This is a genomic window from Cellulomonas sp. P4_H12 (genome assembly GCF_056400905.1).
This window is the reverse complement of record NZ_JBFUKJ010000022.1, coordinates 1-57,671: the sequence shown is the minus strand read 5'-3', so window position 1 is coordinate 57,671 and position 57,671 is coordinate 1. Positions and strand designations below refer to the sequence as shown.

The following is a 57,671-nucleotide window of genomic DNA, read 5'->3' as shown; positions in this document are numbered from 1 at the left end:
GCCCGCAGGCTGCTCGACGTTGACGGTGCCGGCGTCCTGCCCGGGCCGGACGGTGACCGTCCCGTCCGTCGGAGGCGCGAAGATCGGGCCCGCGGACGGGTTGCCGCCGACCTGGCGGCCCGGGAAGTCCGCGGCACGCCGGTTGGCGGCGGCCAGCTTCTCGTCCAGCTGGGTGATCAGCGAGCTGTGCAGCGCGAGCGTCGAGATGGTTCCCATGGCGGCCGCGACGACGGCGACGAGCGCGACGACGACCACGACCAGTCGTCGGCGCAGCGTCCACCGCGGCCGGGTGCCCATGCCGACGGCCACTCTCAGGTGGAGGGCTTCAGCACGTAGCCGACCCCGCGCAGGGTGTGCAGCATCGGCGTGCGCCCCTTGTCGATCTTGCGGCGCAGGTAGGACACGTAGAGCTCGACGATGTTGGCCTGGCCGCCGAAGTCGTACTGCCAGACACGGTCGAGGATCTGGGCCTTCGACAGCACGCGCTTGGGGTTGCGCATGAAGTAGCGGAGCAGCTCGAACTCGGTCGCGGTGAGGCGGATGTCCTCGCCGCCGCGGGTCACCTCGTGGCTGTCCTCGTCCATGGTCAGGTCGCCGACGACGAGCACGGCCTCCTCGCGGGACGACACGGCACCCGTGCGGCGCAGGAGGGCGCGCAGCCGCGCGACGACCTCCTCGAGGCTGAACGGCTTGGTGACGTAGTCGTCGCCACCGGCGGTGAGGCCGGCGATCCGGTCCTCGACGGCGTCCTTGGCGGTGAGGAACAGGACGGGGACGTTGGGGTGCGTGGCGCGCACGCGGCGCAGCACGTCGATGCCCGACAGGTCCGGCAGCATGACGTCCAGCACGATGACGTCGGGGTCGAGGGCCTTGGMGGCGCGGACGGCGGCGTGGCCGCTCAGCGCGTGGTCCACCTGCCAGCCCTCGTAGCGCAGGGCGGTGGAGAGCAGCTCGGCCAGGGTGGGCTCGTCGTCGACCACGAGCGCACGGACGGGGGAGCCGTCGGCACGGGTCAGGGCGTCCGGTCGGCGGAGGGTGGTCGTCGTCATGACCACAGACTCGAACTGCTTCCTGGCGGCAGCCTGGAGCGAACCTGTGAAATGTCTGAGGGTCAGTCCAGCGGGTGCGGGCGATCCGAACCGAGCAGAGCGGCGGCGAGGATCGCCTCGATGGCGAACTGCGTGGCGGCCGGCAGGTCGACGCCGTCGTCGAGGAGCCACTGCACCTGCAGCCCGTCCATGACGCCGATGATCGAGCTGGCCGCGCACGCCGCGACGTCGTCGGGCACGGTGCCGCCGCCGACCTCCATGATCGCCGCCTGGATCTCCCCGCGCAGGATGGTGAACCGGTCGGTCACCCACGCGCGGGCGGGGTGGTTCTCGGTGACGGACTCGCCGGTGAGCACCGAGTAGCCCTGCACGATGCCCGGGCGATCGACGTTCATCCGCGCGGTGCGCATGAGGTGCCGGAACAGCTCCATGCCGTTCGGGATGTGCTGGCCCTCGAGGTCGCGGACGTCCTCCTTGTCGCGGAACTCGAGCACCTCGACGAGGAGCTGCTCCTTCGAGCCGAAGTGGTGCAGCACGCCGGCGTGGGTGATGCCGACCTGCTCGGCGACCTCCGTGAGCGACCCGTTCTTGTACCCCTTGGACCCGAAGGTGTTGGCGGCGGCCCGCAGGATCTCCGCCCGGCGCTCGGCGGTGGCCTGGCGGGGCTGCCGCGCGCGGCGCTTCGGCGCTGCGGCGGGGGGAACGTCGTCGTCCATGACTGAAACCATACTGTGATCATCGCACTTACTGACAGGTCAGTAAGTTGTGCTTTCATTCTCGGCAGAAGACAACGACGTCCGATCGGAGCACGCGCTGTGTCACTCGACACGGCCACCCAGCCGCCCACGGCTGAACGGCCTCTCTCGCCCCTCGACGGGCTGCTGGCTGCCCTCTCCCTGGAGGAGAAGGTCCGCCTCGTCGTCGGCGCCGGGCTCTGGTCCACCACCGCGATCCCGCACATCGGCCTGCGGGCCATGCACGTCTCCGACGGCCCCGCCGGCGTGCGCGGCGTGTCCGAGTCCGCCGACGAGACGTCGGCGTCCTTCCCCGCGCCCAGCGCGCTGGCCGCGACCTGGGACGTCGACCTCGCCGACGAGCTCGGGCACGTGTTCGCCGCCGAGGCGCGCCGCCACGGCGTCGACGTCGTGCTCGCCCCGCAGGTGAACCTGCAGCGCACGCCCGTCGGCGGGCGGCACTTCGAGTGCTACTCCGAGGACCCGCTGCTGACCGGCGCGATCGCCGTGCACGTCGTCCGCTCGGCGCAGGACCGCGGCGTCGGCATGTGCGTCAAGCACTTCGTCGCCAACGACTCCGAGACGCAGCGCACCACGTACCTGTCGCGCGTCGACGAGAAGACGCTGCGCGAGGTCTACCTCGCGCCGTTCGAGCAGCTCGTGCACGAGGCGCAGGCGTGGTCGGTCATGAGCGCGTACTCGGGCGTCGACGACGGGACGACGGCCGCGACGGTCGCCGAGCACCGCCCGCTGCTCACCGGGGTGCTCAAGGACGAGTGGGGCTTCGACGGCGTCGTCCTGAGCGACTGGGTGGCCACGAAGTCGGTGGCCGGCGCCGCCGAGGGCGGGCTCGACCTGCAGATGCCCGGGCCCGACGGACCGTGGGGCGACGGCCTGCTCGACGCCGTGCGCGCCGGCGAGGTCAGCGAGGCGCTTCTCGACGAGAAGGTCGTGCGCCTGCTGCGCCTGGCCCAGCGCGTGGGCGCCCTCGAGGGCGTCGAGCCGTCCGGGGCCGACCGCGACCGCGTGGCCGACGTCGACGTGCGTGGCGTGCTGCGCGAGCTGGGGTCGCGGTCGATGGTGGTGCTCCGCGACGACGAGCACGCGCTGCCCGTCTCACCCGACGACGTCACCCGGATCGCCCTGCTCGGGCCCAACGCCGTTCACCCGTTCGTGCAGGGCGGCGGCTCGGCGTTCGTCCGTCCGGACCACCTGTCGACGCCCGAGGCCGCGCTGCGCGAGGCGTTCGGCGAGGTCGAGATCGCGACGCACCCCGGCGCGGTGTCCCGGCTGCTGCCCCCGTCGCTCGACCTCGCGGGCCGGTGCACCACGCCCGAGGGGCACGTCGGCGCGCTCGGCGAGCTGCTCGACGCCGACGGCACCGTGCTCACCGCCGCCGACGTGACCGAGTGGAACGGCTGGCTGCGCGAGGTCCCCGGCCCCGCCGCCGCGCTGCGCATCCGCACCACGGTCCGCCTGGACGAGCCGGGACGGCACGAGGTGGGCGTCGGCACGGTCGGCAAGCACTCGATCACCGTCGGCGGGCAGGTGCTCTCGACCGGCGACCGCGTCGTCGGGGCCGAGGTCATCCTGGACTCCAGCGTGAACCAGCCGCCGCCGGCCACCCTGGTCATCGACGTGACCGAGCCGACGACGGTTGAGATCGACGCCGTCGTGCAGGCGGTCCACCCGGTCGGGTACGCGAGCTTCGCCCGCGCCGAGCTGGTGCACCGGGTGCCCGGCACGTCGCCCGACGAGCTGCTCGCGGTCGCCGTCGACGCCGCCGCCGCGGCCGACCTCGCTGTCGTCGTCGTCGGGACGAACGAGGAGATCKAGTCCGAGGGCTACGACCGCACGAGCCTCGCGCTGCCCGGCACGCAGGACCAGCTGGTCAAGGCCGCGCTCGCCGCGAACCCCCGCACGATCGTCGTCGTCAACGCCGGCGCCCCGGTGCTGCTGCCCTGGCTGGACGAGGTGCCGTGCGTGGTGTGGGCGTGGCTCGGCGGCCAGGAGTGGCCCGAGGCGCTCGCGGACGTGCTCACCGGCGTCACCGAGCCGACCGGTCGGCTGCCCTGGACGCTCCCGGCGCACGAGTCGGACGTGCCGGTGCCCGACGCGGTCCCGGTCGACGGTGTCGTCGAGTACCACGAGGGCATCCACGTCGGGTACCGCTCGTGGCTCCGGCTGGACCGCACCCCCGCGGCGCCCTTCGGTCACGGCCTCGGCTGGACCACGTGGGAGTACGACGCCGTGACGACGGAGCTCGAGCCCGACGGGTCCGTCGTCCTGGACGTCACCGTCCGCAACACCGGCGCCCGTGACGGGCGCGAGGTGGTCCAGGTGTACGTCGAGCCGCCAGGTGAAGGCACAGCAGGGGGCGTCGCTGATCGTCCTTCCCGCTGGCTCGGCGGCTTCGCTGTCGTGCACGCCGCCGCTGGCGCGCACGCACACGTCCAGGTGCGGGTCGACGCGCGAGCGTTCCGCACCTGGGACTCGGCACAGCCCGGCTGGGTGACCCCGGCCGGTACCTACCCGATCCGCGTAGGCCGGTCCTCGACCGACCTGCGCCTCACGGTCGACGTGGCCCTCCCCAGGACCGCGCCGGCGTAGTCGCACAGACCTGCAGCCCGACCAGGCACAGCAGCTCCGGTCCGACGAGATCCGCAGTCCCGTCGGGCCGGTACCAGAAGTGAACGACCCGCAGTTCCGACATCAGTGCAAGGAGGCACTCGTGAGAATCCGCAAGCTCTCGACGGTGGTCGCTACGGCAGCCACCCTCGCGTTGCTCGCCACCGCCTGCTCCGGCGGCGGGGGCAGCAGCGACGACTCGTCCGGCGGTACCGGTGGCGCCTCGGACAAGATCCTGACGATCGGCATGCCGAACGGCCCGCAGCAGCCCAACCAGAACCCGCTCGCGACCGGCTCCGCGTCGCTCTCGCTCGGGTACGCGTTCGCTGTCTACGAGTCGCTCATGCAGGTCAACGAGCTCAAGCCGACGGACCCCCCGACGCCCTGGCTCGCCGAGTCCGTCGAGTGGAACCCCGACTCGACGCAGGCCGTGATCACCGCTCGCGACGGCGTCAAGTGGTCGGACGGCACGGACTTCACCGCCGACGACATCGCGTTCTCGATCCAGCTCCGCAAGGACAACAAGGAGCTGAACACCGACTTCCCCGACCAGTACGGCGACATCACGGTCGACGGCAACAAGGTCACGGTGAACTTCCTGTCGGGCCAGTACGTCAACCGCGACAAGCTGCTCAAGCTCCTCATCGTCCCGAAGCACCTCTGGGACGGTCAGGACCCCGTCAAGTGGACCGACGACGAGATGGTGGGCACCGGCCCGTTCAAGCTCAAGTCGTTCACGCCGCAGTCGGTGACGCTCGAGCCGAACACGGACTACTGGGGCACCAAGCCGCTCGTCGGCACGCTCCGGTACGACACGTTCAACGACAACGCGGGTCTGACCACGGCCCTCACCACGGGTGAGGCGCAGTGGGGCTGGACGTTCATCCCGGACTTCGAGAACACGTTCATCGCCAAGGACCCCGACCACTTCCACCAGGTGGCGGGCGGCGGCTTCGGCGTCGACGTGCTCTACCTGAACAACGAGACGAAGCCGTTCAACGACGTGGCGTTCCGCAAGGCGCTGAACATGGTCGTGGACCGCGCGGACATCTCGGCGACCGCCGGCTACGGCGTGTGGCCGCAGATCAAGAGCGTGACCGGCCTGCCGCAGCCCTCGGGCGACGCGTTCATCTCGGACGCGTACGCGAACGACGAGCTGTCGGTCGACGTCGCGGGCGCCAAGCAGGTGCTCACCGACGCCGGCTACACGTGGGACGGCGACGCGCTGGTCGACCCCGACGGCGAGAAGGTCTCCTTCAAGCTGCAGAACCCGACCGGCTGGACCGACTACCTGGACGCGCTCGGCATCATAGGCGAGGGTGCCAAGGCGCTCGGCGCCGAGGCCACGGTCGAGGGCGTCGTGCAGGACACGTGGTTCAACGACATCATCCCCTTCGGCAACTTCCAGGCATCGCTGCACTGGACCGACGGTGGCTCGACGCCGTGGAACATGTACTCCAACATCATGGACGGCGCGTCCTACGTGCCGCTCGGTCAGTCGGCGACCTGGAACTTCGGTCGCTACCAGAACGACGAGGTCACCGCGGCGCTGGCCGACTTCAAGGCCGGCACCTCGGACGAGGACCGCGCCGCAGCCCTGGACGTCGTCCAGAAGCACTTCGTCGAGGACGTCCCGGGCCTGGTCATCTGGTCCCGCCCGGCCGTCGCGCAGTACTCGACGGTCAACTACACGGGCTTCCCGACCGATGAGGACCCGTACGCGAACCCGCAGCCGACGGGTCCGCAGAGTACCCACTCGCCCGCCGCACCCCGTGGCCGGCCCGCACACTGACACGCAAGGTGACCCGATGAGCTCCCCGCACGAAGATGCCCCAGTCCTGCAGGCGGTCGACCTGCGCAAGCACTTCCCCGTCCGCGGCTTCCGCTCGCACAAGGTCGTGCACGCCGTGGACGACGTGAACCTGTCCTTGTACCGCGGCAAGGTGGTCGCGCTGGTGGGGGAGTCGGGCTCCGGCAAGTCCACGATCGCCCGGCTGCTCGCGCAGCTGATGCCCGTCACGGGCGGGCAGCTCCTGCTGCACGGGCAGGACGCGACGGCGAAGAACCGTCGCGCGTTCGGCGCCTACGTGCGCCGGGTCCAGATGATCTTCCAGGACCCCTTCGGGTCGCTGAACCCCGTGCACACCGTCCGGTACACGCTCACCCGCAGCCTGAAGATCCACCGCGGCCGGCTGCGCGGCGTCGAGCTCGAGGCGGCGCTCGAGGAGCTGCTGGACCGCGTCCAGCTGCGCCCGGCCGCCCGGTACATCGACAAGTTCCCGCACGAGCTCTCCGGCGGGCAGCGCCAGCGCGTCGCCATCGCCCGCGCGCTCGCCGCGGACCCCGAGGTGCTGCTGGCCGACGAGCCGATCTCGATGCTCGACGTGTCGATCCGGCTCGGCATCCTCAACCTGCTGCGCGACCTGCGCGACCGCCTGCAGCTCGCGATCCTCTACATCACGCACGACATCGCATCGGCCCGGTACTTCGCGGACACGACGATGGTCATGTACGCGGGCCGGATCGTCGAGACCGGGGACTCCGAGTCGGTCACGCAGGACCCGAAGCACCCGTACACGCAGCTGCTGGTGCGTTCCGCGCCGGACCCGGACGACCTCGAGTCCCGCGCCCGCGGCGCCCGCGGCGAGGCGCCCAGCCTCGTCGCGCCGCCCAGCGGGTGCCGGTTCAACCCGCGCTGCCCGTTCGCCAACGACGTGTGCCGCACCGAGGTGCCGCCGCTCCTCTCGGTCGGCGAGGGACGGGAGGCCGCCTGCTGGGGCTACGCGGACCGCCCGGACCGCCCGTCGCTCGGCTCGGTGCTCGACGCGTACGGCGAGCGACCCGCGGTCGACGCGGCGCTCATCGCCGTGGTCGAGGCAGTGAAGGAGGGCGACCGATGAGGTTCGTCACGCGACGCATCGTGTTCTACCTGATCACCGCCTGGGCGGCGATCACCATCAACTTCTTCATCCCGCGGATCATGCCGGGCGATCCCGTGAGCGCCCTGATCGCGAAGAACCAGGGGCGCATCAGCCCCGACGCGGCCGAGGCCCTGCGCACGTTGTTCGGGCTGGACAAGAACATGTCGCTCTGGGACCAGTACGTCGAGTACTGGCGGCTGCTCCTGCACGGCAACCTCGGCATCTCGTTCACCTACATGACGCCCGTCATCGACGTGATCAAGCAGGCGCTGCCGTGGACCATCGGGCTCGTCGGCATCGCGACGCTCATCAGCTTCACCATCGGCACCCTGGTGGGCATGGGGATCGGCTGGCGCCGCGGCACCTGGGCCGACGGCCTGCTGCCGCTGTCGACGTTCTTCTCGTCGGTGCCGTACTTCTGGCTCGCGCTGATCGCCATCTCGCTGTTCTCGGTGACGCTCGGCTGGTTCCCGGCGAGCGGCAGCTACGACCGCAGCATGGTGCCCAACCTGTCGTGGGAGTTCGTGGGGTCCGTCATCTACTACGGGTTCCTGCCGGCGATGACGATCGTGGTGTCGTCGATCGCGGGCTGGATGCTCGGCATGCGCAACATGATGGTGACCGTGTCCTCCGAGGACTATGTGACCGTCGCGCAGGCCAAGGGCCTCAAGGAGCGGTCCGTCCAGATGGGCTACGCCGCGCGGAACGCGATCCTGCCGCAGGTGTCCAGCTTCGCCCTGTCGCTCGGCTTCATCGTCGGCGGCACCCTGGTCATGGAGATCGTCTTCTCGTACCAGGGCATCGGCTACTACCTGTTCAGCGCGGTCAACGCGAAGGACTACCCCCTCATGCAGGGCTGCTTCCTGGTGATCACCTTCGCGGTGCTGCTCGCCAACATCCTGGCCGACTTCGCCTACGGCGTGCTCGACCCCCGCACGCGACAGGAGGGCTGACACATGACTGTCGAAACCTCGATCTACGAGGACCTCGAGATCGCGCCGGACGCCACGCCCCCGCGCGCCGGCAAGCGCCGGTTCCTGTTCATGCGGAACACCAAGGCGCTCACCGGTCTGGTGATCCTCGGGTTCTTCTTCCTCATCGCCCTCATCGGGCCGTGGATCGCGCCGTACGACCCGAACAAGCGCAGCAAGGCGATCCTGCAGCCCCCCTCGTGGGAGCACCTCATGGGCACGACGCACCAGGGGCAGGACATCATGAGCCAGCTGATCCTCGGCACGCGCAGCGTGCTGGTGGTCGGGTTCGTGGCCGGCACCGTGGCGACAGTGATCGGCGTGATCGTCGGCGTGACCGCGGGCTACATCGGCGGGTTCGGCGACGAGGGCCTGTCCGCGCTGTCCAACGTGTTCCTGGTGATCCCGCAGCTCCCGCTCATCATCATCATCGCGGGGCAGCTGCCCTCGGCCGGCGGCCTGACCGTCGCGCTCGTCATCGCCGCGACCGGCTGGGCGTGGGGCGCGCGTGTGCTGCGGGCCCAGACGCTGTCGCTGCGGAAACGGGACTTCGTCGAGGCCGCGCGGGCCAACGGCGAGAGCACCTGGCGGATCATCACCGCGGAGATCCTGCCCAACCTCACGGCCATCATCGCGGCGGGCTTCGTCGGCACGGTCGGGTTCGCGGTCCTCTCGCAGATCACGCTGTCGTTCGTCGGCATCACGCCCACCAACGAGTGGAACTGGGGCACGGTCCTCTACTGGGCGCAGGCCCAGCTGGCCCTGCAGCGCGGCGCCTGGTGGTGGTTCGTCCCGGCCGGCCTGCTCATCGCGCTGCTCGGCACCGCGCTCGCGCTGGTGAACTTCGGCATCGACGAGTTCGTCAACCCGCGCCTGCGGTCGGTGGGCCTCAACGCCCGCACCATGCGCCAGCGCAAGATCCGTCCCCGCATCGGCTTCACGCCGGTCGTCGACGAGGCCAAGGAGGACCGGGCATGAGCGCCGTCGCAGCCCAGCGGGCGTTCCGGGCGAACGCCGCCGCCACCGATCCCGTGCTCGAGATCAAGAACCTCTCGGTCGACTACGGGTACGACGACGACCCGACGCACGTGCTGCGCCAGGTGTCGCTGACGCTGAACCGCGGCGAGGTGCTCGGCCTGGCCGGCGAGTCGGGATGCGGCAAGTCGACGCTCGCCTACGCGGCGACGCGCCTGCTCCCGCCGCCGGGGCTCATCACGGGCGGCGAGGTCATCTTCACCGACCGCTCCGGGCAGCAGACCGACATCCTCACGCTCAACGACAACGAGCTGCGTGCCACCCGCTGGCAGGACCTCGCGATCGTGTTCCAGGGGGCGATGAACTCGCTCAACCCGGTGTTCCGGATCGGCCGGCAGATCGCCGACGCCATCACCGCGCACCTGCCGGGCGTCAGCAAGAAGGAGGCGCTCGAGCGGGCCGGCGGGATGCTCGAGCTGGTCGGCATCTCCGCGGACCGCCTGCGGGACTACCCGCACCAGCTGTCCGGCGGCATGCGGCAGCGCGTGATGATCGCGATGGCGCTGGCCCTCGACCCGCAGGTGCTGATCATGGACGAGCCGACCACGGCGCTCGACGTGGTCATGCAGCGCCAGATCGTGGAGCAGATCGCGGAGCTGCGGGACCGGCTCGGGTTCTCGGTCATCTTCATCACCCACGACGTCTCGCTGCTCATCGAGATCGCCGACCGCATCGCGATCATGTACGCCGGCGAGATCGTCGAGGACGCCTCGGCGCAGGACATGTACCGACGCCCGCGGCACCCGTACTCCGACGCGCTCCTGCACTCGTTCCCGCCCCTGCGCGGGCCGCGGCGCGAGCTCACCGGCATCCCCGGCTCGCCCCCGGACATGTCGAACCTGCCCTCGGGCTGCCCGTACCGGGACCGCTGCGCGCACGCGTTCGACGCCTGCGCCGTGGTGACCCCGGAGCTCGTCGCGCCCCTGGTCGAGGGCGACGACCCCCGCCGGTCGGTCGCGTGCCTGCTGCACGACCCGCAGGCCGTCGAGGCGGCCGGCTTCGAGCCGAAGCCCGTGCCCGTGGAGCTCTCGCTCCGCTGACCCCGATCCCCGCCCCGTCCCGGGACCTCCGTCGCGGCCACCCTCTCCACGGGGTGGCGCGCCACCCGGGGCGGGGCGGCTCGGCGCTGGCCCGCCGCCGGGCGCGAGTCAGCAGCGTCGCCGCCGATGCTGACCCCCGGGCTCACTCGTTCGGCCGTGCCGCGCCGTAGCGCTCGTCCGAGCCGTAGAACACGTGCTGCGCGAAGCACGCGTAGCTCGACGGGTTGTGAACCGCCTGGTCGATCGTCATGGTCCTGTAGCCGGGCCGGTGCTCGTAGATGTCGTTGCCCCCGTCAGCCTTCTGGTCCACGTAGTGCACCGGCTCGTGGAGCACCATCGCGGCACGGCACAGCGGGCCGCAGGTGGTGAAGACGCGCGTCACGTTGATGTGCTGGCCGAAGGCCGTGTACATCGGGTAAGGCATCCCGTCGGGAGCCGTACCGCCCTTGTCCTGTCGCGCCTCGCCGTCGGTGCGTGCCCGGAACGGGGACGGCGTCGCGGTCAGGGCCCGGGCGACGCGGTCGTAGACGTCCAGCACGGTGCGGGCGTAGAACACGCGCGACTCCGGCACCCTGTCCGCCGTCAGCCGGAAGTGGGTGGCGAGCGCCGCCGCCGTGACCCCGGGTGCGCTGCCGCCTCCCGAGACGTACGCGCCGAGGGCCGCCCGCGCTGCCGCCACCCAGCGCAGGGCATGGGCCCGCGCGTCTCCGACCATGAGCAGCTCCGGCACCCCCCACCACGTGCCCACGATGTCGCGGGGCGGATCCGTCGCGTCGGTGTCCCACGCGTATCGGACGTAGCGGGATCCCTTGAAGAAGTAGGACGAGGTGTCGTAGGGCCCCAGACCGCTGACCGCGGCGTCGACGCCACCGACGAAGTCACCGGGAAGCTTCCAGGCCGCCAGCGGTCGCAGCGTCGGGTCGAGGCGGTCGGTCGCCCAGTCGAAGGCGACGTAGCTGGATCCCCGGAAGAAGTAGGCGTACCGGGCGTACAGCCCCCTCCCGTTCAGCACGGTGTCGAACCTCTGCAGGTCGCCCGTCAGTCCCCAGCTCGCCACCGAGGTCGGTCCACGGTCCACGGCGTCGCGCGCCCAGCTGTAACGGACGTACGAGCCGTCCTTGAAGAAGTAGGTGTTGCCGACGAACGCCTCCTGCCCGTCGATCGCGGCATCGACCCCCGAGCGGAACGGCTCGGGGAGCCGCCACAGTGCGAGGTTCGCCGGATAGCCGTCGGAGGCGTGGTCCTTCTTCCAGTCGTAGCGCACGTAGTGCTCGCCCTGGAAGAAGTACGCGCTGCCGGCATGGTCGCCGAACCCGTTGCACGCGGCCTGGATCACGCCCTTGGCCACGGCTCTCCCGCTACTTCCAACCGCTGCGCTCGAGCAGACGCATGACGGAGTGCACGACCTTGGTGTAGCTGGGATCCGTCGCGTACCCCGCCTTCGCGACCTCGGCGGCGAAACGGTAGGGGTCGGTGGTGAAGCCGAAGGCCGGCGCGTACCGCTTGTTCCGGCGGAGGAACTCCCCGTGACCGACGAACGCCAGCTCGGGCGACGGGAACACCCGGAACCAGTCGCGGACGACGTAGTCGTACCTGCCGTCTGCTCTCGGCGTGACCGAGACGACCTCGGGGAAGCTCCGCACGTCCGGCCGGCTGAGCACCTCGCGGGTGCGCCACAGCTGGCGCGTACCCGGGGCGTCGCTCGCCCGGGCCTTGATGCCGAAGAAGTTGTTGCCGGCCGCGCGTGCCCCCCATCCCGACTCGACCGCGGCCTGCGCGAGCGTCACCAGGCCCGGCACGCCGGTCCTGGCCTGGCTCGCTCTCGCGTAGGGACCGAACATCCTGACGAACTCCGCGGGCGACCGCTTCTTCCCCGACTGTGGCGGTGGTCCTTGTGCTGGTCCGGACGATGGTGCCGGCCCGCGAGGCGCGGGTCGGGGCCGCCGGGGTCGGTGCAGCAGCACCGCCGAGACCCGGGACGGCCCCGGCGAACAGCGGGCTCGGGTGCAGGGCGCCTTCCCAGCTGAGATCGACGTGGAAGTGGTCGGTGTGCGGGTTGTGGTTCGGCTTGGTCATGTAGCTCCGCCAGCCCTGCGCTCGTCGCGTCCACGACCAGATCTGCCTGTTCCAGATGATGGTCGCCACCTGGAGCTCGACAGCATTGGCCATGAGCCACCGGATGTAGGCCTCCGCCTGCGCTGCCTCCGCCGGCTTGGACACGAACCCGTGGCAGTCGATCGCTCGACCCTCGCTGTGGATCGACCGTGCCCCGAATGAGGTGTTCCGTGGGACGAAGGTGCCCGCTCTGCGACCGGTGAGGCGGCGCCACTGGCCCGCGAGCGCAACGGCACCGGGCAGCGCGTGCGTGCCGTCCTTCGCATACGGGGTCACCTTGACGATGCCGGCGACGCGGTCCGGCGTGCGGGTCGTCGGCGGGCTCGTCCCAGGCCCAGACGGTGTGGTCGGTGCACTCGAAGGGGCGCCCCCGCCGTGGACGCAGCCCCGGCGCACCGCGCCCGGGACGTCAGCACCCGGGTCGGCGAGCAGCAGCGGGCCGAAGGTGCTGGGGATCAGGTTGTGCTCGACCGAGGTCGACTCCACGCGGAACCGCCGGTGCACGGCGGCGGCGTCGGGCGACGCACTGATCGTCGGGCAGATGCCGGCCGCGATGGCCAGGGCGTGCTTGGCCGTCCCCGTCCCTGGACGGAACAGCACGCGCAGAGCCGAGCCTGACGCGCCACGAGCGATGCGCCGCTTGGCCCAGCTGACCACGTTCGCCATGTCGCCGTAGCTGCCGTCGAAGAGGTGTACCTCGTCGGCGTCGGTGTGCCGGAGGATGGCGTTGAGGGGCGCGCCACCGCCGGAGTGTGCAGTCAGGATGAGGCGGCCCAGCTGTGCCTGCACGCCGGTCTGGGCCCGCAGCAGGTCGAGACCGCTGGCCACGAGGCGGCTGATCGCCCCCGGTGTCACCAGCTCCGGGAAGTTGTAGCCGGCACCGCTCTGGCCGCCGAAGAAGTTCCCGCGGGGGACGAGCCCCAGCGTCGGGCGTGTGCGCCGATCTCCGGACGGGGACCCGAGGACGAGACCGCTCGCCGCGGCCTTGTCCTGAATCTTCATCCGTGCTCCGGAGCCGCTGTAGCCGTGCAGGTGCACGACGACGTCAACGGCCGTGGTGGACCGCGGCATCGTGTTCCACCGGACCACCAGGTCGGGCTGGGTGCCGCGGTGCGCCCGCAGGAGCGGGTGGTTGGACACGGTCCGTTCGCCGGCCGAAACCTGTGCGCCGGGGCCGTCCTCGTGCAGCTGTTCCGCCATCCCGAACCGCTGCTCGACCGAGGCCGACGCCTCGCCGCTCGCGGCCCAGTCCTCTGCGTAGACCTCGCCTGGCCACTCGAGCAGCTCCGGGTTGAGGGCGCCCGCTGACTCCGTGGCCTGCCCGACCGTGGACTCGTACGTCTCGGTGACGCCGTTCTCCAGCGCCAGGCTCTCGTAGCCGACGTCTTCGTAGCCGGTCTGCTCGTAGCCCGTCTGCTCGTAGCCGACGTCCTCCGCGGCCCACTCCGCGGTGATGGCGCTCTCGTCGGCCTCCTCCTGCGACGTGTCCTCGTAGGCGGACTCGTTCGCGGCGTGGATCGACTGGGAGGCTGTGTCCTCGAACGATGTGTCTTCGAACGTCGTGTCTTCGAACGTCGGGTTCTCGAACGTCGGGTTCTCGAACGCGGTGTCCTCGAACGACGTGTCCTCCGAATACGGCGTCTCGAAGGCCGACTCCTCGTGCGCGCCCTGGTCGTACGGCCGCTCGCCGAACGGGGATGCCTCGGGCTGCGCGTACTCGTTCGGGAGCGCCGTCGCGGTGTTCTCGAATCCGGCCAGCTCCTGGCCGGGGTTCTCGGTCAGCATGTCCTCGAACACCTCCGCCTCGGCCGGGTGGGCCCAGATCTCCTCATGGACTCCCCAGAGCGCCGACTCCTCCGCGCTCTCGGTCGGCGCGAACACGGGTGACTCGGCGTGCCCGTTCAGGGTCGCCACCTCTTCCTCGTACATCCCGCACCCCCACTAGCCGCGCGTGAGCGTCGTCGGTCGGTGCCCGTTGCTCGACCCAGCCACCGGCGCGACCGGCCGGCCCGCCGGAGCGACGACCGAGCCACCCATGAGCCGGGTCGGCTGCGCGGAGCGCGGTTCCGCACCGGCTCTGCGCGTCGTAACCGCGAGGTCCTTGACGCGCTCGCCGGTCGCGGACTGCCAGAGGTCGACGATGCGGTTCAGCGCGGTCGCGACGACGTTGGGTGAACCGTGCTTGTACAACGTCTCGGCCCCGGGGGACGTGTTGAACAGGCCCAGCTCGATGGCCCACAAGACCGGCGACAGGAGATCGGCGAGCTCGAACAGCTCTCGCGACTGGCGCGACGGGGCGATGCCGACGCGCGCTCCGATCGCGGCGAGCCGATCCGCGGCGTTGCCGCGACCACCCGCTGTCGCCTTGAGGTCGACGACGATCGAGGTGTCGTGCTCGACCGTCAGGTGGAACCAGCTCATCATCGAGACGAACGCGAACTCCTCGCGAGCCAGCATGCCGTTCTGACGGCGCAGCTTGAGCAGCTCGCTGAGGGTCTGGCAGAGGTACGCCACGTAGGACGGGTCCGTCGCCTTGGCACCCGAGCTGTTCGTGTCGTTCTCGTACCCCAGCCACACCTGCCGGAGCAGCTCGTTCCACAGCTCGAGGAAYCGGCTGTTGATCGTCGGACCGACGTCACGCTTCCACGGCTGGCCGCTCACGCCGCGCCCCACCGGGTGGGGCAGGTCGAGTCCGAACATGCGCCAGTACAGGTTGCGTCGGTTGACGGCGGCGTCGGGTCTCAGCTGGCTGCTGAGGGCGCCGCTGGTGCTGAACAGCGGTGGGTCGCGGAAGAAGAGCTCCTCGGTCGATCGGACCCATGCCACCGAGTCCACGGACGGGGTGGGCAACGTCTCACCGACGGTGTAGCGCCGGACGACGTCCGCGAAGATCTCGAAGATTCCGGTGGCCTCGATGAGGTAGGCGTAGATGGCGTGGTCCCACAGCGGAGCGGCGCCCAGGATCGCCTCGGCTGCCGTTTTCCCCGACGGCGGCGGGGTGAACGGCTGCGTGGTCGCCCCGGCTGTCGGCTGCACTCCCGACGCCAGGGTGGTCAGCAGGTCTCTGGGCACCTGGCTCTTGGCCAGGCTGCCGACCGGTGCCGGCAACCAGGCCGTGGGCACATTCAGCAGGGTGGACCATGTCGTGCCCGCGAACCCTCCGACCGCCCACGCCTCCTCGAGGAAGCGGCTCAGCTGCAGCGGATAGACCGACAGGACCGCGTTGGCCTCGGCCTCGGTGACGGCAGACGGATTCACGCGTGCCGCAAGCGCTCGGAACATCAGCTCAGCTCCTTCGTGTGTTTCTCGGGGTCGGGCCCTGGACCTGAAGCGGGACGCCGGCGGCGATCGGCACGTCGAACTGGTCGAGGAACTCGACGAGCTCCACGACCCTCGTCACTTGGTCGCTGTCGACCTGGTGCCAGCAGATCCCGTCCTCCCGGGTCTCCGGCAGGCCTCGGGGCGCGCGGCTCGAGTCGACGGTGAGAACCATCGAACGCGCGCCGTCCGGTAGGGGGTCATGGAGCACGAGCTCGCTCCCCCCGCGGTATTGGATCTGGTCCATCCGGATCAGGACGCGGTCCGGGCCCTCCGAGGCGCTCGCGAATCGGCCCAGGCCGTTGCGCAAGAGCCTGAACTGCAGCTCGACCGTCTGCTGCTCCCTGGATAGCGGCGTCGTCGTCTGCCGCATCGCCGCGGCCACGGACGTCATCAGCTGCGTGAACTGCTGCTGGTCCATCCTCAGCGGCGACGACACCGCGCCGCTCGCTGTCTGTTCGGTCACGTGAGCCACGTCCTTCCCCTGGTCATCAGGCGGCGACCGCGCGGTCGCCACCCAGTCGTCGCAGCCAGTCGCGCATGGCCGTCGGCGGTTCGGTCGAGTCGAGCCCACGCAGGACGGTGAGCGAGAGGATGCGCATCGACTCGGTGCGCTGCAGGTAGGTCGAGGTGTAGAGGGAGTCCCCGGCCCGGTCGGCGAGGCGCTTGAGCTCCGCCGGTGACACCCGTTCGGGGTTGGCCAGCTTCGCGAGGTACGTGCCGTGGAACGCCTGCATGCGGGTCCTGGTGCACACGTCGACGATCGTGCCGAGCAGCGGCATGCTCACCGCGCAGATCTCTGCGACCTCGCGCGGAGCCGCGCTCAGCGGGAACCGGTCGAGCCAGCGGGCGCCGAGGTCGTCCCACGGCCCGGCCCCGAACCACGAGCGGCACAGCGCGACGTTCAGCTGCACCCGCAGCGCCGAGACCGGGTGCGGGTCGCCGAACGGCATCCGGAACACCGCCATCGACGGCCCGTCGACCACCGTCGCCAGAGCGGGGACCGGCGCGTACCCGAGCAGCGAGAACGCGTAGACGTCGGCCGCGACCTCGCTCGCCCATCCGCTCCAGGCCTCCGCAGCGAGGGGGCTGTGCGGCGCCAGCGCCTTGCTCAGGGCGGCGGACAGCTCGGGCACCCAGCCGGCCAGGTGCGCGACCTGGTGCCCCGTCTCGTGCACGAGCGACGTCGGTTGCCACAGGTTGTGCCGCGTGACCTTGATGGCTGCCGCCGGCGAGAGCGACGCGTCCCACAGGCGCGCGCCGGCGCGCAGGATCGAGGCCCCGAGCCCTTTGTCGAGGTAGGTCAGCACCGGTGGCGTCTCGATCCCGAGCGGCCGCAGCACCTGCTCCATGCTGTAGACGGCGAGCTCGTCAAGCCCGCGCAGGATCGCCGCCACCGTGGGGTTCGCCCGGGTGGTCACCGCGTGGCCGTAGAAGTCGACGATCGCCTCGGCCTTCGCGTACTGGCGCCGTAGGGTCAGCAACTCGGACCGGACCTGCTTGAGGTCCGCGTCCGACCGTGCCGCCCGCAGCGAGAACAGCACGCGATCTGCCCGCGCAGTCAGCCGTCTCGCCTGGGCGCTCAGGCTGGCCCGGACGCTCTTGCCTAGATAGGACTCGAGCTCGCCCCACGTCGCCGACGACGCCGCGACCTCGAGCTCGCCGAGCCCCAGGCAGGCGCGGCGCCAGTGCCGGGCGTCGGACTCGAGCGCGGCAACCTCGATGGCGAAACGGTCACGCATGGATCCAGCCCGGGTGAGCGACGACCTCGGGCACGGGAACCTGCCCGGGCCTGGTGCCGATGCCGTTGTACGTGAGGACGAGGGTCACGCCCTCGGCCGGGTCTGCCACGGCGGCAGACAGCTGCGCACCGCGCTGAGTCAGATAGCTCGAGAGCCCCCGGCCCGCGGCACCCGCCACGTGCCCGGCTAGCGCCGCGGCCGCGGCCGGGTCGGTGACGGAGCCCGAGCGCAGCAGGCTCCGGGCGACCCGGGTGCGGAGCCGAGGAAGCAGGACCTCGCGCAACGACGTGAGGACGGCAGGCAGGTCGCGCTGCCCGGCGGGGGCGGACCGTTGCAGGGCCGCCTGGAGGGTTCGGGCCCGGCGCTCCGACAGTCGCACGGCGATGCGCATCCGCCGCCGGCCCGGTTCCCAGCGCACGCTGACCTGCCGTCGCGGCCGCCGCGCCTGGCCGGCGGGCAGCGGTGCGACGCGGATGCGGAAGTATCGCTGGCCCGGGCGCGTGTGCGTGACCATCCTGGTCGGCATACCGCGGGGCGCGCGGCGTCCCAGGCCCGGCTCGCCGAGCAGGACGCCCGCCGCCTCGGGTGTCAGCTCCTGGTACTCGCTCGAGGACGGCGTCTCACCGGCAGGAAGCGTCTCGTCACGCGTGAAGTGCCCGAGCGAGGTCCCCGGCACCGTCTCGTACAGGTCGAGCTCCGCCCGCACCGGCCACCGGTTGACGCCGAGGTCGCGCAGGTACTGCTCGAGCGTCCCCCCGTCCGACCACGGCACCTGTCGAGCGGCCCGCCGGGTGATCGGGACGGCGAAGACACGCGAGTACTTGCGGAACCGGTACCGAGGTGCCGCGGAGCGCGGCATCAGGACCCACATCCCGCCCTCCTCCGAGGTCTCTCGCTCGGGCAGGTCGCTGCGCAGCACCCGGTCGGGCAGGTAGGCGGCGGCCGCCTCCGCGAAGGCGCGCTGCACGGCGGCACCGACCTGCAGCGGGTCCACGAGCTCCTCGGACGACAGCTCGTCCAGCACGCGGTTGACGGTGGCCTCGACCGCCGAGGCCAGCGCCTCGCCCGGGATGGCCGACTGCTCGGTCTGCGATGCCGTCTCCAGGCCGGCGACCGAGAAGGCGAGGCCCACGGCGGCACGCGCCATCACCCGGTCCGGCTGCTTCACGACCGCCGAGATGCGGGTGATGTTGGCGGGGCCGACGGCCTTGCGGATCAGCGCCGCCAGCGGTTGTGCCAGCAGGTCGATGAGCTTGTCGCGCGCTCCGGTGAGCTTCAGGCCGAGCTTGATCAGGGGTCGGACCGCCAGCACCGCCGGCAGGAACTCTTGGATCGGGCCCACTGGGTTCTCCCCGGTGAACTCCGTGAGCTCCGCGGCCAGCCGGGCCCGGGCATCGTCGAGCTGGGCCAGTGCATCTTCACCGGTCCCGTACTCACCGGCACCGAAGGATTCCCACGCCTCGAAGGTCTCGAAGGACTCAGGCTGCCCCGACGACTCGAACGTGCCGAACGTCTCGAAGCTCTCGAGACCTTCGTATGTCTCCCACGTCTCGGATCCGACCGGGCTCTCGAGATAGCTGCCCTCGAGCGCCGAGTCCTCACCCGTCGGTGCGAAGAGCATGGCCGCGGCCTCCTCGTCGAAGGCCCGCGCCAGCTCGGAGGCGAAGCCGGTCTCGTATGCGCTCTCCAGCGACGTGTCCTCGCCGGTGAGCTCGCCGATGCCGAGCGCCCGCGTGATGATCGGGACGAAGGGCCGCACCGGCGCCGGCAGCAGCTTGGTCAAAGGTCGCACCAGCTTCTTCAGGACGGCCTTCAGCATGCCGAGCCCGGCCCTCTTCAGCTTGGCGAGCAGCGGCCCGATGAGGTGCTTGCCCAGGCCCTTGACCCCCTCGACGACGCTGCCCAGGCCCTTGCGGGCGAGGTCGACGACGCCCCGGAGGGGGTTCTTGGCGATGGCTACGGCCTGCTTGACCAGGCTCTTGGCCTTGTTCGCGAGCCCTCGGACGATCTTGCCGAAGAGCTCCGACTCCAGGGCGGGGTGCGTCTCGAGCGTCTCGAGCAGCTCCGTCAGCTCGTCCTCGGAGATGCTCTCCAGGTTGGCGTTCTCCAGCCCGGACGCGAACCCGTCGATCGTCCGCTCCCACTCGCTGAGCAGTGGCGCCATCCACTGGGTGAGCGCCTCGCTCGCCTCGGCCTCCGACGGGGCGACGGACCACTGCTGCGCGTCGGCCAGCACCCGCGCGGCGCCCTCGTTCATCAGCTCGTCGAGCGCGTCCTCGAAGTCCTCGTCGTGCAGCTGCTCGAGGAGCTCGCGAGCCTCGGACTCCAGCTGCTCGGCCTCCGTGACCGACTCCTGGCTGAAGGGCGACTCGGCGACGAAGTAGCTCTCGAACGGCGCGGCCGACTCCTCCTCGGAGGCGTCCGCGCGCTCGGGCGCCGTCGCCGTCTCGGTCATCGTCGCGGCTCCGGACGTGAAGCCGGCGAAGGGTGAGAAGTACTGGGTGTCCTCGCCCTGGGCGGCGTCCTCGTCGACTCGCATGGCCACACCTCCGCGTTGAGCTCCGTTACGTGCATGGTGTGCGAGCGGGTGCTGCGCAGGCGTCAACGCTCTGTCTCCGCCCGAACGGGCTGCTGGTCAGGTTCGGCGGACCCGATGGTCACGCAGCTCGCTGAGCACCTCCGCCAAGCGCTCGGCCGCAGGCTCGACGTCGCTGAACACCGACTCGACCGTCGGCGCTCCGGGCCTGGCGCTGACGATGAGGCGGATGACGAGCCGATCCGGATCGCGCCAGGCCCGGACCACGATCAGCCGGTTGTCGGAGGTCGTCACGCGTCCGACGGTGGCGGGGCCACGTCCACGCGTCCGTCAACGTTCCGTCGAGGCCGCTGCCCGGGGCTGCTGCTGTCCGGCAGCGGGCGACCGCCACCGCGTGCGGCTCGCCGTTGACGGCATGTTGACACCGGGTGAAGCATCATTCGTCAGGCTCGGACCGTAGCGGGGTACGGCGCGGTACGACGGGGGGAATCACGGTGGCACCTGCAACAGCTGCGGACGTGGCGACGGTGCCAGGATCCTCGGCCGAGCTCCGGCTCCTCGGTGGCTTCTCGCTCCAGGTCAGCGGCACACCCGCTGCGCTGCCCATGCACTCGCGCCGCGTGCTGGCCTACCTCTCCCTGGACCACGTGCAGGGCTACAGCTGTGACCGGGGCGTCCTTGCGGAGCGGCTCTGGCCCGACGCGGGGACGGAGCGGTCGCGGGCCAGCCTGCGGACCGCGCTGTGGCGGATCCGCCGAGTCAGCCAGCACCTGGTGCTCGTCCAGCCGGACACCGTCCGGCTGGGGCCCGAGGTGCGGGTCGACGTGCACCAGTTTCGGCAGATCGCCGAGCGGATGATCGGCGACGCGGACGGCCACACGCCCGAGTCCGCCCGGGTCATCGCACGCTCGACCGAGCTGCTGCCCGGATGGGACGAGTCATGGCTCGTGCTGGCCCGGGAGCAGCTCCGGCAGGCCCGGCTGCACGCACTCGAGGCCAGTGCAGCGCGCCTGCGCCGGGAGCGGCGGTTCCCCGAGGCGATCGACGCGATGCTCGACGTCATCGCCGAGGAACCGCTGCGCGAGAGCGCCCACGCCGCTCTCATCGACGCCTACCTCAGCGAGGGGAACGCGTCGGAGGCCGTGCGCCAGTTCGACAGCTTCGCCGCGCTCCTCTGGCAGGAGCTCGGCATCCGGCCCTCCGACGCCCTGTGCGCGCGCGTCGGTCTGGGGGTGACGCCGATCCCGCACACGGCGGCCCACGGCCTGCTCAGCACCCCGCCGACGTCGCGAGTGCCCACTCCGGCGGTCCCGCGCTCCGCATGAGGTTCGTGCGCATCATCGCGCGGTCGCGGTAGTCGCCCGCCGCGCCCGACGGGTGGGCCAGACGAACGTGCACGCCGCCGACGACGGCGACGAGGGCACTGTCGGCCCCGAGGTCCTCCGGAGGTACAAGGGCCAGCGGCGCCCGGACGCGCACGACGCGGGTCCGTCCAGGCTGCAGGTCGAAGCCGGCGGCGGCCGCCACGGTCGTCGCGACGTCCTCGCGTGCGGGGTCTCCTCCACGCCGTACCAGGGAGAACAGGAGCAGGAAGTGACGGCACACCTCGGCTCCGCGGTTGCTCACCTGCGCGCTGATCCACGGATGCCCGTCGGTCCCGTCGCTCATCCACAACCGGTCGAAGCAAACGCGGAGGCCGGGGCGCGGGTCGTCGAAGCCGTAGACGAACCGGTGGAAGGCGTCGACGACCGTGACCGCGCCGGTCTCGAGGACGAGGTGCTCTTCGAGCTCCGCCGTCGAGACGCACGTCCGGCGTCGGGCACGGACGAGTCGTCCCATCGCGCGAAGGATCGGCGTGCTCCCGGCCATCGCGGCGAGCCCCTCGAAGAGGCGGCTGCCGTCACGGTACGCAGCGGCGTCCGTGTGCCGCTGGAACGGGCGACGCGAGCACAGCTGCGTCGGTGGACGTCGGAAGTCGAGCGGCGCCGGGACCGCTCCCTGCGTGACGTAGGTGGTGAACGCCTCGTCCCACCACCCGTCGGCGTCCGACGCCGGCATCGCACCGCGCGCGAACCAGCTGTGCAGCACCTCGTGCGCGAGCGCACCAGAGGACGTCGTCGTGGCCGCCGCATACTCCATGCCGCCCTCCGCCCCGTGGAAGAAGCAGGTGTACCGCTCCAGGCCGACGCTGCCGAAGATGGCCTCGTTCCGCTCCAGCAGCCTCCCGATCCGGGCGCTCTCGGACGCGAGGTCCTCGGGACGGCCCTTCACCTTCCAGGCGTCGATCGCCACCGCGCGTCCGGATCCGCTCAGCGCAACCTCGCGACGGGCGTGGTCGAGCTCGTCCGTGGGCCACAGCTCAAGCATCTGCGAGACTGACGAGCACCAGGCGGGGAACCTGATCCGCCAGGAACCGGCTCCGGCGTCGGTCACGTCTCCGTTGGTGATCACGCTGTGGGGCGTCTGCACCCCGGTCAGCGTCACGGCGAGCTCGAACGGGAACTGGTCGAACGGCAGGTTGCTCGGGAACCACATCTCCAGGTGACGTCCGTCGAACAGGTCGGCCATACCGAAGGACCAGCGCAGCCGTCCTGGGCCTCGGGTGGCGAGCACGGGGGGATAGGCGCCGCCGAGGTCGGAGCGTGGCCGCCCCAGCCGGTACCGGAGACGCAGGGTGTGCGCCGACGCGGCTGCCTGTGGCAGATCGAGGACGCGGATCGTCCCGTGCGGTCCCTCTCCCACCGACCGGGGACGCACCCGCGCGGTCGCGAGCGGTCGACCGTCGAGCCAGGCCTGGTCGATCGACTGGCGCAGGTCGAACAGCGGACAGCCTGACGTGGGGCCGACCCGGAAGCGCAGCGTGGCATCGGCGACGCCGGAACGGTTGTCCGCGTCCAGCACAACATCCGCGGTGAGCTGCTGGACGTGGACCGGGACAGCCAGCAGGCCGTCGACGGCACGAGGAGCGGGCGCGTGGACGGGCACGACGGAACTGTGACGCGCGGGCGTGCCGCGGTCCGTCAACGGACCGTCTTGCTCCAGGTCCGGGGGAAAGCGGCCGGCGTCGCGGGCGGCCGCCGGAGCCACAGGTAAAGAGCCGGTCACGTCCAGGTGATCCACAGCGCGGGTGGGTGAAGTGGGTCTCGAGCACGTGGAGCACCACGTGCCCGACAGAGCCGGGAGGCCCGCCATGACCACGGTGACCGCTGCAGTTCCGATCGGGGACGCCGGACCGGCACGCGAGGGCGTGCCGTCCGCCCCCGCCTGGCTCACGGCCAACGTGCGGCCGGCCGGGTCGTTCGGGCGCGCCGACGTCGGGCGGCTGCGCGTGCTGCTGGGCGCGCTGTCGGCGTCGGCCTCGCTCGTCGTGCTCGACCTCGCGGCGGTGAGCCTCCGCAGCGCTCGGGCCGCCGAGGCCATCGACGAGGCGGGGTGGGAGCTCGAGCGACGCGGCGGCTGCCTGCTCTGCGTCAACGCCGACGAGGACGTGCGCGCGCGGCTGCACGGGTGCCGCCACGCGGTCGTCGTCGGCCCGGACGAGCCGTCGCCCGTGCCGTGAGACCTGCCGTGAGACCTGCCGTGCGACCGGCCGTGAGACGGGCCGCGGGACGGCCGCCCGGAGCGTGGCACGGGGACCGGATCGGGCGGCCGGGTGACCTACCGTGGTCGGGTGAGCGACACCCCCGTCATCCCGGCGCCCGTGCGGCCCGCCCCGGTCGTCGGCGACCGGCGCGGCGCGGTCGTCGCGGTCGCGCTGCTGGTGGCGGTCGTCTCGTTCGTCGGCGTGTACGTGCTGTGGCGGGTGTTCGTCGACACGCTCGCCGGGCAGGAGGTCGAGAACGCGGCCCTGCAGGGCGCGGCGTACGGCCAGACCCAGCTGTGGCGCGTCGCCGAGCGCGTGCTCGACGTGGTGTCCGTCGGGTTCATCGCGGTGGTCCTCATCGCGGCGATGCTCATCGCCGCCCTGCGTCGCCGGTGGTCGCTGGCTGTGCAGGTGGCCGTGCTGATGATCGGCGCCAACCTCACCACGCGGGTGCTGAAGAACGTCGTGTTCTACCGGCCCGAGCTCGGCGTGGAGGCGTCCTACGGGAACACCCTGCCCAGCGGCCACACCACGGCGGCCGCGTCCGTCGCGGCGGCGCTGCTCCTGGTGGTCCCGCCGCGGGTGCGGCCGTGGGCGGCGGTGCTCGGCGCCGGGTACACGACGGCGACGGGCGTCTCGACGCTCATCGGGCAGTGGCACCGGCCGTCGGACGTCGTCGCGGCGGTGCTCGTCGTGCTCGCGTGGACCGCGATCGCGTGCGCCCTCGTCGCGCTCACCCCGGCTCGCCCGTCGACCGCGACCGGCGCCCTGCGGCTGGCCGGCGACCCGCCGCCCACGCCCGCGACCATGCGCGGGGTCGTCGCCGGGCTGCTCGTGGTCGGCGCCGCGGCGGGCGCGTCGGCCGTCGTCGCCCTGTCGCACACCTGGCAGAACCGGACAGATCTCGAGGCCCGCGCCGAGCAGGTGACCGCCTATCTGGGCGGTGCCGCGGCCACCCTGATGGCGGCGTGCCTGGCTTTCGCCGTCATGCTGGTGCTGCGGCAGGCCGCGGCATCCCGATTGCCGCGGGGTTGACGGGACGCCGTAGAGTCCCCAGCGATGCACGTGAAGCGGGTCGTCCGGCCCGTCGAAGTCTGAGAAGGGCCTGACCGATGTCTGCAGGGCGCAAGCTCGTGATCGTGGAGTCGCCCGCCAAGGCGCGCACGATCGCCGGGTACCTCGGCGAGGGGTACGACGTCGAGGCGAGCGTCGGGCACATCCGCGACCTGCCCCAGCCCTCGGAGCTGCCCGCGGACATGAAGAAGGGTCCGTTCGGCAAGTTCGCGGTCGACGTCGACAACGGGTTCGCGCCGTACTACGTGGTCGACTCGGACAAGAAGAAGAAGGTCAGCGAGCTCAAGAAGCTCCTGAAGGAGTCGGACGAGCTCTTCCTGGCCACCGATGAGGACCGCGAGGGCGAGGCCATCGCCTGGCACCTGCTGCAGGAGCTCAAGCCCAAGGTCCCGGTCAAGCGCATGGTGTTCCACGAGATCACGCGCGAGGCCATCGAGCGGGCACTGGCCAACACGCGCGAGCTCGACGACCGGTTGGTCGACGCGCAGGAGACGCGGCGCATCCTCGACCGGCTGTACGGCTACGAGGTCAGCCCGGTGCTGTGGCGCAAGGTCCGTCAGGGGCTGTCCGCGGGCCGCGTGCAGTCCGTCGCGACGCGGCTGGTGGTCGAGCGCGAGCGCGAGCGCATGGCGTTCGTCGCCGCCGACTACTGGGACGTCACGGGCACCTTCGCCGTCCAGGACACCGCCGAGCCGTCCTTCGCCGCGCGCCTGACCTCCGTCGACGGGCAGCGCGTTGCCACCGGCCGCGACTTCCTCGACTCCGGGCAGCTGCGGGCCGCCGACGTCGCGCACCTCGACGAGGCCCGCGCGACCGCGCTGGTGGCCGGACTGGCCGACTCGTCGTTCTCCGTCACCTCGCTCGAGACGAAGCCGTACACGCGCCGCCCGGCCGCGCCGTTCACCACCTCCACGCTGCAGCAGGAGGCGTCGCGCAAGCTGCGGATGGCCTCGCGACAGACCATGCGCACCGCGCAGGGGCTGTACGAGAACGGCTACATCACCTACATGCGTACCGACTCGTCGTCGCTGAGCTCGCAGGCGATCGACGCCGCGCGCCGGCAGGCCTCCGAGCTGTACGGACCCGAGTACATCCCCGACGCGCCGCGCGTGTACGCGAGCAAGGCCAAGGGCGCGCAGGAGGCGCACGAGGCCATCCGGCCCGCGGGCGACCAGTTCCGCACGCCCGCGCAGGTGGCCCGCGAGCTCTCCGGCGACCAGTTCCGGCTGTACGAGCTGATCTGGAAGCGCACCGTCGCCTCGCAGATGGCCGACGCCCGCGGCCAGACCGCCTCCGTCCGCCTCGGGGCGACCGCGGCCGACGGCACCGACGTCCTGTTCTCCGCCTCCGGCACGGTCATCACGTTCCGCGGGTTCCTCGCGGCGTACGAGGAGGGCCAGGACGTCTCGCGGTACTCCGAGGAGGCGCCGGCGGAGAAGGACGACGCCCGCCTGCCCAAGATGGCCGAGGGCGACGACGTCTCCGCGTCCGACCTGACCGCCGACGGGCACCGCACCTCGCCGCCGCCGCGCTACACCGAGGCCTCGCTGGTCAAGGCGCTCGAGGAGCGCGGGATCGGCCGCCCGTCGACCTACGCCGCGACCATCTCCGTCATCCAGGACCGCGGGTACGTGACCGGTCGCGGTCAGGCGCTCGTGCCGTCGTGGCTCGCGTTCGCCGTGACGCGGCTGCTCGAGGAGAACTTCGACTGGCTGGTCGACTACGACTTCACCGCCGAGATGGAGGAGGACCTCGACGCCATCGCCGCAGGCGACAAGGACCGGGTGGCCTGGCTGACCCGCTTCTACTTCGGCGACGGGTCGGGCAACGAGGAGGGCGAGGGTCTGCGCGACCTCGTCGCGAACCTGGGCGACATCGACGCGCGCGAGGTCAACTCGATCCCGATCGGCGACGGCATCGTCCTGCGCGTCGGCCGGTACGGCCCCTACCTCGAGGACTCCCTCGCGGAGCCGGGCGAGGACGGCAACCCGCGCCGCGCGTCGGTTCCCGAGGAGCTGGCGCCCGACGAGCTGACGGTGGCCAAGGCCCGCGAGCTGCTCGAGACGCAGCCCGAGGGCGACCAGGTCCTCGGCACCGACCCCGTGGCCGGCACGCCGATCGTCGCGCGCAACGGCCGCTACGGCCCGTACGTGACCGAGATCCTGCCCGACCCCGAGATCGACACGTCGCTGTCGGCCGCCGCGCAGAAGCGTGCGCTCGCCGCGGCTCCTAAGCCGCGGACGGCGTCGCTGTTCAAGTCGATGTCGCTGCAGTCGGTCACGCTGGACGACGCGCTCATGCTCCTGTCGCTGCCCCGGCTGGTCGGCGTCGACCCCGAGTCCGGCACCGAGATCACGGCGCAGAACGGCCGCTACGGCCCGTACCTGAAGAAGGGCACGGACTCGCGGACGCTCGCGTCCGAGGAGGCGCTCTTCACGACGACGCTCGACGAGGCCCTGGCCATCTACGCGCAGCCCAAGCGCGGGCGCGGGGCGACCGCCGCGCCGCCGCTGCGGGAGCTGGGTGACGACCCGACGTCGGAGAAGCCGATCACCGTCAAGGAGGGCCGCTTCGGCGCCTACGTCACCGACGGGGTCACCAACCGCACCCTGCCGCGCGACCTGACGCCCGAGTCGATCACGCGCGAGCAGGCCGTCGAGCTGCTGGCCGAGAAGCGCGCGTCGGCACCGGCGAAGAAGAAGGCGCCGGCGCGTCGCACGGCCACGAAGCCGAAGGCTGCGGCGAAGAAGTAGCGCTCAGCCGAACAGGTCCGTGCGCGTCAGCGTCGGGTCCCGCAGGTCGTCGAGCGCCGCGACGATGGCCCGCTCCTCCCAGCGGAAGTGCGACTCGAGGATGGCGGCGAGCCCGTCGATCTCGGTCCGCGCCCGGGTCGGGTCGTCGTCGGCCGTCCGCAGGGCACGGTCGATCCGCTGCAGGATGTCCGCGACCATCCGGTGGTCCCGCGCGAGCCCGTCCAGCGTGTCCCGGAGCTCGGGGTACTGGTCGGCGAGGGCGGGGAATGCCGTGCGGTCCTCGCCGGTGTGGTGACGGCCGACCGCGTCGCAGAACGCGGTGCAGTGCGTCCGCAGGCCGGGCGTGAGCGTGGTGCTCCCGTCGAGATCGTCGAGGAGCCGGTCGAGCTCGTCGCGCAGATGGTCGTGCACCTCGACGAGCTGCTGGCCCCACGCGGTCAGGCGGTCGGGATCGGACGGCACCCGGCAACTGTGCCGCACACCGCGCTAGGTTGTCGCCCATGGCCGACCGCGCGCAGGACCCTCGCACCGCTCCGCCGATCCGCTGGGGCATCCTCGGCGCCGGCAACATCGCCGCCACCTTCGCCTCCGCCGTGAACGCGCACACGCGCGCCCAGCTGGTCGCGGTGGGCTCGCGCAACCGCGATCGCGCCCAGCGGTTCGCCACGGCCCACCACATCCCCACGACGCACGTGGGGTACCGCGAGCTGGTCGAGGACCCGCAGGTGGACGCGGTCTACATCGCGACCCCGCACTCCGAGCACAAGGAGCAGGCGCTGCTGGCCATCCGCGCGGGCAAGCACGTGCTCGTCGAGAAGGCGTTCACGCGCAACGCGGGGGAGGCCGAGGAGGTCTTCGCCGCCGCGCGCGAGGCTGGGGTCTTCGTCATGGAGGCGATGTGGACGCGGTTCCTGCCGCACGTCTACGCGCTGCACCAGGTGATCGACGCGGGCGAGATCGGCGAGATCATCAACCTCACGGCCGACCACGGCCAGGCGTTCACGTTCGACCCGGCCAGCCGGCTCTTCGACCCCGCCCTCGCCGGCGGTGCGCTGCTCGATCTGGGCGTCTACCCGGTGTCGTTCGCGCACGACTTCCTCGGGGTGCCCGACGCAGTGCAGGCCGTCGGGCAGCTGACGACCACGGGCGTCGACGGGCAGATCTCGATCGTGCTGTCGTACGGCGAGCGCACGCAGGCGACGCTGTCGACGACCATGTGGGCCAAGACGCCGACCATGGCGCTCATCTCGGGCACCGAGGGCAACATCGTGGTCGAGGGCAGCTTCTACGCGCCGACCTCGTTCCGCGTGCAGCGCCTGGACGGCCGCGTGTGGGAGTTCGACCAGCCGGGCACCAAGGGGCTGCAGTACGAGGCCGCGGAGGTCGCCCGCCAGGTAGCGCTCGGCGCCACGGAGAGCCCGCGGATGACGTGGGACAACACCCTCGAGGTGCTCCGGACCATGGACACGATCCGCTCGGCCATCGGGGTGTCGTACCCGGGCGAGTGACCGGGGCGTGTCCCCGCCGGCGGCTACCCTGGCGCACGTGACCTCGCACCCCGGCCTCTTCGTCTCCTTCGAGGGTGGCGACGGTGCCGGCAAGTCCACGCAGGCCCGCCTGCTGGGCGACTGGCTGACCGGCCTGGGCCGGGAGGTCGTGCTGACCCGCGAGCCGGGCGGCACCGAGCTGGGCGTGCTGCTGCGGGACGCCGTGCTGCACGGCGACCACGTCGACGCCCGGACCGAGGCCCTGCTGTACGCCACCGACCGCGCGCACCACGTCGCGTCTCTCGTGCGGCCCGCCCTGGACCGCGGCGCGGTCGTCGTCACCGACCGCTACCTGGACTCCTCGGTCGCGTACCAGGGCAGCGGTCGCGACCTGGGGGCCGACGAGGTCGAGCGCCTCTCGCTGTGGGCGGTCGACGGGCTCCTTCCCGCGCTCACCGTGCTGCTGGACCTCGACCCGGTCGCGGGCAAGGCCCGGCTGACGGGCGACCCGGACCGGCTCGAGCGCGCGGGCGACGAGTTCCACCGCCGGACGCGCGAGGCGTTCCTCTTCCGCGCGGAGGCGGAGCCCGGGCGCTGGCTGGTGCTGGACGCGACGCGACCGGTCGACGAGCTGGCGGCCGCGGTGCGCGAGCGCGTCGCCGGTGTGCTCGGGGTCGCGCAGTGACGAGCGTCTGGGACGACGTGGTCGGCCAGGAGCCCGCGGTCGAGGTCCTGCGGCACGCCATCGAGGACCCGGCCGCGATGACCCACGCCTGGCTGCTCACCGGCCCGCCGGGCTCCGGCCGGTCCAACGCCGCGCGCGCCTTCGCGGCCGCGCTGCAGTGCGCCACCGGCGGGTGCGGTGTCTGCCACGACTGCACGACCACCCTGCGCGGTCTGCACCCGGACGTCACCGTGGTCGCCACCGAGGGTGTCTTCATCCGTGCGGAGACCGCCCGACCCCTGGTCGAGCTGGCGCAGCGCGCGCCCTCCCAGGGTCGGCACCGCGTCATCATCATCGAGGACGCCGACCGCCTGAACGACACCAGCGGGAACTCGCTGCTCAAGGCGATCGAGGAGCCGGCCGCCCGCACGGTCTGGGTGCTCTGCGCGCCGAGCCCGCAGGACGTGCTGGTGACCATCCGGTCGCGATCCCGCGCCGTCGCGCTCCGGGTGCCGCCGGTCGACGCCGTCGCCGCGCTCCTGGTGTCGCGGGACGGCATCGATCCCGAGGTCGCGGGGATCGCGGCCCGCGCCGCGCAGAGCCACGTCGGCATCGCCCGCCGGCTCGCCCGCGACCCCGAGGCCCGGGCCCGTCGACGGGCCGTGCTGGGCATCGCCGCCAAGATCCGGGGCGTCGGGGATGCCGTGCTGGCCGCCGGCGAGCTCGTCGAGACCGCGCAGGCCGACGCCAAGGCCGCCACCGAGCAGCGCGACGCCGACGAGCGCGCCGAGCTGCTGCGCTCCCTGGGCGCCGAGGGCGCCGCGACCCTGCCGCCGGCGCTGCGCACCCAGGTCCGCCAGCTCGAGGAGGACCAGAAGCGCCGGGCCACCCGGTCGCAGCGCGACGTGCTCGACCGCGCCATGGTGGACCTGCTCTCGCTCTACCGCGACGTGCTGGTGGTCCAGCTGGGCGCCGGCGTGGAGCTGGTGAACGTCGAGCACGAAGAGACCGTCCGCGCCCTGGCCGAGGCGAGCACGCCGGAGCAGACCCTGCGGCGCATGGACGCGGTGGGGCAGGCGCGCACGCGCCTCGCGGGCAACGTGGCGCCCTTGCTCGCCGTCGAGGCGATGGCGGTGGCCCTGCGCCCCCAGGGCTGAGGCTCGTGTGCAGATCGGGTGTCGGGTGCGTGCCCCGGACCCCGAGTGGCCAGGGAGGCCCAGGATCGGCGGCTACCGTGGGCGCATGCCGCTCTCCGACCGCCCCGTCGCGCCCTCGGGCGCCTCGCGCGACCGACGGCATCGCCTCGTCGCCCTCCTTGCCGTCGCCGTCGTCCTGCTGGCCGGGTGCGTCTCGCCCAAGAACCAGGCGGCGGGCCCGACCCCCGGAGCGACGTCTCCGTCCGCGGAGGCCACCGGTGACCTGGCGCGGTACTACGGGCAACAGCTCGAGTGGACCACCTGCGCCGAGGGGGAGTGCGCCACGGCCCAGGTCCCGCTCGACTACGCCGACCCCGCGGGCCCCTCGATCGGCCTCGCGCTGGCCCGCAGCAAGGCCACCGGCGGGGAGCCGCTGGGCTCGTTGCTGCTGAACCCGGGCGGCCCCGGCGCCTCGGGCGTCAGCTTCCTGGACCAGGCGAAGAGCATGGTCGGCGAGGACGTCCAGCGGCAGTACGACCTGGTGGCGTTCGACCCGCGCGGCGTGCAGCGCTCCAACCCGGTGCAGTGCGTCGACGGCCCGGCGCTGGACCAGCTCATCGCCACCGACCCCGACTACTCGACCGACGCCGGCATTCAGGCGGTCATCGACGCGTACGGCGAGCTCGGCGCGGCCTGCCTGCAGAACACGGGAGCGGCCCTCGGGCACCTGGACACCGTCAGCGCGGCGAAGGACATGGACGTGCTGCGCGCGGCCCTGGGTGACGACAAGCTCGCCTACCTCGGCTTCTCGTACGGCACGGAGCTGGGCGCCACCTACGCGGCCCTGTTCCCCTCGACGGTCGGCCGCATGGTCCTCGACGGCGCGCTGCCCCCCACGCTGACGTCCGCGGAGGCGTCGGAGGGCCAGGCCGTCGGCTTCGAGAACGCCCTGCGCGCCTACATCGCGGACTGCCAGGCCGGATCGCGGTGCCCGTTGAGCGGATCGGTCGACGACGGGCTGGCGCAGATCCGCGGCCTGCTCGACCGGGCACGGGCCAACCCGCTGCCCACCAGCAGCGACCGGGACGTCACCAGCTCGCTGGCGTTCTACGGCATCGCCCTCCCGCTCTACGCCAAGTCCTACTGGCCGTACCTCACCCAGGCGCTGACGGAGGCGCTCAAGCACAACGACGGCACAACGCTCCTCGCGCTCGCGGACCAGTACTCCGACCGCGGTCCGGACGGCACCTACACGACGAACTCCGTGGTGGCGTTCGACGCGATCAACTGCCTGGACAACCGTGACTCCGCCGACTTCGCCGAGATGCGCGCCGAGGCCGCGCAGATCGAGGCCGCCGCGCCGACCGTGGGCTCGTTCTTCGGCTACGGCGGGACGCTGTGCGCGAAGTGGCCGGTGCCCGAGGCGGGCGGCCTCGACTCGTACGCGGCCGAGGGCGCCGCGCCGATCCTCGTCGTCGGCACCACCAACGACCCCGCGACGCCCTACCGGTGGGCCGAGCAGCTGGCCGACCTCCTCTCCTCCGGCGTCCTGCTCACCTACGAGGGCGAGGGCCACACGGCCTACGGCTCCTCCAACGACTGCATCGCGAACGCGGTCGACGCCTACCTGCTCTCGGGGACCGTGCCCGCGGAGGGCACGCGCTGCTGACCGGCGCCTCCGGTTGCCGGAGGCACGGCGGCACGTCACCGTGACTGCATGGCACCCCTCGTTCCCTCTCTCGGCCTCTCCGGCGGCCCGGCCCGGCGACGCCCCGGCGCGGGGCTCGTGCTGCGGTCGGCCCTGCTCGGCTGGGCGGCCGGCGCCCGCTCGTCCCTCGGGCCTGGAGCACCCACGCTGACCGGCGGCCGCGGCCCCCTCGTGCGCGCCGGTTCGGCGTTCGCCGTCGTCGGTGAGCTGGTGGCGGACAAGCTGCCCAGCGCGCCGAGCCGCCTCGAGCACAACGGGGCCATGATCCGAGCGGGCGCCGGAGCCACCGGCGCGACGATGCTCGCGGCCCGCGACCATGCGCGCCCGCTCCTGCCGGTCCTCGCCGGCGCCGTCGGCGGGCTGGCCGGGACGTACGGCGGAGCCGCGTGGCGCGCGTGGGCCGCCGGACGGATCCCCGCCTGGCAGGCCGCCGTCGCCGAGGACGCGCTGGCGCTGACCCTGGCGGCGATCGCGTGCGCCCCCGGCCGCCCGGTCCGGGCCCTGGCGGGATGACGCCCGACGCTCGCTTTGGAGGGCCGGGGTTCCTCCGGGTACAGTAAGCGGGCTCGCCGGGGACCACGGTTCCTGACGACGCCGCCTTAGCTCAGTCGGCAGAGCGTCTCACTCGTAATGAGAAGGTCAAGAGTTCGATTCTCTTAGGCGGCTCCACCTGAAGGCCCCGTCATCAGCGCACAGCTGGGACGGGGCCTTCGTCGTGTCATCGGCGGGGAGGGCTCGAGCGTCGCTCGGGTCGAGCTCATGAGGGTCCGGGACGCCCGGGGGCGGTGGAGTCCCAGGTGAAGATGCGGACCGGAGACTCCTCAGGCTGCAGCGATCGGTAGAACGCGAGGGCGGGGGCGTCGTCATCGTCCGCGGCGACGAAGACGACCTCGATGCCCGCCTCCGCAGCCAGAGCGCGGAGCGTGGCGACGAGGCGTGCCGCGACGCCCTTCCGGCGGAAGCCCTCGTGCACGGCGAGGTCCTAGACGAAGAGCTCCGACGAGGCCGAGCGGGTCATCGGGATCGTGTGCGCGGTGACCCCGCCGACCACCCGGTCGCCGTCGAGGGCCGCGACCGCCCAGAAGGACGCGGCCGACAGCAGGTCGGCCACGTACTCGTCGCCGAGGGGCTCGGACGGCTCGTCGAACTGCGCGGCCATGACCGTGAACAGCTCGCGGGCGTGCCGTTCGTCGCCCGGGCCGAGTCGTCTCGTGGTGAGGGTCGCCACGTCAGACGGTGGTGGTGATCGAGGCGGACTGGCCGTCGCCGTCGACGATCGTGACGGTGACGGTCAGCGGCGCGCCGGCGGGGACCAGGACGTCCCACACGCGGGTCCGGCGGATGCCGAACGGCCCGAGCAGCCGGCGCCAGCCGAAGCCGATGACCCCGGGCTGGGCGACCGCCGAGGTCGTCGGCGGGATGTCGGGCAGCGCCGCCGAGCCGCGGTAGATCCGCAGTCGCGGACCGCGTCCCATCCGGGGGTGCGCGGACGCCGACAAGGTCGCCGGCGGCACGTCCGCGGCCGACGCCGAGGTGGTCACGGTCACCCGGGTGGTCTTCGGCGTCGGGTGCGAGACGCCGACGAGCGTCAGGGTCGGGGGTGCCGGGGGCGGCGCAGGCACACCGGGGGCGGTGGCCCGCTGCACGGTCGCGCGACCCAAGGGGTCGACCAGTCGCAGCGCGACGTCGACGTCGGCGGTCGCGTCGGCTCGGGCGAACCAGACCGCGAGGGGTGTGCGACCGCCGGACCTCGGACCGCGGACCAGCACCGCCTCGCCGGGCGCCGGCAGGGTCGCCGGTGCCGGGGTGCCGTCGCCGAGCGTCACCACGTCGGCGAGCGCGACTGTCGCCAGGGCGGCGAGGTCCGCGTCGGAGACCGTCACACCCTTGCCGGCGACCCGGTGCGGACCCCAGGCGGTGTCGTCCGGGGCAGCGGTCGACGTCCGGGCGACCATCACCAGGTGGTCGGGCGTCCCGTCGGAGACCACCAGCGGCGCAAGGTCAGGCCCGCCGGACGGCGGGGTGGCGACCGTGACGATGTCCGACTCGCCCGACAGCAGCCCGCGGATCGCCTGCTCCGGCACACCCGAGGTGTCCGGGACCGCGACCGCGCGCAGGTACGACGGCTGCCACCCCGCACCGGTCGCCAATGTCGTCGACGCGGAGTACAGCGGAGCCCCGGACCGGACGTCGCGCCGCGGCTGGCCGCCGACGAGCACGGCAGCCGCCGGGACGATGGTCGGCTTGCCCATCGAGTCGGCACGGCGGGCGGCGTCGAACACCCGGGTGCGGTACAGCCGGAAGCCGCCGACCGGCACGTTCGAGGCGACCTCCAGGTCGACCTCGACCCCGGTCTCGGTGATCACGGTGCGGACCAGCGGCGGCGCCGGGCTGACCACGCGCGGCGCCATGAAGACCTGCGTCTGGGTGTCCAGGCCGACCGTCGGGAACGGCGAGTCGGTGCCCGTCGGCGTGGTCGAGGTGACGACGAACAGCTGCAGGTCCGACGCGCCGCGCGCGAGCGGGACGTCGGCCGCTCGCGGCGAGCCCGGGTTCTCCGGCACCTCGAGCACCCGCCGGAACGCGCTCTTCGCCTCGGCGCCACGCGCGGCGAGCACCCCGCGCAGCTCGAGGAGCCGCGCGCCCGGGATCGGGTTGGGCGCCGCGCCCAGGCCGAGGGTGTCGCGCAGGTTCTGCTCGGTGGTTCCCCAGATCACCCAGTTCTTCACCGGTGCGCTCGGCGGCGCGCCCCAGGCGATCCGGACGTGGCTCGACCCGGCGGCGTCCGGCATCGACCCGAGCGGGACGCCGGGCAGGATGACGACCTGCGGCACGACGGGCACGGGGGATCCGGCGGTCGCGATCACCCAGCGGTCCGGTGTCGACGCCACCCAGCCAGTGGGCGACGGACCGACCGCGGTCGCGCGGCGCGCCCAGATCACGACGCCCCAGCGCCCGGTCGCGGTGAAGTCCAGCGGCGTCAGGTCGACGTCGGTACGGAAGCGGCGCGGGTCGCCCTGAGCGCTGCCGGGCGTGATCGGCAGCGGCGGCACGGTCCGGGTCGCGTCGTAGCCGTCCTGGTCGAGCGGGGTGACGGTGCAGCCGGCGCCGGTCGGGACGTCGCCGGCGAACGCGTAGGACCAGGACGCGGTGTGGCAGCCCGCCGGGGCGACGCCGGGCCCGACGCCCGCCGGCGGCGCGGAGTAGGGGCCGACCATCGGGTACAGCACGGCCGTCAGCTCGACGCCGGTGGTGGTGCGCTGCGTCCACTCCAGCATCGTCTCGACCCGCAGGTGCGCCGGGCAGGCCGACGCCGACCCCGAGTACCTGGCGGTCAGCGCGGGGTTGGCCAGGATCGGCGGCGTCGCGCCCGGTTCGGTCGTGTCCACGTGCGTCTCGACCCACGGCGACCAGACGCCGTAGATGTCGTCGTGCGCGGCGCCGAAGCCGAGGTGCCGGCCGCCCGACCCGAGCGGGATGTCGGCGTAGGGGTCGATCACCGACGTCCGCCCCGCGGAGTCGGCGCCGGGCACCGACCCGATCCGCCAGCCGCCCCAGTCGTCGTTCTTCTCGCAGCCGGGCTCGGCCTGCCCGGCGCCCGTCGGGTAGCGGCAGTAGGCCTGCGCGGTCACCCGTCCCCAGCCGGCGCCGACGGTCGGCCGCGGCCAGGACAGCCGCACGTTCTCCTGCCACGGCTGGTCGATGCCGGCCGGTGCGTTCAGCGAGTACCGGGCCGCGGTCAGGCCGAGCGGCGACGCCGTGACCCCGTGCTGCACCGGCGGCGCGTACGCGGCGTACTCCCCGGCCGGGCCGACGCCGATGATCTCGCCGTCGAGGTCGATCGCCGGTCCGCCGGCGTAGGTCGCGGTCACCAGGAACTCGGGCGGGGCGCCCCGTGCCACCCGGAGGTCGGACGACATCGGCGGGTACGCGGTGCCGAAGCCCAGGGCGAGGTTGAGGTAGGCGTCGGTCTGCGACGGGATCGCGAGCATCGGCCAGGGCGCGGCGTCGATCTGGGTGGTCGGGCCGACGCCGACGGTCGTCTGGCCCGGGCCGGGCACGATGGTCGGACGGGTGATCGAGCGCTGGTCGCGTTCGGGCAGCCCCGGCTGGTACAGGTCGTCGAGCCGGGGGAGCAGCTCGCCCTGCAGCACGGCGACCATCCGCGGCAGGTCGGGTGTCAGCCACTCGGGCGCGGCCACCCCGGACGGCAGCACCGGGAACCAGCCGAACGGCGGGGCTCCGCGCGACAACCGGTCCAGCGCGGCGCTGGTCGGGTCGGTCGGGGAGCTCAGCATGCCCTGCTTGTCCCCGTCGTAGTCGCCGAGCGGACCGTCCACGGGCAGGCCGACCAGCTCGTACGGCGTCCAGTCGCCCGCGTTGACGATGTCCGCCAGCGGCTGCACCGACACCACCGGCGAGCTGAGGTTGTCGACCAGCGCGCAGGTCGCGCCCGACGTCCGCAGGTCGACCGAGACGGTCCCGCTACCGGTCCGGCTGGCGGCGGCGACCGCGGACTCCGTCGTCGGGGCGCCCCAGTACAGCGTGACGGTGACGGGCCGTCCCGGATCGGACACCGTGCCCTGCACGACCACCCGGCCGGCGGTGCCGGTCCAGGTCAGCAGCGACTGGGAGCCGTAGCTCTGCACGGGGTCGCGCGACGGGACGAGCTTGACGGCCTTCGGGAACCGGTACCAGACGGTGAACACCCCGTGCGGCACACCGAGCGCGCCGGCGCACGCCCAGCTGACCCGGGTACGCGGCGGTGCGTCGCCCACCTGACCGCCGGCTTCCCGCTGGGTGTTGGCGACCGCGTTCCAGTCGATCACCACCGCCTCGGCACGAAACACCGAGGGATTCGCGATGCGAGCCATCAGGCCTCCTCCTCCCACGGCGCCTGCGCGAGCAGCACCGACAGTGCGTGCGCCGACGTGCCGGCCGTCCCGTCCACCCTGGTGACCTGCAGGTCCAGGTTCAGCGTCGTCCCCCGCTGGCTCGCGGCCAGGAAGGCCACGACCCGGGTACCGCCCGGTCCGACCGCGATGCGGTCGACGGCGGCCCCGGCTCCGGCGGAGCGCACCACGCTCAGCCACCGGTACGGCACCCGCGCCCAGTAGTGGTGCACCGGATCGGGGTCGGTGGTGGAGGCGACCACCTGCTTCGGGCCCACCCGCGTGCGCACCAGGCGCTCGTTCGACTCGACGACCACCGCGACCGGCTGCGGCGTCGGGTCGGTGGTCCACAGCACCTGCACCAGCGGGAACGCCGGCACCTGCGGTGCCCCCAGCCCAGCGTCCTCGAACGCCTGGTCCAGCGCGGCGCCGGTGACGTCGCCGACCAGCGGCGTCAGCGCGCCCGGCGTCAGCACCCCGCGGTGCTGGATCGGCGCCGGGGAGACGTAGCGGGCGAGGTCGGCCAGGTCGGTGAACCGCCCGGTGGTGAACGGCGCCCGGAACACGATCTCGCCGTCGCCGGCGGTGCCCGACGGCCGAGCGTGCACGTCGAGCAGATACTCGGTGAGCGGGTCGAACACGTAGGGCAGGAAGTACGGCGCCTCGTCGTGCGCGTCGATGTGGGACTGGTCGATGCACGGCTTCCCGGTGACGACCTCGCCGAGCGCCTCGCGCCACGGCTGCTGGACCCCGTAGACCTGGTCCGTGCCGAGGTACGGCGAGCCGGGGTCGACGGTGACCTGCGGGTTGGCGGTGCCCGGCTGGTCGGCGAGCCGGGGGTGGTGACCCGAGGCCGCCCTGACCTGCACGAACAGCTCCTTGCCGTAGGCGGCGTAGAGCGCGGTGACCCGCTGGCTGGAGAACGTCACGGTGATCCCGGCGTGGGTGAACAGGCCGTCCTCGCCGCGGTCCGGCTCGGTGGCGAGCACCCACGGCGTGAGGTCGTCGCTCTGCGACGGCGGCGTCGGCACGGCACCGGTGCGGAACGTGAAGCTCTGCGTGCGGTCCTGCGACCCGCCGACGGTCGCCGCTGTCAGCGTCGCGGCCGGCTGCTGACCGGCGGGCGGGCTGTACTGGTCGCCGCTGACCGCGATAGCCGTCGCGGTCCAGTCGATCTCCACGGCGTACGTGCTGTTCGGCGTGAGCAGCGGTTCGGTGCCGGCGGCGGCCAGCGCCGTGGAGACCGCCGTCTGGTCGGACGACTTGACGGTGACGTCCCAGGCGTAGCGGCGCGCCTCGGACTCGAGCACCGACTCCACCCCCACCACGTAGAACGGCTGCGGCGGCAGCTTGCGGGCCCGCGCGCGGTCGAACCCGACGACGATCCGCCGGGCCGACGGACGCATCCCCTTGAGATAGGCCCAGACCAGCACCAGCCCGTCCTCGGCCCCGATGCGGGCGGCCAGGTGCCCGGCGCGGGACACCGGGTCGGCCCACGGCCCGTCGKGGTCGAACCAGTGGTCGGACGGATGGTTCTGCGCGGACAGCAGATCGGTGCCGCGGACCGGGTAGCGCCGCAGCTCGCTGCCGTCGGCGGCCCGGCCGACGACGAACAGCCCGCCCTCGACGATCCGGCGGTCGACCAGCAGCAGCACGCCGACGTCCGTGAATCCGTCGTCGGCGTCCTGGGGCTCGAACCAGACGGCGTCGGCCAGCTCGTCGGGCTGGAAACCGGTCGCTTCCCAGGCCTTCTTGACGAGCGTGCGGGTGTCGTCGTCCGCGTGCGGCGCCGGCTCGTCGGAGTCGAGCGCGGGGCTGCGCAGGATCTCTCCCGCACATTCGAGCGCCGCCCGCGCCCGGCTCGACCGCCACGTGGCCGTGTGCAGCAGTGCGCCGGCGTCGTACAGGCCGGCCGCGCCGACGGCGGCCTCGAGCAGGGTCAGCCCGCGGYCCCCCGTGGGCTCGTGCGGACCGGCGACCGCCCAGCTCTGGCCGATCCCGGCAGGGTCCGAGCGCTGCCCGTCGAAGCAGGGCACCGCGCCGCCCACGACGACCGCGGGTGCCGTGCCCTGGAGCGGGTCGATCGAACCGGCGACCCGCCACGCCTCGCCGACCCGCAGCCCGGTGCGCACGGGGGTGGAGCGCGTCGCACCCGGCGGGTCCGGCCAGGGCAGCCCGGTGAGGAACCACCCGGTGGGGTCCGGCCCGGTCGGCTCGCCGTCGAACGTCCACAGCTGCGGCGCCGGTCCCGCCGGCGGCGAGCAGATCTCCCCCCAGACGTGCGTGACGTGGTCGACGAGGTTCTCGCCGTACGGCACCGCGGCCGGTTGGGCCACCGGCACCCAGGTGAGCAGGCCGAGGCCCACCTTGCGGCCGTTGCCGTCGGCGCCGTGCACCCACCAGGCGGCCGGGGCGGGCGAGGTCGGCGGGAGCAGGGCGCCCCCGGTCAGCCGCACGGCGGTGACGTCGTACCGCCACCAGTGACCGCCCACCTGGACCCACGGGTTGTAGGGCTGCGCCGTCCACGGTCCGAGCACGCCGCCGACGACCGTGGCGGCGTCCGCCTTGGGGGCCACCGCGAACTCGACCAGGGGCACCACGTCGATCGGCACCACCGGCACGTCGCCCACGCCGCCCGGCGCCGCCTTGCCGAGCGACCCGTCGACCGGGCCGGACGACGCCGACCCCTCGATCGTCACCTGCGTCGACCGGGCGATGAGCGAGACCCCGCTCACCAGCGGCGGCGGCTCGCCGGGGTCGTTGGCGGGCGGGCTGCCGATGGTCAGCTCGACCGAGCCCTCGACGCTGAAGAAGAAGAAGTCGACCTTGCCGTGCGCCTCGCCGTGCACGTACAGCCGTGCACCGGGGTCGCGGTAGATGACCACGAGCTTGGCCCAGGCCGAGATCGAGATGATGAACAGCCGGAGCTCGCCGCCGATCTCGAAGATCCCGCCCAGGTACATCGGGTCGGGGGCGAGCAGCGCGTCGAAGCCGCCGGACGCCTCCAGGTACAGCCCGGACGGCTTGTAGCCCATCAGCACCGCGGAGACGTGGAAGCCGACCGCGAAGGTGAGGCCCTCCGACTGGAGCACCGGGTCGGTGGGCAGGGTCTTCCCGTCGCCGTACACGCCGAGGTAGCCCGTCGCCTCGAAGACCCCGAGCACCTGGACGCTCACCGGGTCCGCGTAGCTGCCCAGCTCGACGTACCAGTGCGACGGGTTCGTCTTGGTGTCGAAGAACGCGGTCACCGGGACGTGGAAGGTGATCAGGCCGGAGATGTCGTAGTCGACCCGCAGCGCGATCAGGATCGTGCCGCGGCCGAAGTCGAGGTCGATGACCGCCAGGATCGTCGCGCTGGTGTCGCCGGTCACCCCGGGCAGACCGGGGGACAGGATGTTGGCCAGCATGATCAGGCCGATCCGTGGTCCGGGGACCTCGATCAGCAGGACGCCCTTCATGTTCAGGGTGAACCCGCCGTCGACGGTGCCCAGCACCAGCCCGGCGGCGAAACCGTAGTGGTCCGCCGAGTACTGCCAGGCGTCGGGGGCGCTGAACAGCGTGTTGTTCGCCAGGTGCTGCTTGGCCCAGTCCAGGGCCGGCAGCGCGGTGGCGGGCATCACGCGCTCGAAGTTCACGCCCATGCCGCCGAGGAACCCGTAGATGCCCAGCCCAGAGCTGCCGAGCACGATCGGCACCGGTAGCTCGACCAGCCCGCCGAACAGCACGCCGACGTTGCCGTCGGGACCCTTCGCGATGTAGAGCGAGGCGGCGATCCGGACGGAGACCGGGGTGACGGTGATGTCGAACGCGCCCCCGATGAGGTTCTCGGAGATCGACACCTCACCGGTGCCGTGCAGCGTGCCGGGCACGTCGATCGTCGCGCGCAGCCGGGAGATCGAGATGTCCGGGGCGCCCCCACCGTTCTGGAACGTGGCCCGCACCGTCGCGGTGTCGATGGTGATGATGCCGATCTCCAGGCCGATCCCGAACTGGATCTCGATGAACATCGGGTTGTCGCGGGAGACCTTGAAGCCGAACACGCGCAGGATCTGGTCCAGCGGGGACACCGCCGCGACCGACCCGTCGGGGGCGTCGATCGTGTAGCCCTTGTCGGGGTCGAAGACGAACGTCGGGGTGAACGCCGCGCCGGCCGCACCCCAGGTCGCGGCCATCCCGATCGCCTTGTAGCGGGCCTTGACCGGTTGCGTGGTGCGGATGATCTTCACGTCGACCATGAACTGCGTCTCGACGTCGAACAGCACGCTGACCCGCTCGCCCGCGGACGGGTCGCCGACCTCGCCGGACGCGCCCACGATGCCGTGGCTGACCAGCACGTCGACCCCGTACAGGGTGATCTCCTGGGTCCTCATCACCGTGCCGGACGCGCCGAGCCCGGCCCCGACCAGGGCGACCGCCGCGCCGGCGGCCGGCGACAGCGAGCTGACTGCGGCCGTCAAGGGCGCGATCACCGCCATCGCGCCGACGCCGTCGATCACCGGGTCGGGGATGCCGTCGCCGCGCTTGCGCTGGTAGAGGCCGTCCACGTCGCCCGCGTGCGACTTGACCTCGGCCTCGACGGACCAGGCCTGCCGATCCTCGGTGATCCGCATGCGCGCCAGGAAGTCGACGATCCCGTCGCCGGGGTTGCCGCCCGGAGGGAGGTCGAGCCCGGGCTTGACCTGCCCCGCCGCCGACGAGACGTCGAGCTCGCCCCAGACCTCGGCCCGGATGAACGACGAGCGCAACAGCTCGACGCGCACGCCGATGCGCCGGAAGCAGGACGGCGGTGCCGGCCGGGCCGGCGTGTTCTCGGCCGGGGGAGTGTCGTTCGACCAGTGCGAGACCTCGGCGTGCAGGTGGCCGCCGACGGTGACCGGCGCGAAGGCCGAGACCCGGGCGCGGGCCAGCCACCAGAACCCTTCGCTCTCCGGTGGGGCGGCGGTGGCCGGGTTGGTCGCGGCCGTCGCGGGCCAGGTGTGCGCGTGGGCGGTGTCGTCGCCCGTCGCGGTCCCCGGCTGGACGTCGGTGAAGCCCGCGTCCTTGAGGATCGCGATCGCGGCGCTCCGGCGGCGGGCGGACAGGTCCTTGTTCCACTGGTCGGAGGTGGTCGCCTCGTACGAGGCGTACCCGTCGACCTCGATGTGGGTGCCGTGCGGGATCCGCGCGGCGAGCGCCCGCGCCGCCGCCAGGTAGGTCCCGCTCGCTGCCAGGCCCGACCGCGACGGTGACTTCGTGTCGCGCGTCGAGTCCGGACCGAGCACCCAGGCCAGCTCGCGGCTCGACGGGTCGGTGCCCGGCGCGGGGTTGAACTCACCGGTCTTGGGGTGGTCGACCAGGAAGTAGCAGTCGCTGTCCTGCGCGACGGCGCCGGAGAACGTCACCGACAGGTCACCCTCGATGGGTGCGGCGTCGGTCAGGGAGGCCAGGTCGACGGTCACCGTCGGGCCGTTCGTCGGGCCGACGAACGTGAGCGTCGGCGACGTCCACGCGATCGTCGCCCCGGCCGGCGGCTCGTGGCTCAGCTTGATCACCGCCGGGTCGAGCGTGTCGACCTGCAGCTGCCACTGGGCCGACGGGTCGCTCGGCGTGATGCCGAGGACCCTGGTCGAGCCCGACCCGGAGACGGCACCGGGCGCGAGCGCGGTGTGCAGGGTCAGGGTCTTGTCCAGGCCGGCCGTCGCGTCGTGCACGGTGACGGTGATCGACGTGCCGTCGGCGTCTGTCGTGATCGCCGCGCGCTCGCCGACTACGGCGGTGGCGTTGTCCGGGGTGATCGTGATCGTGTTCGAGCCCGAGCCGCCGTGCGTGGACACGATCAGCGTCGAGCTCGCGGGCACCGTCGCCGAGCCGTCGGCGGCGGGGATCACGGGCCCGGTCGGCGTCAGGAAGGACGCCTCGACGGACAGCGACGCCCCGTTGACCACCTCGACCTCGAAGATGCCCGTGACCCCGGCCGACGCGCCGACCCCGATGTAGAGGTCCCGCGCGGCAGCGGTGACGTGCAGGCCGTCCAACCCGTTCGGCTGCACGAAGAGCCGGATCTCCGGCAGGAAGAATCCCTGCCAGCTGTTCGGCATGGTGCGGGCACCCGCCGGCAGGTTCGACGGACCGGCTGTGTCGGACAGGTCGAGCACGGCCCCCCGGAAGCCGAAGCCGACCGCGTTGCCGGGTCCGACGATCGCGTAGCCCGGTTCCATCCGGATGAGGTCGTAGATCTGGTCCGTCGGGTCGCCCGACGTCGACGCACTGACCAGCGAGAACTTCACGTCCTGGCCCTGGAGCTGCTGCAGGCGCACGGTCAGGCCGCCGACCACCAGGAACACCCCGCGCTGCGAGGGGTCCGGCACCAGCAGCGCGTTGGCGACGTCGTAACGGGCGGGCGTGAGGAACGGCAGCGCGATCGCGACCACCGGCGCCGTCAGGTCGATCCGCCAGCCGTCGTCGCCCACGTGCCGGCCCACGGTCAGCGTGACGTGCGGGTCGCGGAACTCGATCGGGGTGCCCGCACCGGACAGGCCGAGCCCGGTGAGGTCGGCGGTCTCCCGGTAGATGTGCCAGGTGCCGTCGCCGTCCGTCAGATCGGGCTGCTGCACGCCCGGGGCCGACTGGAGCACGGTCTCGAGCGTGTCGAGGGCGCCACCGCTGCCGGCCGACCCGGGCAGCTCGTCCCACAACGACATGACGACTCCCCCGAACGGGTGAATGTGGATATACCGAACATATGTGACACAGGTCACATTTGTCATCAACCCGGTGGGGTGCGCTGCTCAGACGCGTCTGCCGGGGTGCATTCGGCATACCTAGAGCAGCTAGGGTTTGATACCTAGCACATCAAGGTAGAGGAGCCCTCGTGCGCATCGACAAGGACCTGGTCGCCGCCTCGGCGACACCGCTCGTGCTCGGGATCCTGGCGGACGGCGACCTCTACGGGTACGCGATCCTCAAGCGCGTGGGCGAGCTCTCCGGCGGCCGCATGCAGTGGACCGACGGCATGCTCTACCCGCTCCTGCACCGGCTGGAACGGCTGGGCCACGTGTCGTCGTCCTGGGGCACGTCCGAGGCGGGCCGCCGCCGCAAGCACTACGCGATCACCTCGACGGGCCGGGCGGCACTCGCCGAGCGCCACGCGCAGTGGACCGTCGTGGCGGACGCGCTCCGGCAGGTCTGGGAGTCCGCGCCGCGACCCGCCGCCGTCGTGGAGGGGTGGGCGTGATGGCGCAGGACGACGAGCTCGAGGCGCAGATCGACCGGTGGCGCGGGTACGTGCACCGACGCCAGGTCATCTCGTCGGCCGACGTCGACGAGCTCGAGGACCACCTGCGCGGCCAGGTGACCGACCTGCGTGCGACCGGGCTCGACGACGACGAGGCGTTCCTCGTCGCGATCAAGCGCCTCGGCAACCTGGACGCCGTCTCCCGCGAGTACGCCCGCGAGCACTCGGACCGGCTGTGGAAGCAGCTGGCGCTCGTCCCCGACGACTCGTCCGCCGGCTCGCCGGCACCTCGGTGGCGCGAGCTCGCGGTCGTGCTGGCGCTCGCGGTCGGGGCGGGCATCGCGGTGCGGGTCGGGATCGCGTGGTTCGACGACGAGCTCGCGTTCGCCCGCAACGTCGGCCTGCTCGTCCTGCCGTTCCTCGCCGGGTACCTCGGGTGGAAGCGCCAGGCCGGACTGCGGACCGTGGCGGCGATCGCCGTGCCGTTCGTCGTGCTCGCGGTCGCGCTCAACGCGTACCCCTTCGTTCCGGAGGGGTCGACCGAGGTGCTCGCGATCATCCACGCACCCGTCGTCCTGTGGCTGCTGGTCGGCCTGGCGTACGTCGCCGGCTCCTGGCGCTCCGACGGGCGACGCATGGACTTCGTGCGGTTCACGGGCGAGCTCGCGATCTACTTCACGCTGCTCGCGCTGGGAGGCGGGGTCCTCCTCGGCCTCACCGCCGGGGTGCTGCAGATCGTGGGCGTCGACCCCGGTCCGGTGATCGCGGGCTGGATCCTGCCGTTCGCCGTCCCCGGCGCTCTCGTGGTCGCCGCCTGGCTGGTCGAGGCGAAGCAGGACGTCGTCGAGAACATCGCGCCCGTGCTGACCCGGATCTTCACGCCCCTGACCATCGTCATGCTCGTGGCCGTCCTCGTGGTGCTGCTCGCCTCCGGGGGACTCGACGAGGTGGACCGCGAGCTGCTCATCCTGATGGACGCGATCCTCGTGCTGGTCCTGGCGCTGCTCCTCTACTCGATCTCGGCCCGCGACCCGCTCGCGCCGCCCGCGTTCGCCGACGTGCTCCAGCTGGTGCTGGTGGGCGCGGCGCTCGCGGTCGACGTCGTGCTGCTCACCGCGATGCTCACGCGGATCGCGGAGTTCGGCACCAGCCCGAACAAGATCGCCGCGCTCGGCCTGAACCTGCTGCTGCTCGTGCACCTCGGGGTCTCGGCGTGGCGGAGCGCCCGGTTCCTGCGCGGTCGCGGCACGTTCGCCGAGCTCGAGCGCTGGCAGACGCGGTACCTGCCGGTCTACGCCGCCTGGGCCGCGGTCATCGTGATCGTGTTCCCCCCGCTGTTCGACTTCGCCTGACGCGCGCGGGCCGAATCACGCACGGATCGCGGTGAAGTGTCCTACATTGCCCCCATGGCAGACATTCTGTTGGGCCTCCTCGCGATCCTCGCCGGCGGCGTCATGCTCTTCGCCGGGCAGTTCGCACTGCGGGTCGTGCTCCCGATCTGGGGCTTCTTCGCGGGCTTCGCCTTCGGGGCGGGCATCTTCGCCGAGCTCGCGGACGAGCGCTTCCTCGGGACCGCGCTCGGCTGGGTGTCGGGGCTGGTCTTCGCCCTGATCTTCGCGCTCCTCGCCTACTTCTTCTACGCGGTGGCCGTCATCCTCGCCATGGCGGCGTTCGGCTTCGCCATCGGGTCCGGCCTGGTCGTCGCCCTGGGGATCGACTGGAACTGGGTCGCGGTCCTCGTCGGCGTGGCCGTCGGCGCGGTCATCGGGATCGTGTCGATCGTCGGGAACATGCCGATGGTCGTGCTCGCGGTGCTCAGCTCCGTCGCCGGCGCCGTCAGCGTGGTCGGCGGCCTCATGCTGGTGTTCGGCATCCTGAACTCCGCCGACTTCACGCAGGCGAGCTTCAGCAGCGCCGTCGACGCCAGCTGGATCTGGTGGGTGCTGCTGGTGGTGCTGGCCGTGATCGGCATCGTCGCCCAGACCCGCCAGCGCGTCGTGATCCAGCGCACCGTCAACGAGGCCTGGTACGCGAGGACCGCCGACCCGACGGCCCGCGCCTGACGCGGCGCGGCGGTCCGGTCCGCCTCTCGGCGAGGCCGGACGCCGCGCGGACCCGGCGCTACGCCTCGACCGGGACGGGGTAGATCTCCGTGGCCGGGTGACCGGTCCGCTCGTGGATGCGCCGGACCGCATCGGCGCTGGGGGCCTCGGAGACGCACCAGACCATCCCCGACTCCGGGTCGCCCCACGCCTTCTGGAAGTCGACCCCTTCCTCGCCCTGGATGTCGACGTCCGCCTGGTGCGCGGCCCTGAGCGCCTCCGGCGTGATCCCGGTCATCCCGTGGTGAACGTCCATGAACTTCGGCATGGCTCCAACCTCCTCGACGGATCACCGGCGCACCTTTGCACCGGTTCGTCACAGTTCTACTCCGGGCCGAGGGCTCTGAACAGGACGGCGGACGCCTTCACCCGCGGTCCGGGACCGGACCCGGAGTCGCGGACGGGCCCGCCCAGGCGGCCGGCCGCAGGTACCACCACGACGAGACCGCGAGCACCACGGTCGACGCCACGACGGCGGTGGCCACGGGGCCCAACCACGGGACCGGGATGAGGAAGAAGACGTCGGTGTCCGCGAGGCTCGTCGGCCACCCGGTCAGCACCCACAGGAACAGGTAGTACGTGAGGTCCCAGACGGTGAACGCGATGAAGAACGCCGCCACCCCGTGCCAGAACCGGCGACCGGCCAGCACCGCGACGGCGGCCAGCATGACGAGCGTCGCGGCCTCGCGCACGGTCTCGGCGCGGGCCAGGTCCGGGTCGACGAGCATCGTGCGCACGGGGTCGACGAACCGGATCGCCCCCAGGTCCAGGTAGACCCGCCGCACGGGGGCCTCGTAGTCGAGCTCCGAGCCCAGCGCCAGGCGCAGGTAGTGCACCACGGCCGCCTCGACGTACCCGAACCCGATCCCGAACGCGACGACCGCTCCGTAGCGCAGCCAGCGGACGCGTGACGTGCCGGTCGTCTCCATCCGCGCATCGTGCCGCCTGGCCGTGCGTGAACGCGAGACGGCGCGACGGGGGCACGCCCGGACGGACGTGCCCCCGTGTGTGCGCGACGTGTCAGGCGGCGGCGCGCAGCACCTCGCGCAGGGCGTCGTACTGCGGCTTGGGGTTGGAGTGCATGTCGAACAGCAGACCGGCACCCTCGCCGGTGAAGACCCCGGGGATCCAGGAGTACGCGTCGGACACGCCCCAGACGGTGAACGAGTTGCACGCGTCGACCGCGAGGCACGCCTCGAGCATGCCGACCCAGTAGTCGACCTGCTTCTGCGCGTCACCGGGGTTGAGCGGCGTGTTGGTGTACGTGCCGTTCGGCTTCTGCGTCACGAAGGTGCGGACGTCGGCCTCGGTGATGGCCACCTCGAGACCCAGGTCGGCGAACCGCTGCAGGTTGGCCTGCACGTCCGGGAACCCGTACTGGGTGTCCAGGTGTCCCTGGAACCCGACTCCGTCGATCGGCACGCCGTCCGCCACGAGCCCCTGCAGGAACGTGTACACCGCGTTGCTCTTGGGTCCGGTGAACTCGAGGTTGTAGTCGTTGTAGAAGAGCAGCGCGCCCGGGTCGGCCTCGTGCGCCCAGCGGAAGACGTCCGCGATGTAGTCGCTGCCGTCACCGGTGAGCTCCTGGTACGCGTCGTACCAGATGGTCTGCCGGAACGTGCCGTCGTCGTTCCAGGCCTCGTTGAGGACGTCCCACTGCTGGATGTCGCCCCGGAAGTGACCGGCCTCCTCGAGGATGTGCGCCCGGAGGATGTCGCGGAGCTCGGCCGCGGTGAAGTCGCCGGTCGTGAGCCAGGTCGGCAGCTGGTTGTGCCACACGAGGGTGTGCCCGCGGACGACCTGGCCGTTCGCCTGGGCGAAGGCGACGAGGGCGTCGGCGGCCGCGTAGTCGTAGACGCCGCGGGTGGGCTCGACGGCCTCCCACTTCATGACGTTCTCGGGCGTCACGCTCGAGAACTGGTCGGCCACGATGTGGCGGTACTTCGTGTCGCTCGCGAGGGCGTCGGTGTTGACGGCGACGCCGAACTTGATCCCGGCCTGCTCGGCGAGGCTGCGCAGCGTGTTCTTCTTGATGGCGGCCGAGTGCTGGGAGGCGTGGGGATCTGCCGGTGGCGCGGGCGCGGCGAAGGCCGTGCTGGGCAGGACAGCCAGGGAGGTTGCCGCCAGTGCGGCGGCGATCAGGGTGTGAGGTCTGCGCACGACATGCTCCTTTGCATGAGGGACGGCTCTGCGGGAGGGGTTTTCGATAACGTTATCGAACCGTCGTTTCGACGCTAGGTCCGATCTGTCGGACCGGCAACTGGGGGCTCGGGCGCCCGGTGTCGCCTACCTCGAAGATCCGTCGCGCACGGCCGGCGCGAGCTCGATCCAGCGACGCAGCTTGTCCGGGTTCCGGACCGCCCAGATGTGCCGGATCCGGCCGTGCGCGATGTCGAAGGCGAAGACGGTGACGACCACCCCGTCCTGCTCGCCGACGAGCCCGGGGCGGCCGTTGACCGCCCGTCGCCGGAACCGCACGGTCGCGGGGGCGCGCGCCACGAGGTCTGCGAGGTAGGCCGCGATGGTCTCGGCGCCGCGCAGCGGCTCGGTCCGGGCGGCGACGCGACCTCCGCCGTCAGGGGTGACGGTCGCGTCCGGGTCGAGGAGACCGACGAGCGCGTCGATGTCCGACGCCTCGAACGCCGCCGTGAACCGACGCACGACCTCCGCCTGCTCGGCCGACGGGGACGGGGGCGCCGTCGACCTGCGGACGCGCGCCCGCGCCGAGGACGCGAGCTGTCGGCAGGCGCCCGGTGAGCGGCCGACGATGTCGGCGATCTCCCGGAACGGGTAGCCGTAGACGTCGTGGAGGACGAACGCCACCCGCTCGGCCGGGCTCATCGTCTCGAGCACGACGAGGAACGCCATCGTCACGGACTCGTCCAGGACGATCTGGTCGGCGGGATCGCCGGCGGCCCCGTCGAGCCGCGGCCACTCCGCCGGTGCGTGGACGGGCTCCGGGACCCACGCGCCGACGTACTGCTCGCGCCGCACCCGGGCCGAGCGCAGGACGTCCAGGCAGATCCGGCTGGTGACCGTCGTGAGCCAGGCCCGTCGCGACACGATCGCGCCCCGGTGCTGTCGCGACATGCCGAACCAACGGACGTAGGCGTCCTGGACCACGTCCTCGGCCTCGCTCAGCGACCCGAGCAGCCGGTACGCGACGTTGAGCAGCAGCGGCTGCTCGTCCAGGTGCGCAGCGGGGGTGTCACTCGCCATGGGGGCTCGGCGTGGAGAACGCGGCGGTCGCGCGCGCCTGCAGCTCGTCGAGCGAGACGTCCTGCAGGTGCTGCGAGAGACCCCACCGGTGACCGAACGGGTCGAGCACCTGGCCCTCGCGCTCGCCCCAGAAGGCGTCGCCGAGCGGCCGGAGCACCGTCGCGCCGGCGCCGACGACGCGGGCCCAGGCGGTGTCGACGTCGTCCACCTGCAGGTAGATCGCGGCGTACGTCCCGCCGAGGTGCTGGGGGCCGAACGACTCGAGCTCGGGGAACTCGTCGGCGAGGGTGACCCGCAGGTCGCCGATCCGGAGCTGGACGTGGATGAGCCGGTCGCCGGGGACCTGGATCCGGGTGAGCTCGGTCGCGTCGAACGCCTCGACGTACCAGCGGGAGGCGGCGTCCGCCCCCCGGACCGTGAGGTGGATGGTGTGGGCGGTGATGGTCATGGGGGCCTTCCGGGAGCGGGTCGGGACGGATGTCAGGAGGCGGCGGCCCGCAGCGGGGCGAGCGCGGACGCCCAGCTGACCACCTGGTCGAGCAGGACGTCCAAGGACGCCGTCGAGCCGTCGCTCGGCGTGAAGCGCGTGTAGCCGTCGACGAACTCCGTCGCCATCGGGACCGCCACCTGCTGGCACACGTCGGCCATCTGCATGGCCCCGCACACCAGGCGCAGGTGCTCCGCGGCTCGGACGCCGCCGGTTCCCCCGTACGAGACCAGGCCCACCGACTTGTTGTTCCACTCCACGTAGAGATGGTCAAGGGCGTTCTTGAGCACGGCCGAGGTGGAGTGGTTGTACTCGGGCGTGACCAGGACGAAGCCGTCGTAGCCGGCGATCTTCGCGGACCAGGCCCGGGTGTGGGCGTGCACGTAGCCGCCGTACGCGGCGGGCATCGGCTCGTCGAGGTGCGGCAACGGGTAGTCGAGGAGGTCGACGAGGTCGAACGTCGCGTCCGTTCGTCGCGACGCCCGTTCCTGCACCCAGACCGCGACCTGCTCGCCGTTCCGGTGCGGGCGCGTGCTGCCCAGGATGATGCCGATCGCCGTCACCGGGACGCTCCCGTCGCGGCGGGTGCGCCCGTCAGAGGCGTGGTGTCGAGGTAGAGCAGCTCGTAGACGCGCTCGCTGAACCGCCACCCGTCAGGCGTGCGTCGGTACCGGTCGTGGTAGAGCGCGAAGTTCATGACCGAGCCGCCGTCGCGGGTCCCGGCGAGCTCGTGCATGGGGGTCCGCCCGGTCGCCTCGTCGCCGTCGAGCACGAGGATCCCCGGGTGCGAGGTCTGGACCAGGAAGGTCGCCGGACGGTTCCTCCCGAACACGCGGATCTGCTCCGGGCCGAGCAGCTCGGCGGGGATGTCGGGCATGCGCAGGGCGCCGTCCGCGGTGAACAGCGAGGCGAGGCGGTCGTAGTCGTTGAGCAGGGCGGCGTCGGAGAACGCGGCACGGAGCGCCTCGATCTGGAGCCGGTCCTCGACCAGCCGGAGCCGCTCCTCGAGCGATGTCTGCATGGTTGCCTCCCAGAGATGACGAGCTGACGCCTCTATGACGAGGCAGGGGCGCGAGATGTCAGGCCCGAGACAGCCGTCCGGGCCTGTCCCTCCGGCTCGTCGCTCTGCCACGATCTGCGCGTGACGCACATCGCGACGCTGCCGACGGACGTCGCCGAGCCGGTCGACGGGCCGCCGCTCGCCCCGTGGTCGCGCCGCGTGGTCGCCGCGCTGCTGGACGGCGCGATCCTCTCGGGCGCGACGTGGCTGGTGCTGGGGGCGGGCGCGGACGGGCCGTCGTTGACCCCGCACGCGCCTCTCGGCCAGACGGTGCCCGACGGGGTGGTCCACGACGCGGTGTCGTGGTTCACGAGCCCGTGGCTGGTCGGCGCCGTGGTCGGCATGCTCCTGCTGCAGGGCTGGACCGGGGCGACCCCTGGTCGGCGGGTGGCCGGCGTCKCGGTCGTCCGCGCGTCGGACCAGCGGCCGGCCGGCCTCCTGGTGTCGGCGGTCCGGGTGGTCGCCCACCTGCTCGACGCCATCCTGCTCATCGGCTATCTGCGCCCGCTGTGGCACGCGAAGCGGCAGACCTTCGCGGACTCGATCGTCGGGACGGTCGTCGTCCAGACCCGCGAGCCCGCCCCGCACCCGTGGTTCGCCGGTCTCCGGCACGAGCCGTCGGCGCTCGGGTCGACGGTGGTCAGCGTCGCCGCGGGTGCGGTCTGCGTGCTCGGCGTCGGCTTCGCGACGTCCCTGAGCTCGTGGGGCGGCACGTGGGAGTCCGCGGTGCCGTGCGTCGAGGACGGCACGGTGACCGGCGCCACCGCCTCGGGCGACGCCGCCCGGACGGGCGGCAGCATGGCCGAGCGGCGCTGGTGGGTGCGCCGCACGACGGACGACGCCGTGGACACGGGGCTGCGAGTGCGATGGTTCTGGCAGCCCGCGGCCGTCGAGCCGTCCGACGTGCGGTTCGAGACCGACATCCGGCGCGCCGACGGGACGACGATCGCCGAGTCGCAGCAGGCCGCCGTGACCAGCTGGGCCAGCCCGGTCACCCTCGACGACGCGACCGTCCCGGCGGAGGATCTCGCGGAGGCCGGGCCGGGGTGGTCGGCGCAGACGCGGCTCGTCGCGGACGGCGTCGTGGTCGGGGCGTGCACGATCGACGCGGCCGACTGGGAGGCCGCCGACCTCGGCGCCACGTTCGCGAGCGAGGGCTGACCGGCCGTACCGTGATGCCCGTGGACCCTGTCTCGACCCCGCGCGGCGCGGGCGGCTGACGCGTGCCGTCCTACCGGGTCGCGGCCGCGATCGGCCTGCTGCAGCCGGGCGTCGCCGCGCCCGACGTGCTGCCGCAGGCGGTGGCGACCGCCGAGGCGATGACGACCGTCGAGGCCCACGACGTCACGGTCGTGCGCGGCGAGGCGCGGATCACCGTGCGGTTCCAGGCCGACGACGACCAGACGGCCCGCCGCGTCGGGTGGGCCGTGCTCGCGCGGCTCGACGAGCTGGCGGACATCAGCGGGCGCACCGTGACCCGGCGGTTCGGGTCGCGCTGGTACCCGGTGCGCGCGCAGCAGTACTAGCCGGCCCGGTCGATCGTCAGGCTGCCCAGCCCGCCGGCCACGGCGACCTCGTAGCGGTCGTCGTCCTCGGCGAACCCGTCCGTGGTCAGCACGGTGCCCGGCCCGATGCCCTGCGTCGTCTCCCCGTCGATGTCCGCGCTGCCCGCGCCCGAGGTCACGGTGACCCGTGCGGCGGCTGTTTCGGGCAGGTGCAGGACGAGATGGTCGGCGCCCGCGCGCTGGTCGATCGGCACGGCGCCGGTCGGCGCGGGCAGCGTCAGCTCCACGCTCCGTGCGCCGCCGTCGAGCACGAGCCCGGACACCGTGGTGTCGTCGAGGTCGGCGTCGACGGTGTCCGCGCCGGCCGAGAGGTCGATGGTCCAGGCGACGTCGTCGGCCAGCCGGACCACCGCGGCGCCGCCGTCCAGCACCACCACCCGGGTGTCGCCGGAGTCGTCGATGCCGGGCCGCCCGTCCGAGCCGGTCGCCTGGACCTCGAGCAGGTCGCCCGCCGGGGCGTCGGTGCTGACCGTGATCGAGGTCGCGCGGCCGGTCAGCGAGAGCGTCGCGTCGTCGGCCGACCCCCGGTCGACCGAGACGGAGTCCTCGAGGTGGTCGTCGTCCGCCCCCTGGTCGGGCCGCGGGTTGGGGTCCGGGAACGCGGTGCAGCCCGCCATCAGCACCAGCGCGGTGCCGACCAGCGTGGCCGTGACGAGGGTGCGCATCCCGGGACGCTAGCCGCGGGCGCGCGCGTCCGCGCGACGAGCAGCGCCGCTCAGCCGAGCTCCGCGACGGCCTTCGCGATCCGGCGCGCGCGCGTCTCGGGCGTCTTCGCGTCCTCGATCGGCCCGACGATCGCCTTGCGCCGGCTCACGGACAGCGCGTCGAACGCCGCCCGGCCGGTGTCCGACAGCGCGGCCGCGAGGTCGGCCGGGACGTCGACGGTCCGTGGGGCGTCGTCGAGCTCGATGTCGACGTCGATCTCCTGTCCGGCCTCGACACCGGCGCCGGCCCGGTTCTCCGCGCTGAGCGGGAGCAGCGTCCGGCCCCCGTACGGCGTCACCGTGCTCCGGTAGGAGAAGCCGTTGATGGTCACGACGACCGGGAAGCGCGCCCCGCGGTCCATCGCGGCGACGACGTCGTCCGGCACGGGCAGTCCGGTCGCGGTCTTTCCGGCAAGCTCCACCGTGGTGCGAAAGCGCATGGCCCCTCCTGAGTCGTCGACCGGCCAGTCGCAGACTAGGTCACGCATCCGGGCGCGCGACCCGGTCCGCGGCCGACGCCGCGCCGAGCCACGTGTGCGGGTTGCGGTCCCAGCACCAGCCGAGCTTCGCGCGCCGCTCGCTGATCCACACCGCCGGCACCCGCTGGTTGGTGCCAGTCCGGGACGCCAGCAGCGAGAAGCACTTGTTGGGCCGCAGCATGTCGGGCCGGACCACGACGAGGGCGACGCCCTCGTCGATCGTCAGCGCCGTCCGCCCCCGGCTCGTGATCGTCGCCAGCGCGTCCTCCGGCCGCACGTTGCAGAACTCCGAGCCGGTGTCGACGCCCCACAGCAGGTACGGCTCGGGCGGGACCTCGACGCCGTCGATCGGGCGGTAGGTCGGGGCCTCGACGCGATCGATCACGCTGACGCCGAGCTGCTTGCCGCGGCGCATCGCGGGGGCGACGTCGTTGAGGTCGAGGCCGGGAAGCACCAGCACGAACGGGACGTCGTCACCCTCGACGGCGGCCGGCGTGGTCGGTGTTACGGCGACCTCACCGAGCGGTGCGAGCCGGTCGCGGAAGGCGCCCGGGTCCTCGCCGAGCAGCGCCGGCAGGCCCAGCTCGACGTACGCCGAGATCTGCCGGTCCAGCTCGGCGCGCACGTCGGCGGTCGGGTCGAACGCGCTGGCGGCCGGGGACGGCGGCGCCGTGACGGTGGGAAGCTGCGGGTCGACGGGGGTGACGGGGACGCCCATGGGCTCCTTCTCGGGGTCGCGGGGTCCTGTTCAACGACTCCCGTCCGCCGAGCGTTCCCGTGCGGCTCAGAGCAGCGGCGTGCCCTGCCCGAGCACCAGCGGTTCGCCGATGGCCCGCGCGGGACGCGCCCGCCCCTCGCCCTCGGCGATGGCGGCCGAGAACCGGTGGGCCACCACCAGGCTCGGCTCGCCCGCGTCCGACGCCTCGACCAGCACGGCGCGCGCGCCCACCGAGCTCGGGTCGGACGTGTCGCCCGGGAGGCGGCCGATCCACGCGACGGCGGCGCGGTCGGCACCCGAGGCCCGGACCCACTCCCTCGCGGACGACGCCTCGTCCGCCGCGAACCGGCGCACCTCGTGGGTCGCGGCCGGGCCGCCGTCGACCAGGGCGAACGTGGCGCCGGCCTCCCCGGACAGGGCCGCCTCGAGCGCGTGGTCCAGCACGCCCAGGGCGATGTCCTGCGCGGCCGGCGACGGCGGGTGCGGGAGGTCGGCCGGCGTGCGCGCGGGGCCGGCGGTCGCGAAGGGCTCGACGGCCGGTACCGGCGACGGCACCGTCGGTGCGGGTACCCCCCGCGTCGGGAGCGCTGCCGCGGCGTCGTGCGTCGGCGCCGGCAGTGCGGGCGTGGCGTCTGGCGCGGGGGTCTCGCGCGTCGGGCGGATCGCGATAGGCGCGTAGGGCTCCGGCGTCGGGCGGATCACGGACGGTGCGTAGGCGTCGGGCTGCGAGGCGGAGCGCGGGGCCCCCGTGGCGTCGGCCAGCGCGCGCAGGGCGATCGGCTGGTCCTCCACGGGCCGGGCGGTCAGCGGCGGGGTGGACCGACGGCTGGAGAGCGGCTGCCCCTCCGTCGGGGGACGGGCGGGCAGGTAGTCGGCGTCCTGGTGCTGGGGGTCGAGGGCCGGGGCGCGCTCCGGCGTGCGCTGGACGGGCAGCTCGGGGCCGGCGCCGACCGAGAGGTGCGCGGCGGCGGCGGCGACGTACTCGGCCACCCAGCCGGGCGTGCACCCGGTCTGCCAGCGCGCGCCGACGTCCGTCAGCGGCAGGGCCGCGTCGTCGCCGGAGGCGGACACCACGGCGGGCGCGGGCGTGGCGCCGGTTCGCAGGGCCCACCGCGCCCCGGGCACGCGGGCGACGACGAGGTCGCCGACGCCCACGCCGAGCGCCATGACCATCGCCTGCGGCACCGCGGTCGGCGGTCCGTCGGCCCAGCGCGTCCGCGCCGAGTGCAGGAGGACGCCGACGGCCTGCGGGTCGCCGAGGTCGACGCCGCTGGCCCGCAGGTGCGCGCGGGCACGGTCGAGGTGACCCAGCTCGTCGGGGGTCAGCGGCCGCACGCCGGGCTCGGTGCCGTGCGGGCCGGACGCGGGAAGGGACAGCGTCGGGCGCGCATCACTCATGGGTGCGGGATCGGCCCCGGGAGCGGCGTCCTTGAGGGTGGCGGCGCCGGTTCCACCGGATGGCGGGCGGGGGACCGGCCGCAGCGACGCGGTGCCACCGCTCGTCCCCGGTGCGCCCGCGGCGGCGGAGGCTCGCCAGCGCGACTCGGCGGGTTGCCCGCGACGCGCGGTCGAGGGCTTCTGTATCGCGCTGACCTGCGCAATCGCCCTTGTGGCGCGGGGTGCGGCGGGCCCACAATACGACCAGTGGGCGACCCCGACCTGGTGGGTAGGGACTCCGAGCGGGCCGCGCTCGGTGCGCTGCTCGACGGGCTCCCGGTCCGCGGCGGCGCGCTGGTGCTCCGCGGCCCCGCGGGCATCGGGAAGTCGGCCCTGCTGGCGCACGCCGCGCACGAGGCCGGCCACCGCGGCCAGCTGACCCTCGGGTGCGTCGGCGTGCCCACGGAGACCCGGCTGCCCTATGCGGCCCTGCACCAGCTCCTTCGCCCGGTGCTCGCCGACGCGCGCGCCCTCCCGCCGACCACGCGGGACGTGCTCGCCGCGGCGTTCGGACCGTCCGACGAGCCGGCGCCCGACCCGTTCCGCCTGGTCCTCGCCGTCCTCGACCTGCTCACGTCGACCGCGGGGGACACCGGCGCGGTCCTGCTCGTCGACGACCTGCACTGGCTCGACGCGGCGTCCACCGAGGTGGTGCTGGCGCTGGCCCGCCGGGCCGTCGACGAGCCGGTCGTGGTGCTGGTGTCCATCACCGAGTCCGCCGGCGGCGTCGTCGAACCCCGGCTCCCCGCCTCGGTCGGCGTGCCCGAGCTGGTGGTCGGCCCGCTGCCGGCCGACGCGGCCCGCGCCCTGCTCGTCCGGCACGGCACGGGCCTCGACGACGACGAGCGCGGCCGGGTGCTCGACGTCGCCGGCGGGCACCCGTTGGCCTTGGCGGAGCTTCCCGCGGCAATCCGCGACCGTCACCGTCGTCCGTCGTCGGACCTGGAGCCCATCCCGATGACCGACCGGCTCGAGCGGGCGTTCGCCGGGCGGCTGGCCGACCTCCCGCGGCGCACGCGCGACCTGCTGCTGGTCGCGGCGCTGCACGACGTGCCGGACGTGCGCGGCCATGTGCTCGCGGCCCGGTTGCTCGAGCCCGCTCCTGACGGGACGACGGCGTCCGCCGGGCACCCCGTGGCCGCGGACGACCTGCGCCCCGCCGTGGCCGCCGGGCTGGTGCGGGTGGAGGACCGCGTCGTGCACTTCCGGCACCCGCTGGTCCGTGCGGCGGTGGTGCGCGCGGCGACCGACGACCGCCGGGACGCGGCGCACCGGGCGGTCGGCCGCAGCCTCGCCGCGAC

Annotated in this window: 48 protein-coding genes, 1 tRNA gene and 1 pseudogene (1 of these 50 running past the window's edge); 22 read left to right on the top strand and 28 right to left on the bottom strand. The window is 72.8% G+C overall.

The window, feature by feature from the left end:
• The 3 genes from AC1DQC_RS13635 to AC1DQC_RS13625 all read right to left on the bottom strand — a co-directional run.
• A protein-coding gene (locus tag AC1DQC_RS13635; RefSeq protein ID WP_477051783.1) for a sensor histidine kinase crosses the window boundary here: on the bottom strand, nt 1–297 show its 5' portion. 1,254 nt of this gene lie to the left of the window's left edge; only the first 297 of its 1,551 coding nucleotides appear in the window; it begins with the start codon at nt 295–297; its stop codon lies beyond the left edge, outside the window.
• A 14-nt stretch (nt 298–311) separates the two neighbouring features.
• Entirely contained in the window at nt 312–1,049 is a 738-nt protein-coding gene (locus AC1DQC_RS13630) for a response regulator transcription factor (protein ID WP_477051782.1), read from the bottom strand.
• 62 nt (nt 1,050–1,111) lie between these two features.
• Nucleotides 1,112–1,765, bottom strand: coding sequence for a TetR/AcrR family transcriptional regulator (locus AC1DQC_RS13625; protein ID WP_477051781.1), 654 nt, complete (start codon nt 1,763–1,765; stop codon nt 1,112–1,114).
• A gap of 99 nt (nt 1,766–1,864) precedes the next feature.
• Here AC1DQC_RS13625 and AC1DQC_RS13620 point away from each other — a divergent pair, with 99 nt between their 5' ends.
• The 6 genes from AC1DQC_RS13620 to AC1DQC_RS13595 all read left to right on the top strand — a co-directional run bounded on the left by AC1DQC_RS13620 (nt 1,865) and on the right by AC1DQC_RS13595 (nt 10,378).
• Complete coding sequence (locus tag AC1DQC_RS13620) at nt 1,865–4,393, top strand: beta-d-glucosidase (protein WP_477051780.1); 2,529 nt, start codon at nt 1,865–1,867, stop codon at nt 4,391–4,393.
• A gap of 121 nt (nt 4,394–4,514) precedes the next feature.
• Complete coding sequence (locus AC1DQC_RS13615) at nt 4,515–6,203, top strand: ABC transporter substrate-binding protein (protein WP_477051779.1); 1,689 nt, start codon at nt 4,515–4,517, stop codon at nt 6,201–6,203.
• 16 nt (nt 6,204–6,219) lie between these two features.
• A complete protein-coding gene (locus AC1DQC_RS13610; RefSeq protein WP_477051778.1) occupies nt 6,220–7,311 on the top strand; it encodes an ABC transporter ATP-binding protein in 1,092 nt (363 codons plus the stop codon).
• On the top strand, nt 7,308–8,285 hold the full coding sequence (locus tag AC1DQC_RS13605) for an ABC transporter permease (protein WP_477051777.1): 978 nt from the start codon (nt 7,308–7,310) through the stop codon (nt 8,283–8,285). Before AC1DQC_RS13610 ends, AC1DQC_RS13605 begins: the two co-directional genes overlap by 4 nt.
• Nucleotides 8,286–8,288: 3 nt before the next feature.
• Nucleotides 8,289–9,281 carry an ABC transporter permease gene (locus tag AC1DQC_RS13600; protein WP_477051776.1) on the top strand — a complete coding sequence of 331 codons (993 nt, stop codon included), beginning with the start codon at nt 8,289–8,291 and terminating at the stop codon, nt 9,279–9,281.
• Nucleotides 9,278–10,378, top strand: a complete 1,101-nt coding sequence (locus AC1DQC_RS13595) for an ABC transporter ATP-binding protein (protein ID WP_477051775.1) — start codon at nt 9,278–9,280, stop codon at nt 10,376–10,378. Before AC1DQC_RS13600 ends, AC1DQC_RS13595 begins: the two co-directional genes overlap by 4 nt.
• Nucleotides 10,379–10,520: 142 nt before the next feature.
• Here the strand turns inward: AC1DQC_RS13595 and AC1DQC_RS13590 are convergent, their stop codons facing one another.
• The 8 genes and pseudogenes from AC1DQC_RS13590 to AC1DQC_RS13555 all read right to left on the bottom strand — a co-directional run bounded on the left by AC1DQC_RS13590 (nt 10,521) and on the right by AC1DQC_RS13555 (nt 20,383).
• Complete coding sequence (locus AC1DQC_RS13590; RefSeq protein ID WP_477051774.1) at nt 10,521–11,726, bottom strand: hypothetical protein; 1,206 nt, start codon at nt 11,724–11,726, stop codon at nt 10,521–10,523.
• Between the two features lie 10 nt (nt 11,727–11,736).
• The gene (locus AC1DQC_RS13585; protein ID WP_477051840.1) at nt 11,737–12,219 is read right to left on the bottom strand and encodes a glycoside hydrolase family 73 protein; all 483 of its coding nucleotides are present in this window, start codon (nt 12,217–12,219) and stop codon (nt 11,737–11,739) included.
• 238 nt (nt 12,220–12,457) lie between these two features.
• A pseudogene (locus AC1DQC_RS13580) lies at nt 12,458–13,159 on the bottom strand (VldE C-terminal domain-containing protein); the annotation flags it as partial.
• A gap of 1,275 nt (nt 13,160–14,434) precedes the next feature.
• The gene (locus AC1DQC_RS13575; RefSeq protein WP_477051773.1) at nt 14,435–15,775 is read right to left on the bottom strand and encodes a hypothetical protein; all 1,341 of its coding nucleotides are present in this window, start codon (nt 15,773–15,775) and stop codon (nt 14,435–14,437) included.
• Between the two features lie 4 nt (nt 15,776–15,779).
• Nucleotides 15,780–16,286, bottom strand: a complete 507-nt coding sequence (locus AC1DQC_RS13570) for a hypothetical protein (protein ID WP_477051772.1) — start codon at nt 16,284–16,286, stop codon at nt 15,780–15,782.
• A 16-nt stretch (nt 16,287–16,302) separates the two neighbouring features.
• The gene (locus AC1DQC_RS13565; RefSeq protein WP_477051771.1) at nt 16,303–17,553 is read right to left on the bottom strand and encodes a hypothetical protein; all 1,251 of its coding nucleotides are present in this window, start codon (nt 17,551–17,553) and stop codon (nt 16,303–16,305) included.
• Nucleotides 17,546–20,092 (bottom strand): hypothetical protein, encoded by a 2,547-nt coding sequence (locus tag AC1DQC_RS13560; protein WP_477051770.1) that lies wholly within the window; start codon nt 20,090–20,092, stop codon nt 17,546–17,548. Before AC1DQC_RS13560 ends, AC1DQC_RS13565 begins: the two co-directional genes overlap by 8 nt.
• 96 nt (nt 20,093–20,188) lie before the next feature.
• Nucleotides 20,189–20,383, bottom strand: a complete 195-nt coding sequence (locus AC1DQC_RS13555; RefSeq protein WP_477051769.1) for a hypothetical protein — start codon at nt 20,381–20,383, stop codon at nt 20,189–20,191.
• A gap of 233 nt (nt 20,384–20,616) precedes the next feature.
• Between AC1DQC_RS13555 and AC1DQC_RS13550 the strand changes: the two genes are divergently transcribed.
• Nucleotides 20,617–21,414 (top strand): AfsR/SARP family transcriptional regulator, encoded by a 798-nt coding sequence (locus AC1DQC_RS13550; protein ID WP_477051768.1) that lies wholly within the window; start codon nt 20,617–20,619, stop codon nt 21,412–21,414.
• Here AC1DQC_RS13550 and AC1DQC_RS13545 read toward each other — a convergent pair.
• Nucleotides 21,359–23,074: a hypothetical protein gene (locus AC1DQC_RS13545; protein ID WP_477051767.1), complete on the bottom strand. Its 1,716-nt coding sequence runs from the start codon at nt 23,072–23,074 to the stop codon at nt 21,359–21,361. The genes AC1DQC_RS13550 and AC1DQC_RS13545 overlap by 56 nt on opposite strands.
• Nucleotides 23,075–23,279: 205 nt before the next feature.
• On the opposite strand from AC1DQC_RS13545, the gene AC1DQC_RS13540 reads away from it, so the two are divergent.
• The 3 genes from AC1DQC_RS13540 (at nt 23,280) to topA (ending at nt 27,499) form a co-directional block, all read left to right on the top strand.
• The gene (locus tag AC1DQC_RS13540; protein WP_477051766.1) at nt 23,280–23,648 is read left to right on the top strand and encodes an STAS domain-containing protein; all 369 of its coding nucleotides are present in this window, start codon (nt 23,280–23,282) and stop codon (nt 23,646–23,648) included.
• Nucleotides 23,649–23,759: 111 nt separating this feature from the next.
• On the top strand, nt 23,760–24,707 hold the full coding sequence (locus AC1DQC_RS13535) for a phosphatase PAP2 family protein (RefSeq protein WP_477051765.1): 948 nt from the start codon (nt 23,760–23,762) through the stop codon (nt 24,705–24,707).
• Nucleotides 24,708–24,784: 77 nt separating this feature from the next.
• Nucleotides 24,785–27,499 (top strand): type I DNA topoisomerase, encoded by a 2,715-nt coding sequence (topA, locus tag AC1DQC_RS13530; RefSeq protein WP_477051764.1) that lies wholly within the window; start codon nt 24,785–24,787, stop codon nt 27,497–27,499.
• 3 nt (nt 27,500–27,502) lie between these two features.
• Here topA and AC1DQC_RS13525 read toward each other — a convergent pair whose 3' ends face one another.
• A complete protein-coding gene (locus AC1DQC_RS13525) occupies nt 27,503–27,961 on the bottom strand; it encodes a hemerythrin domain-containing protein (protein WP_477051763.1) in 459 nt (152 codons plus the stop codon).
• A 38-nt stretch (nt 27,962–27,999) separates the two neighbouring features.
• On the opposite strand from AC1DQC_RS13525, the gene AC1DQC_RS13520 reads away from it, so the two are divergent.
• The 6 genes from AC1DQC_RS13520 to AC1DQC_RS13495 all read left to right on the top strand — a co-directional run bounded on the left by AC1DQC_RS13520 (nt 28,000) and on the right by AC1DQC_RS13495 (nt 33,163).
• Nucleotides 28,000–29,007, top strand: a complete 1,008-nt coding sequence (locus AC1DQC_RS13520; RefSeq protein ID WP_477051762.1) for a Gfo/Idh/MocA family protein — start codon at nt 28,000–28,002, stop codon at nt 29,005–29,007.
• Between the two features lie 37 nt (nt 29,008–29,044).
• The gene (gene tmk / locus AC1DQC_RS13515; protein WP_477051761.1) at nt 29,045–29,671 is read left to right on the top strand and encodes a dTMP kinase; all 627 of its coding nucleotides are present in this window, start codon (nt 29,045–29,047) and stop codon (nt 29,669–29,671) included.
• On the top strand, nt 29,668–30,807 hold the full coding sequence (locus AC1DQC_RS13510) for a DNA polymerase III subunit delta' (RefSeq protein WP_477051760.1): 1,140 nt from the start codon (nt 29,668–29,670) through the stop codon (nt 30,805–30,807). The genes tmk and AC1DQC_RS13510 overlap by 4 nt, the downstream gene beginning before the upstream one ends.
• Before the next feature lie 85 nt (nt 30,808–30,892).
• Nucleotides 30,893–32,455, top strand: coding sequence for an alpha/beta hydrolase (locus AC1DQC_RS13505; RefSeq protein WP_477051759.1), 1,563 nt, complete (start codon nt 30,893–30,895; stop codon nt 32,453–32,455).
• Nucleotides 32,456–32,503: 48 nt separating this feature from the next.
• Nucleotides 32,504–33,007 (top strand): hypothetical protein, encoded by a 504-nt coding sequence (locus tag AC1DQC_RS13500; protein ID WP_477051758.1) that lies wholly within the window; start codon nt 32,504–32,506, stop codon nt 33,005–33,007.
• Between the two features lie 80 nt (nt 33,008–33,087).
• Nucleotides 33,088–33,163, top strand: a tRNA-Thr gene (locus tag AC1DQC_RS13495).
• Nucleotides 33,164–33,251: 88 nt separating this feature from the next.
• On the opposite strand, the gene AC1DQC_RS13490 is transcribed toward AC1DQC_RS13495, so the two are convergent.
• Genes AC1DQC_RS13490 through AC1DQC_RS13475 form a run of 4 tightly spaced genes read right to left on the bottom strand, consistent with a single transcriptional unit; the run spans nt 33,252 to nt 44,066 of the window.
• On the bottom strand, nt 33,252–33,467 hold the full coding sequence (locus tag AC1DQC_RS13490) for a GNAT family N-acetyltransferase (protein ID WP_477051757.1): 216 nt from the start codon (nt 33,465–33,467) through the stop codon (nt 33,252–33,254).
• Nucleotides 33,468–33,476: 9 nt separating this feature from the next.
• On the bottom strand, nt 33,477–33,722 hold the full coding sequence (locus AC1DQC_RS13485; RefSeq protein WP_477051756.1) for a hypothetical protein: 246 nt from the start codon (nt 33,720–33,722) through the stop codon (nt 33,477–33,479).
• A gap of 1 nt (nt 33,723) precedes the next feature.
• Complete coding sequence (locus AC1DQC_RS13480) at nt 33,724–37,368, bottom strand: hypothetical protein (protein WP_477051755.1); 3,645 nt, start codon at nt 37,366–37,368, stop codon at nt 33,724–33,726.
• Nucleotides 37,368–44,066, bottom strand: coding sequence for a hypothetical protein (locus AC1DQC_RS13475; RefSeq protein ID WP_477051754.1), 6,699 nt, complete (start codon nt 44,064–44,066; stop codon nt 37,368–37,370). Before AC1DQC_RS13475 ends, AC1DQC_RS13480 begins: the two co-directional genes overlap by 1 nt.
• 170 nt (nt 44,067–44,236) lie before the next feature.
• On the opposite strand from AC1DQC_RS13475, the gene AC1DQC_RS13470 reads away from it, so the two are divergent.
• The 3 genes from AC1DQC_RS13470 to AC1DQC_RS13460 are packed head-to-tail and all read left to right on the top strand — an operon-like array spanning nt 44,237 to nt 46,662.
• Nucleotides 44,237–44,599: a PadR family transcriptional regulator gene (locus tag AC1DQC_RS13470; RefSeq protein ID WP_477051753.1), complete on the top strand. Its 363-nt coding sequence runs from the start codon at nt 44,237–44,239 to the stop codon at nt 44,597–44,599.
• Complete coding sequence (locus AC1DQC_RS13465; RefSeq protein ID WP_477051752.1) at nt 44,599–45,951, top strand: permease prefix domain 1-containing protein; 1,353 nt, start codon at nt 44,599–44,601, stop codon at nt 45,949–45,951. The genes AC1DQC_RS13470 and AC1DQC_RS13465 overlap by 1 nt, the downstream gene beginning before the upstream one ends.
• A 54-nt stretch (nt 45,952–46,005) precedes the next feature.
• The gene (locus tag AC1DQC_RS13460; protein ID WP_477051751.1) at nt 46,006–46,662 is read left to right on the top strand and encodes a DUF4203 domain-containing protein; all 657 of its coding nucleotides are present in this window, start codon (nt 46,006–46,008) and stop codon (nt 46,660–46,662) included.
• Nucleotides 46,663–46,720: 58 nt separating this feature from the next.
• Here AC1DQC_RS13460 and AC1DQC_RS13455 read toward each other — a convergent pair whose 3' ends face one another.
• The 7 genes from AC1DQC_RS13455 to AC1DQC_RS13425 form a co-directional block, all read right to left on the bottom strand.
• Nucleotides 46,721–46,969 carry an SCO4226 family nickel-binding protein gene (locus AC1DQC_RS13455; protein ID WP_477051750.1) on the bottom strand — a complete coding sequence of 83 codons (249 nt, stop codon included), beginning with the start codon at nt 46,967–46,969 and terminating at the stop codon, nt 46,721–46,723.
• A 97-nt stretch (nt 46,970–47,066) separates the two neighbouring features.
• On the bottom strand, nt 47,067–47,630 hold the full coding sequence (locus tag AC1DQC_RS13450) for a hypothetical protein (RefSeq protein WP_477051749.1): 564 nt from the start codon (nt 47,628–47,630) through the stop codon (nt 47,067–47,069).
• Nucleotides 47,631–47,721: 91 nt separating this feature from the next.
• Nucleotides 47,722–48,861: an endo-1,4-beta-xylanase gene (locus AC1DQC_RS13445; protein WP_477051748.1), complete on the bottom strand. Its 1,140-nt coding sequence runs from the start codon at nt 48,859–48,861 to the stop codon at nt 47,722–47,724.
• A 126-nt stretch (nt 48,862–48,987) separates the two neighbouring features.
• Entirely contained in the window at nt 48,988–49,920 is a 933-nt protein-coding gene (sigJ, locus tag AC1DQC_RS13440; protein ID WP_477051747.1) for an RNA polymerase sigma factor SigJ, read from the bottom strand.
• Nucleotides 49,910–50,368, bottom strand: coding sequence for a VOC family protein (locus AC1DQC_RS13435; protein ID WP_477051746.1), 459 nt, complete (start codon nt 50,366–50,368; stop codon nt 49,910–49,912). The genes sigJ and AC1DQC_RS13435 overlap by 11 nt, the downstream gene beginning before the upstream one ends.
• A gap of 32 nt (nt 50,369–50,400) precedes the next feature.
• Nucleotides 50,401–50,970, bottom strand: coding sequence for an NADPH-dependent FMN reductase (locus AC1DQC_RS13430; RefSeq protein WP_477051745.1), 570 nt, complete (start codon nt 50,968–50,970; stop codon nt 50,401–50,403).
• Nucleotides 50,967–51,428, bottom strand: a complete 462-nt coding sequence (locus AC1DQC_RS13425) for a nuclear transport factor 2 family protein (protein ID WP_477051744.1) — start codon at nt 51,426–51,428, stop codon at nt 50,967–50,969. Before AC1DQC_RS13425 ends, AC1DQC_RS13430 begins: the two co-directional genes overlap by 4 nt.
• Nucleotides 51,429–51,548: 120 nt before the next feature.
• Here AC1DQC_RS13425 and AC1DQC_RS13420 point away from each other — a divergent pair, with 120 nt between their 5' ends.
• Together AC1DQC_RS13420 and AC1DQC_RS13415 are read left to right on the top strand one after the other, a co-directional pair.
• Entirely contained in the window at nt 51,549–52,628 is a 1,080-nt protein-coding gene (locus AC1DQC_RS13420) for an RDD family protein (protein WP_477051743.1), read from the top strand.
• 62 nt (nt 52,629–52,690) lie between these two features.
• Nucleotides 52,691–52,993, top strand: a complete 303-nt coding sequence (locus tag AC1DQC_RS13415; protein ID WP_477051742.1) for a hypothetical protein — start codon at nt 52,691–52,693, stop codon at nt 52,991–52,993.
• On the opposite strand, the gene AC1DQC_RS13410 is transcribed toward AC1DQC_RS13415, so the two are convergent.
• The 4 genes from AC1DQC_RS13410 to AC1DQC_RS13395 form a co-directional block, all read right to left on the bottom strand.
• Nucleotides 52,990–53,697, bottom strand: coding sequence for a hypothetical protein (locus AC1DQC_RS13410; protein WP_477051741.1), 708 nt, complete (start codon nt 53,695–53,697; stop codon nt 52,990–52,992). The genes AC1DQC_RS13415 and AC1DQC_RS13410 overlap by 4 nt on opposite strands.
• A gap of 50 nt (nt 53,698–53,747) precedes the next feature.
• On the bottom strand, nt 53,748–54,176 hold the full coding sequence (locus AC1DQC_RS13405; RefSeq protein ID WP_477051740.1) for a YdeI/OmpD-associated family protein: 429 nt from the start codon (nt 54,174–54,176) through the stop codon (nt 53,748–53,750).
• A 40-nt stretch (nt 54,177–54,216) separates the two neighbouring features.
• On the bottom strand, nt 54,217–54,933 hold the full coding sequence (locus AC1DQC_RS13400) for a DUF5701 family protein (RefSeq protein WP_477051739.1): 717 nt from the start codon (nt 54,931–54,933) through the stop codon (nt 54,217–54,219).
• Between the two features lie 66 nt (nt 54,934–54,999).
• On the bottom strand, nt 55,000–56,331 hold the full coding sequence (locus AC1DQC_RS13395; RefSeq protein ID WP_477051738.1) for a hypothetical protein: 1,332 nt from the start codon (nt 56,329–56,331) through the stop codon (nt 55,000–55,002).
• 246 nt (nt 56,332–56,577) lie between these two features.
• On the opposite strand from AC1DQC_RS13395, the gene AC1DQC_RS13390 reads away from it, so the two are divergent.
• Nucleotides 56,578–57,671 (top strand): AAA family ATPase (locus tag AC1DQC_RS13390; protein ID WP_477051737.1); only part of this gene is annotated, 1,094 nt, incomplete at its 3' end.

Excerpts from the sequence above, each read along its gene's own strand:
- AC1DQC_RS13625 (WP_477051781.1), bottom strand. The coding sequence starts at position 1,765 with ATGGACGACGACGTTCCCCCCGCCGCAGCGCCGAAGCGCCGCGCGCGG.
- AC1DQC_RS13610 (WP_477051778.1), top strand. The coding sequence starts at position 6,220 with ATGAGCTCCCCGCACGAAGATGCCCCAGTCCTGCAGGCGGTCGACCTG.
- AC1DQC_RS13605 (WP_477051777.1), top strand. The coding sequence starts at position 7,308 with ATGAGGTTCGTCACGCGACGCATCGTGTTCTACCTGATCACCGCCTGG.
- AC1DQC_RS13600 (WP_477051776.1), top strand. The coding sequence starts at position 8,289 with ATGACTGTCGAAACCTCGATCTACGAGGACCTCGAGATCGCGCCGGAC.
- AC1DQC_RS13595 (WP_477051775.1), top strand. The coding sequence starts at position 9,278 with ATGAGCGCCGTCGCAGCCCAGCGGGCGTTCCGGGCGAACGCCGCCGCC.
- AC1DQC_RS13585 (WP_477051840.1), bottom strand. The coding sequence starts at position 12,219 with ATGTTCGGTCCCTACGCGAGAGCGAGCCAGGCCAGGACCGGCGTGCCG.
- AC1DQC_RS13565 (WP_477051771.1), bottom strand. The coding sequence starts at position 17,553 with ATGCGTGACCGTTTCGCCATCGAGGTTGCCGCGCTCGAGTCCGACGCC.
- AC1DQC_RS13560 (WP_477051770.1), bottom strand. The coding sequence starts at position 20,092 with ATGCGAGTCGACGAGGACGCCGCCCAGGGCGAGGACACCCAGTACTTC.
- AC1DQC_RS13540 (WP_477051766.1), top strand. The coding sequence starts at position 23,280 with ATGACCACGGTGACCGCTGCAGTTCCGATCGGGGACGCCGGACCGGCA.
- topA (WP_477051764.1), top strand. The coding sequence starts at position 24,785 with ATGTCTGCAGGGCGCAAGCTCGTGATCGTGGAGTCGCCCGCCAAGGCG.
- AC1DQC_RS13520 (WP_477051762.1), top strand. The coding sequence starts at position 28,000 with ATGGCCGACCGCGCGCAGGACCCTCGCACCGCTCCGCCGATCCGCTGG.
- AC1DQC_RS13505 (WP_477051759.1), top strand. The coding sequence starts at position 30,893 with ATGCCGCTCTCCGACCGCCCCGTCGCGCCCTCGGGCGCCTCGCGCGAC.
- AC1DQC_RS13500 (WP_477051758.1), top strand. The coding sequence starts at position 32,504 with ATGGCACCCCTCGTTCCCTCTCTCGGCCTCTCCGGCGGCCCGGCCCGG.
- AC1DQC_RS13480 (WP_477051755.1), bottom strand. The coding sequence starts at position 37,368 with ATGGCTCGCATCGCGAATCCCTCGGTGTTTCGTGCCGAGGCGGTGGTG.
- AC1DQC_RS13465 (WP_477051752.1), top strand. The coding sequence starts at position 44,599 with ATGGCGCAGGACGACGAGCTCGAGGCGCAGATCGACCGGTGGCGCGGG.
- AC1DQC_RS13460 (WP_477051751.1), top strand. The coding sequence starts at position 46,006 with ATGGCAGACATTCTGTTGGGCCTCCTCGCGATCCTCGCCGGCGGCGTC.
- AC1DQC_RS13455 (WP_477051750.1), bottom strand. The coding sequence starts at position 46,969 with ATGCCGAAGTTCATGGACGTTCACCACGGGATGACCGGGATCACGCCG.
- AC1DQC_RS13450 (WP_477051749.1), bottom strand. The coding sequence starts at position 47,630 with ATGGAGACGACCGGCACGTCACGCGTCCGCTGGCTGCGCTACGGAGCG.
- sigJ (WP_477051747.1), bottom strand. The coding sequence starts at position 49,920 with ATGGCGAGTGACACCCCCGCTGCGCACCTGGACGAGCAGCCGCTGCTG.
- AC1DQC_RS13435 (WP_477051746.1), bottom strand. The coding sequence starts at position 50,368 with ATGACCATCACCGCCCACACCATCCACCTCACGGTCCGGGGGGCGGAC.
- AC1DQC_RS13425 (WP_477051744.1), bottom strand. The coding sequence starts at position 51,428 with ATGCAGACATCGCTCGAGGAGCGGCTCCGGCTGGTCGAGGACCGGCTC.
- AC1DQC_RS13410 (WP_477051741.1), bottom strand. The coding sequence starts at position 53,697 with ATGCGCACCCTCGTCACGGCCACGCTGGTCGGCACCGCGCTGGTGCTG.
- AC1DQC_RS13405 (WP_477051740.1), bottom strand. The coding sequence starts at position 54,176 with ATGCGCTTTCGCACCACGGTGGAGCTTGCCGGAAAGACCGCGACCGGA.
- AC1DQC_RS13400 (WP_477051739.1), bottom strand. The coding sequence starts at position 54,933 with ATGGGCGTCCCCGTCACCCCCGTCGACCCGCAGCTTCCCACCGTCACG.
- AC1DQC_RS13395 (WP_477051738.1), bottom strand. The coding sequence starts at position 56,331 with ATGAGTGATGCGCGCCCGACGCTGTCCCTTCCCGCGTCCGGCCCGCAC.